The following is a 55,814-nucleotide window of genomic DNA, read 5'->3' as shown; positions in this document are numbered from 1 at the left end:
CGGGTTCGGCATCATCACGCTGCGGCGGCCCCCGCTCGGCGTCGCGACGTTGCGTCGCCTCGAGGAGGTCACGGGCACGGTCCAGCAACCGCTCGGGCCGGCCATCGCCGCCTCGCTCGCCGCGGAGACGTGGCTGTCGTCCTCCTCCGACGACGTGCTCGCGGCCGCCCACCTCGTCGCCGCACCGGACGTCACCGAGGAGCGCTACCTCACGCCTGGCGCGGTGGACCCGCAGGTGGTGATCCTGCGCCAGGGCGGCGGGTTCGGGCGCGCGGTGCAGGCAGGGACGGCGCTCGCAGGGTTCGTCGGCGCGTGCGACGGGGAGCTCTCGGTGGGGCAGATCATCGGCGCTCTGGGCGCCCTGCTCCAGGTCCCCGCGTCCGAGGTCGCGGCGGACGTCCTGCCCAGCGTGCGCGGGCTGGTGCGCGACGGGCTGCTCGCGCTCGCATAAGCGCTGGTCAGGCGGCCTCACAGCCTGGTCATAGGTCGCTGACACGGTTGCACCAGGTGCGCTTCCTACGGTCTGGACCAGATCGCCACCATGACCGTGAGGGAGAGCATGCGCGCGCGCTGGAGAAGGACCCGTCCCTGGGCCCGGGCCGTCGGAGTCGTCGTCATCGTGGGCCTCGTGGCCACCGGTGCGTGGTGGGTGTGGTGGCGCGAGCCCGCCTCCGCCGACGCGCAGGTGCCGGCCACCCGGACCGTCGAGGCGAGCCTCACGACGATGGAGAAGTCCGTCTCCGGGACGGGCACGCTCGAGCCCACGGTCCGCCAGGACGTGAGCTTCGCCGTGTCCGGCACGGTCACGAAGGTCTCGGTGGCCGCCGGTGACACGGTCACGAAGGGCCAGACGCTCGCGACCGTCGACACGCTGGCCCTCGACGCGGACCTGCTCTCGGCGAAGTCCACCTTGGCGCAGGCGAAGGCGCGTCTGTCCGACGCGGAGGACGCAGCCGACGGGACGGACTCGTCGGATGCCCAGGTGGCCGCCGCGCAGGCGCAGGTCGAGGTGGCCCGGGCCGGCGTGGACGATGCTGCCGCGGCGGTGGACGACGCGGTGCTCAAGGCTCCCGCGGCCGGCCTCGTCACGAGCGTGGACCTCGAGGTGGGTGACGTGGTCTCCGGGTCGTCGTCGAGCAGCGGCTCGAGCGGCGGGTCCGGCGGCGGGTCCGGCGGCAGCGCGCCGTCGAGCCAGTCGAGCAGCAGCGCGACGTCCTTCACGAGCACGGGTCAGTTCGTCATCGTCGGGACGGGTGCCTGGCAGGTCGAGACGTCGGTGAGCGAGTCCGACGTCGCGAACGTGGCCGTCGGCGACCAGGTCGAGCTGACCTCCGACGACCTCGACGACACGCTGTACGGCACGGTCGACTCGGTGGGCCTCGTCTCGACGAGCACCTCCGGCGTGGCCGCCTACCCGGTGGTCGTCTCGATCACGGGCGACACCAGCGCGCTGCACGACGGCACGAGCGTCGACGTGACGATCATCTACGAGCGCCGCACCGATGTGCTGACCGTCCCGGCCCTCGCGGTCACGACCGCGGACGGCACGAGCACGGTGACCGTGCAGGCCGCCGACGGCACGCAGAAGAAGGTCGCCGTCACCACCGGCGAGACGTCGGGCAACCTCGTCGAGATCACGGACGGGCTCTCGGAGGGGGACTCCGTGATCCTGACGGTCTTCCAGCCCGGGTCGGGCAACAACCGCGGTCAGTCCGGGAGCGGCGGGTTCGACGGTGGGCAGTTCCCCGGCGGTGGGCAGTTCCCCGGTGGGGGTCAGTTCCCCGGCGGCGGCCAGGGTGCACCTCCGCAGGGTGGTGGCAGCAATGGCTGACCCCTTCGACGCGTTCCCCAGCTCGAGCGACGGCGTGGGCGTCGCCCTCGCCGACCTGCACACCCCGGTCATCGAGCTGGTCGGTGCCCGCAAGACCTACCGCAGCGGGAGCATCGAGTTCGAGGCGCTGCGGGGTGTCGACCTGCGCATCGAGCCGGGCGAGTACGTGGCGATCATGGGTCCGTCGGGCTCGGGCAAGTCGACGCTGATGAACATCATCGGCTGCCTCGACACCCTCACCGAGGGCGAGTACCACCTCGCGGGCGACGACATCGCCGAGCTCGACGAGATCGACCTGGCCGAGATCCGCAACCTGCGCATCGGCTTCGTCTTCCAGCAGTTCCACCTGCTCCCGTCGCTGCCGGCGTGGCGCAACGTCGAGCTGCCGCTCATGTACCGGCACGTGCCGGTGGCCGTGCGCAGGGCCCGCGCCGCGGCGGCGCTCGAGCGCGTCGGGCTGGGTGACCGCACGGCCAACCGGCCGGGCGAGCTGTCCGGTGGGCAGCAGCAGCGTGTCGCGGTGGCCCGCGCTCTGGTGGGGGAGCCCGACCTGCTGCTGGCCGACGAGCCCACGGGCAACCTCGACTCGGCGTCGACCGCGGAGGTGCTCGCCCTGCTCGACGAGCTGCATGCGCAGGGCCGCACCATCGTGCTCATCACGCACGAGCTCGAGGTGGCTCAACATGCGCGCCGCATCGTCTGGGTGCGCGACGGCCTCATCCAGGCGGACGAGGTGATCGACCGGTGAGCTGGCTCGAGACCCTCCGGACCGGCTGGTCCGCCGTCCGGTCGCACGGCCTGCGGTCGGCGCTGACCGTCCTGGGCATCCTCATCGGCATCGCCGCGGTGATCCTCACCGTCGGGCTCGGCCTCGGCACGCAGAAGGACGTGAGCGCGCAGATCGACTCGCTGGGCTCGAACCTGCTCATCGTCACGCCGGGCAGCAGCACCGGCTCGGACGGGGTGCGCGGCGGCTTCGGGTCGGCGGCCACCCTGACGAGGTCCGACGCCGAGGCGCTCGCGTCCAGGACGAACGCTCCGGACGTCCTGGCGGTCGCGCCCGAGAAGTCGACGTCCGCCAGCCTCGAGGCGAACGACACCAACTGGACCACCACGGTCACCGGGACCACCACCGACTGGCTCGACGTGCGCTCGCGCGAGCTGGAGAACGGGCGGTTCCTCACCGCCGAGGACGACGCGGACCGTGCGAGCGTCATCGTGCTCGGCTCCGAGACGGCCACGGAGCTGTTCGGCACCACGCGCGTCGTCGGGCAGTCCGTGTCCATCAGCGACCACGACTACCAGGTGATCGGCGTCCTGGCGGCACAGGGCGCCAGCGGGTCCGAGGACCTCGACGACGTCGCGCTCGTCCCGCTGTCCACCGCGGCCGAGCAGCTGGTGGGTGGCTTCTCGCGCAACGCGCTGTCGACCATCTACGTGCAGGCCGCGTCGACCGACCAGCTCTCGGCCGCAGACCAGGAGACCACCACGCTCCTGCTCAACCTCCACGGCATCACCGACGCGGACGCGGCTGACTTCACGGTCAGCTCCCAGGACGCGCTCGTGTCGACGGCGACCGCGGTCTACCGCACGCTCACCGTGCTGCTCACGGGCATCGCGGCGCTGTCCCTGCTGGTCGGTGGCATCGGCGTCATGAACATCATGCTCGTGTCGGTCACCGAGCGGACGCGCGAGATCGGTCTGCGCAAGGCGCTCGGTGCCCCGCCGTGGGCCATCCGCCGCCAGTTCCTGGTCGAGGCCTCCGTGCTCGGCCTGGCCGGCGGGGTCATCGGTGCCGCGCTGGGCATCGTCGCGGCGCACGCGCTGCCGAGCCTGCTCGACACGTCGATCGTCGTGTCGGGCGCGGCGGTGGCCGGCTCCGTGGTCATCGCGATCGCCATCGGCCTGGTGTTCGGGGTCTACCCGGCCACCCGCGCCGCCCGACTCACCCCCATCGACGCGCTGAGGTCCGAATGACCCGCGCGCACCTGACGTCCCCCACCGGCAACCCGTCGAGGAGCACCACCATGTCCCGCACCCGTCCGCTCCTGGCGCTCGCCGCGCCGCTCGCGCTCGTCACCCTGCTGGCCGGATGCTCCGGTGGCGCCGGAGCCGACGAACCCGCCGTCACGACGGCACCCTCGGCGTCGGCCGGGGCGAACGGGAACGGAAACGGCACCGGTGACGGGTACGGCGCCCGGCAGGGCGAGCGCGGTCCGGGGGGCGGTGGCGGCGTCAGCGGCCAGATCGCGCAGGTCGACGACTCCACGATGCAGGTCCGCGGCACGGACGGCCAGACGACGGTCACCTGGAGCGGCGACACCACGTTCTCGGCGACGTCCACGGGCGCGCTGACCGACGTGGCGGTCGGCTCCTGCATCGTCGCTATCACGGGCGGGATGCCGTCCGCCGACTCCACCGCGACGCCCGCGGCCGACGACGCGGTCCGGACGGTCGCGGTCAGCGCGGCGGCCAGCGACGGCACGTGCACCCCCGGCCTCGGCGGGGGCGGCGGGTTCGGTGGCGGCGGGTTCGGTGGCGGTGCAGCGGGCACCCCGGGCCAGCGTCCCTCGGGCGCGCCGACCGACCTGCCGTCGGCGCCCGGCGACGCCCCGACCGGCATGCCTGGCGCCGGTCCGCGCGGCTTCGGCGGGTTCACGTCGGGCAAGGTCACCGCGGTCTCGGGCACGACCATCACGGTCGATGCGACCGACCCGAGCGGTGAGACCGCGAGCACGACGGTCACCGTCGACGACTCGACCACGTACACGACCACCGCGAAGGCGAGCGCGGCGTCCCTCGCGGTGGGAGCGTGCGCCACCGTGCAGGGGAAGACCGACACGAAGGGCGCGGTCGCGGCGACGCGGATCGTGGTGTCGAAGGCCACGGACGGCACCTGCAGCACCGGGTTCGGCGGCGGCTTCGGCGGGCGCGGCGGACAGCCCGGTCAGGGCGACGGCGCGGGCGACGACTCGAACCAGGGGTCGGCCGATGCCTGAGCCGACTCCTCGCACGACAGCAAGCGCGGGCGCGCGTCGCCGTCGTGCCCGCCGCCGCCGCGCCATCGGGTTCACCGTCACCGGCGCCGTCGTCGTCACCCTCGTCGGTGGCGGCGTGGCGATCGCGGCCGGGGGCAGCGACGGCGCGAGGTACCGCACGGCGACGGCCGCCCTCGGCGCGGTCACGCAGCGCGTTGACGCCGTCGGGACCGTGGCGTCGGCGGAACGCCGCGACGCCGCGTTCTCGGTCGGCGGGACGGTGGACGAGGTCGCGGTCGCGGTGGGCGACTCGGTCGATGCGGGCGACGAGCTCGCGTCGCTCGATCCCGGCGACCTGCAGGACGACGTCGACGCCGCGGAGTCCGCGGTGGCCGACGCGAGGCAGCAGCTCGAGGACGACCTGGAGTCGCAGACGTCGACGAGCAGCGCGACGAGCAGCACGACGTCCAGCACGACGACCAGCACGACGGTGACCGGCGCGTCGGCCTCGTCGGCCGCGGCGGACGTCGAGCCGGCGGTGGCCACGACGAGCCCGGCGACGACGGGCACGGCCACGACGAGCACCGCCGTCATGACCGCCGCCCTCACGACAACCGCCACCGCGACGACCGGAGCCGCGCACGTCACGAGCGCGGCACCGACCTCGGGCGCCACCGCTCGGCCGTCTGCCGGCCCGACGTCGGGCGCGTCGTCGAGCACCGCGCTCGACGACGCCCTCGCGGCGGTCAAGGCCGCCCAGGACGCCCTGCTCGCGCAGTACGGCACCACCACGAAGCAGCTCACCACCAGCGGTGACGCGGTGGACGCCTCGACCGCCGCCTGCCAGGCGTTCCTCGCCGTCACCCACGACTCCGCGGGAGCGGCGAGCGGGGACGTCCTGACCGTCACGCCGGGAACCGCCGCGGCGGGCTCGGCGATCAAGGTCGTCGCGAGCGGTGTCAGCGGGACGGCCCCCGTCCAGGTGCGGCTCGCCTCCAGCGGCGACGTGCTCACGGAGGTCACGCCCCACGACGGGGGGTTCGTCGTCGGCGTGGTGCTGCCCGCGGGGGCCGCGGCGGGATCCGACGCGCTCGAGCTCACGCAGACGGACGGCACGGCGATCTCCTCCACCCCGATCACCGTCACGGCGGCGGCGAGCACGGCGGTCGCGGACGCGCTCGCCGCGTGCCAGACAGCGATCGGTGACGCGCTCGACGCCGCGACCAGCGTCAACGCCGGGCAGCAGAAGCTGATGAACCTCGCCACCGGTCTCGACGATGCCGTGGACGCGCTGGCGAAGGCCGCGGACAAGGCCGCCGACGGCGGCAGCACGAGCGGCGGCGCGGGCGACGCGCCGACGCCGGCCCCGTCGCCGAGCGGGCAGCCGACCTCCCCGAGCGGGCGTCCGAGCACGGGCGCCACGCCGCAGGACGGCACCGGCGGCGCCGGCACGGGCGGGACCGGCGGGACCGGCACAGGCGGGACCGGGACGGGGGGACCCAGCGGCGGGACCAGCAACGGCGGGACCGGCACCAGCGGCGGCACGCCGACCACGAAGGCGGCGACGGCGGCCGACATCGTCGCCGACCGCGCGGCGATCGACGTCGCCGAGGCCGACCTCGCGCTCGCGCAGAGCAAGCTCGCGCTCGTCGATCTGACGAGCCCCATAGCGGGCACGGTCGCGGCGGTCGGCATCGCGAAGGGCGACACGGTCGCGGCGTCGTCGACGTCCGCCGTCATCACGGTCCTGGGCGCGGGCGCCTACACGGTCTCCACCACGGTGCCCCTCGGCGCGATCGACGTGGTGCAGGTGGGCCAGTCGGCCGACGTCACGGTGCGCAGCACCGACGAGGCGCTGACGGCGACGGTGTCGAGCATCGGCATCCTCAACGTCTCCACCTCGTCCTCGACGCCGTCGTACAGCGTGGACCTCGCGGTGGACGACGCCGACGTGCAGCTGTACGACGGCTCGTCCGCACAGGTCCGCATCGAGGTCGCCGGAGGCGCGAAGGTGCTGACGGTGCCCACGTCGGCGATCCACATGGACGGCTCGACGGCCACCGTGAGCAGGCTCGTCGGCGGCAAGGTCACGTCGACCACGGTGCAGCGCGGTGCCGTCGGCACCGAGCTCACCGAGGTGACGTCCGGGCTCCGGGCGGGGGACGTCGTGGTGCTGGCCGACCTGACCAAGGCCATCGACCCGGGTGAGAGCTCGTCGTCGGGCGGGCTCGCCGGGCTCGGTGGCTCGTCGGAGCAGCCGAGCCGGCGCGACTTCCAGCTCGGGGGCGGGAACTTCCCCGGCGGCAGCGTCCCGGGAGGCGGCCGCGGCTGACCCGGCGCGGCACCGTCGGGCGGTCCGCAGCGGGACGCGCGCGATCGGGCACGGCTCCGCGTCGGTAGGCTCGCGGTCGGCACGCCGACGCGGCGTGCTCCCCGGACCCGAAGGACGCACGACGATGAGCGAGCAGCAGGAGCAGGCCGGCGCGCAGGTGGCCGTGCTCGGAGGCGGCGTGATGGGGGAGACGCTGGTCGCCGCGCTGCTGTCGTCGGGCTGGTCGTCGGACCAGGTCGAGGTGACCGAGCAGTCCGCGGCCCGCGCGGGCGACCTGGCGGGCCGCTACTCCGTGCGCACCGGTGCCCGCAACGCGACCGCGGCAGCGCGCGCCGACGTGGTGCTGATCGCCGTCAAGCCGCAGGTGGTGGGTCTCGTGCTCGACGAGATCGCCCCCGCGCTGCGGGGCGGGACGCTCGTCGTCAGCGTCGCGGCCGGGCTGCCGCTCGCGTTCTACGAGAAGCGGCTGCCGGGCGGCACCCCCGTGGTGCGCGTCATGCCCAACACGCCGGCTGTCGTCGGCAAGGGCGCGTCGGCGATCGCCGCCGGCGCGCATGCCGGCGAGGGACACCTGGTGCTCGTCGAGAAGGTGCTCGCCGCGACGGGGCTCGTGGTGCGCGTCGCCGAGAAGGACCTCGATGCCGTGACCGCGATCTCCGGCTCGGGACCCGCCTACGCGTTCTACCTCATCGACGCGATGGCCGAGGCGGGCGTGCTGCTCGGGCTCCCGCGTGACCTCGCCACGCAGCTCGCCGTGGCGACCGTGGAGGGCTCGGCCGCGCTCGCCGCGCAGTCGGGCGACCATCCGGTGGTGCTACGCGAACGCGTCTCCTCACCGGGCGGGACCACCGTGGCTGCGGTGCGGCAGCTCGACGCGCACGGCGTGCGCGCCGGCGTGGTCGCGGCCGCCCAGGCCGCCGCGGACAGGTCGCGCGAGCTCGGCTCGCAGTACGCCGGCTGACCGCCGTGAACGCCGCCGCCCGCCCGCCCGCCATGAGCGACGTCGCGCAGCGCGCGGGCGTCTCGCACCAGACCGTCTCCCGCGTGCTCAACGGCCACCCGAGCGTGCGGCCGGAGACCCGCGACCGCGTCATGGAGGCGATCGCCACGCTCGGCTACCGGCGCAACAGTGCCGCGCGTGCGCTGGTGACCCGCCGTTCGGACACGCTCGGCGTGGTCACCCCGGCCACGGCGCTGCACGGGCCGACGAGCACGCTGGTCGGCTTCGAGGAGGCGGCCCGCGAGGCGGGCTGGTACGTCTCGGTGGCGACCGTGCGGACGTTCGACGGCGAGTCCATGCGCACCGCGGTCGAGCACTTCCTGGACCAGGGCGTGGACGGGATCGTGGTCATCGCGCCAACGGTCGAGGTCGCGCACGCCGTGGCCGGGATCGACTCGCCCGTGCCGGTCGTCATGATCTCCTCCGCCCCGGACGTGCCGACGAGCGCTCACGTGCACCTGGTGGGCGTGGACCAGCGGATGGGCGGGCGGCTGGCCACGCGTCACCTCCTGGACCAGGGCCACGAGGCCGTGCTGCACGTCGCGGGCCCGCAGGACTGGTTCGACGCCCAGGACCGGCTGGCGGGGTGGCGCGACGAGTGCGAGGCCGCCGGGCTCGTCGTCCAGGAGCCGCTCATCGCGGGCTGGCAGGCCGACGACGGGTACGCGCTGGGGCAGATGCTCGTCGCCGAAGGGCTGCCGAGCGCCATCTTCGCCGCCAACGACCAGCTGGCCCTCGGCCTGGCGCACGCCTTCTGGGAGTCCGGCGTGCGCGTGGGCCCCGACGTGGCGCTCGTGGGTTTCGACGACGAGGCGGGCGCGGCGCACTACGCACCCCCGCTCACCACGGTCCGGCAGGACTTCGGCCAGCTGGGGAGCCTGGCGATCTCCGTGCTGAAGGCCGTGCTCGACGGCGCCACCGGGCAGCACCGCCTCCTGCCACCCGAGCTGGTGGTGCGCGCCAGCTCGCTGCGCGGCTGAGGCCCGCTCCGGTCGCGAAGGGTCGAGACGCGACCGTGCGCGCCCTAGTGTGGCGGGCATGACGGAGGGGTCCTCTCCCGTCGAGCCGTTCCGACCGCTCGACGACCCGGCGGCGCTCGACGACCTGCGCCGGCGGCTGCGAGCCACGCGCTGGCCCGACCAGCCCGCGGGGGTCGGGTGGTCGCTGGGCGCGGACGTCGACTACCTGCGCGAGCTGGTCGCCTACTGGGCCGAGGAGTTCGACTGGCCGGCGCAGGAGGCCGCGCTGTGGCGGCACCCGCGGTTCCGCGCGCGCGTCGGCGGGCTCGGCATCCACGTGGTGCACGCCCGGGCCGTGGCGCCCACCGGCCCGGTGCTGCCGCTGGTGCTCACGCACGGGTGGCCGGACTCGTCGTGGCGCTACCAGAAGGTGATCTCGCTGCTCACCGATCCCGGTGCCCACGGCGGCGATCCCGCGGACGCCTTCGACGTGGTGGTCCCCGACCTGCCCGGGTTCGGCTGGTCGGACGGGCCCGGCGAGCCCGCGCTCGACTCGATCGCGGTTGCCGGGTTGTGGGCGGAGCTCATGACGACGCTCGAGTACCACCGGTTCGGGGCGGCGGGGGGCGACCTCGGAAGCCACGTGAGCCGCTACCTCGCCCTGGACCACCCGCACCGGGTGGTCGCCGTGCACCGCACGGACGCCAGCCTGCCCGGGGCGGTCCCGCCCGCAGGTCTCACGGAGCCCGAGCAGGCCTGGTTCCGTGAGGTGGCGCAGTGGCGCCTGACCGAGGGTGCCTACGGTGCCGTCGCGCGCACCAAGCCGCAGACCGCCGCCTTCGGCCTGACGGACTCGCCCGTGGGGCTCGCGGCCTGGATCGTCGAGAAGCTGCGCGCGTGGAGCGACTGCGACGGCGACGTCGAGACCCGGTTCAGCAAGGACGACATCCTCACCAACGTGACGCAGTACTGGCTCGCCGGGACCATCGGCTCCTCGATGCGGACCTACCACGCCAACGCGGCCATCCCTCCCGAGCAGCTGGAGCGGCGGGTCGAGGTGCCCTCCGGGTTCGCCGTCTTCCGCGGCGACGTGGTCCGGCCGCCGCGGGCGTGGGCCGAGCGTGTCGCCCACGTCGTCAGGTGGACGGAGCCGCCGCGCGGCGGGCACTTCGCCCCGTTCGAGGAGCCCGAGCTGTACGCGCACGAGCTGCGCGAGTTCTTCCGCCCGTTCCGGCAGACGGCCTAGCGCGCCGGGGTCCGTCGCCCTGCGGGGCGACGCCCGACGAATGAGGTCGGGTCATGGCGCCGCGATCACGCGTCTGCCCGGTGGTGTACAGGTGCGCCGTGTTAGCGCTAACATTCAGAAGTCCCCGCGAGGTGGACCGACCCCGGGACGAAGCCGTCCCGGGCCGAACGTGCGAAGGGGCGCGATGAGCCAGGTACCAGGCGTCGGGGTGGGGGCGTCCCCCGACGAGATCCGAGCAGCCCTCGCAGGGGGCGGCGCGACGCTCGGGATCGAGCTGGGCTCGACCCGCATCAAGGCGTGCCTCGTCGTCGGCGGCGCCGAGCCGGTCGCGAGCGGCAGCCATGCGTGGGAGAACCAGCTCGAGGGCGGGACCTGGACCTACTCGCTCGACGCCGTGTGGACCGGCCTGCGCGCGTGCGTGGCCGCCGTGCTGGCGGACTGCGAGCGGCGGTACGGCGTGCGTCCGACGATGTTCCGGGCCATGGGCGTCTCCGCGATGATGCACGGCTACCTGGCGTTCGACGCCGACGGCGAGCTGCTCGTGCCGTTCCGGACGTGGCGCAACACCAGCACGGGCCGCGCCGCGTCCGAGCTGACCCAGGTGCTGGGCTGCAACATCCCGCTGCGCTGGTCGGTCGCGCACCTCTACCAGGCGATCCTCGACGACGAGCCGCACGTGCCGCACCTCGCCTCGGTCACCACGCTCGCGGGCTACGTCCACCGCCGTCTGACCGGGCGCGACGTGCTCGGCGTCGGTGACGCGTCCGGTGTGTTCCCCGTCGACCCCGTCACGCGCCGGTACGACGAGCGGATGCTCGCCCGGTTCGACGCGCTCGTCGCCGAGCGGCGGCCCGGGACACGGCTCGTCGACCTGCTGCCCGAGGTGCTCGTCGCGGGCGAGCGGGCCGGCACCCTCACGGCCGAGGGGGCGGCGCTGCTCGACCCCACCGGCAGGCTGCAACCCGGCGCGCCGCTGTGCCCGCCGGAGGGTGACGCGGGCACGGGCATGGTGGCGACCGGCTCGGTGGCACCCCGCACCGCGAACGTCAGCGTCGGCACGAGCATCTTCGCGATGGTGGTGCTGGAGAAGCCGCTGGACCAGGTGCACGAGGAGCTCGACCTGGTCACGACGCCCGCCGGTGACCTGGTGGCGATGGTGCACTGCAACAACGGCGCGAGCGAGCTCGGGGCGTGGGCCGAGGTGTTCGGCGAGTTCGCGGGCGCGCTGGGGCAGCCGGCGGACGCCGACGCCGTCTTCGGCGCGCTGCTGACGCAGGCGCTCGCGGGCGAGCCCGACGCCGGCGGCCTGGTCGCCTACAACTACCTCGCCGGCGAGCCAGTGACCGGGCTGGCGCAGGGGCGTCCCCTGGTGGTGCGCACGCCGGAGAGCCGGTTGACGCTCGCCAACTTCGCGCGCGCGCAGGTCTACTCGGCGTTCGCCACGCTCAGCCTGGGCATGCGGGTGCTCGCGCACGAGGGCGTCCAGCTCGACGCGATGTACGCGCACGGCGGCATGTTCCGCACGGCCGGGGTCGCGCAGCGCCTGCTCGCGGCGGCCGTCGGCACCCCCGTGGCGGTCGGCGACGCGGCGGGCGAGGGTGGCGCCTGGGGCATCGCGGTGCTCGCGGGCTTCCTCGACGCTCCCGCCGGGCTGGACCTGGGTGACTACCTGGCGCGGCACGTGTTCGCCGACGCGAGGATCGACGTGGTCGAACCCGCCGAGCGGGACGTCGCGGGGTTCGCGCGCTTCCTGGAGCGGTTCGAGGCCGGCCTCGCGGTCGAGCGTGCCGCGGCGGACGCGCTGTGACCGGGCAGGTGCCCGCGCACGCGCGCGACGCGGTGGCCCGGACCCGCGAGGTGGTCGCGCTGCTGCACGCCGAGCTGCCCCGGTGGGGGCTCGTGGTGTGGACCGCGGGCAACGTCTCGCAACGCGTCCCGGGCGCGGACCTGTTCGTCATCAAGCCGTCGGGGGTCACCTACGACGAGCTGACGCCCGACGCGATGGTGGTGTGCGACCTCGACGGGAACCTCGTCGACGGCACGCGCGCACCCTCGAGCGACACCGCGGCGCACGCCTACGTGTACCGGCACATGCCCGAGGTGGGGGGCGTGGTGCACACGCACTCGACCTACGCCACGGCCTGGGCCGCGCGCGCGGAGCCGGTGCCGTGCGTGCTGACGATGATGGCCGACGAGTTCGGCGGCGACATCCCGATCGGCCCGTTCGCGCTGATCGGCGACGACTCGATCGGCCGCGGCATCGTCGAGACGCTGCGCGACTCGCGCAGCCCGGCCGTCCTGATGCGCAACCACGGCCCGTTCACCATCGGCCGCGACGCGAAGGCGGCCGTCAAGGCCGCGGTGATGGTCGAGGAGGTGGCCCGCACGGTGCACATCGCGCGCCAGCTCGGCGACCCGCTGCCCATCGCGCGGGACCAGATCGACTCGTTGTACGCCCGATACCAGAACGTCTACGGCCAGTCAGAGACGAACGCGGCCGGCCCGACACCCGAGGAGAAGCACGCGTGAGCAAGCCGTACACCGACCGCGAGGTCTGGTTCTTCACCGGAAGCCAGGACCTCTACGGCGAGGACACCCTGCGCCAAGTGGCCGAGCAGTCGCAGGGCGTGGCCCGGACGCTGGACCTGTCCGACGACATCCCCGCCCGGGTGGTCTGGAAGCCCGTGCTCAAGGACTCGGACGCGATCCGCCGCGCGATGCTGGACGCCAACTCCGACGACCGGGTGCTCGGGGTGATCACCTGGATGCACACGTTCAGCCCCGCCAAGATGTGGATCGCGGGCCTGTCCGCGCTCGACAAGCCGCTGCTGCACCTGCACACGCAGGCGAACGTCGACCTGCCGTGGGCGGAGATCGACTTCGACTTCATGAACCTCAACCAGGCCGCGCACGGCGACCGGGAGTACGCCTACCTGGCCTCGCGCATGGGCGTCGCCCGGACGACGGTGGCCGGGCACGCGACCAACCCGGCGGTGACGCGCCGGGTGGGCACATGGGTGCGCGCCGCCGCGGGCCTGGCCGCCACCCGGTCGCTGCGGCTCGCGCGCTTCGGCGACAACATGCGCAACGTCGCCGTCACCGAGGGGGACAAGACGGAGGCGGAGGTCCGGTTCGGCGTCTCGGTGAACACGTGGGGGGTCAACGACCTCGCCGCCGCGGTCGCGCAGGTGGCCGACGGCGACGTGGACCTGCTGGTCAAGGAGTACGAGGACCTGTACGACGTGGTCCCGGAGCTGCGGGCGGGCGGCGAACGGCACGAGTCGCTGCGCTACGCGGCGCGCCAGGAGGTGGCTCTGCACCACCTCCTGGGCGACCTGGGCGCGCGGGCCTTCACCACGAACTTCGAGGACCTGGGCGAGCTGCGCCAGCTGCCCGGGCTCGCGGTGCAGCGCCTGATGTCCCAGGGCTACGGCTTCGGCGCGGAGGGGGACTGGAAGACGGCCGTGCTGGTCCGGGCCGCCAAGGTGATGGGCGCCGGGCTGCCGGGAGGCGCCTCGCTCATGGAGGACTACACGTACGACCTGACGCCGGGCGACGAGGTCATCCTCGGTGCGCACATGCTCGAGATCTGCCCGTCGCTGACCACCAGCCGCCCGCGGGTCGAGATCCACCCCCTGGGCATCGGGGGCAAGGAGGACCCGGTGCGGATGGTGTTCGACGCGGACCCCGGTGTCGGCGTGGTCGTCTCCCTGACCGACATGCGCGAGCGCTTCCGCCTGACCGCCAACGTCGTCGACGTCGTCGCGCCGCGGGAGGCGCTGCCGCACCTCCCGGTGGCCCGCGCCGTGTGGAAGCCGCGGCCGGACTTCCCGACGAGCGCGGAGGCCTGGCTCACCGCGGGCGGCGCGCACCACACGGTGCTGTCGACGGCGGCCGGCGTCGAGGCGTTCGAGATCTTCGCCGAGCTCACGCGGTCCGAGCTGCTGGTCATCGACGACGCGACGACCGCGCGCGGCTTCCGCGACCAGATCCGGTGGAACCAGGCGTACCACCGGCTGGCTCAGGGTTTCTGAGCCGACCCCGCGACCGGCTCGTCGGCCTCCCCGCCGACGAGCCGGTCCGCGCCGGTGGCCGGGCAGTCTTCACCCGGTCGCCGCCAGTAGGGCTACTCAGTCGCGCCCACGACGCACGCACCCCGTCACCGATGATCGAGTCCAGAGGCCGCCGGAGCGTGGCCAGCGGAACCTGACCACCGGAGCACGGAGGGACGACGAGCATGACGAGGAGACGGGATCAGATCGAGCGCGAGCGCCTCCTCGGCCGCCTCGCCACGGCCCGCCGGGTGCCGTTCATGACCTTCGCCCGCTGGGCCGCCGATCGCGACGCCTCTGACGTCGCCGGGGAGCTGATCGAGCGCGGCGACGTCCTGGTGTCCGAGACGGGCACCGTCCGACTCTCCGGCACCCAGGCGCTGCTGCATGCCTTCGCCGCGAGCGTCGCTTCCGGAACCACGCAGGGGCCCGGCGCTAGACTCGGCAGGCAAGAGAGCATGCGCCGGCGGTGTGGGACACATGGTGAAGCGCAAGATCCTGCGAGTGGCTGTCGTCGAAGATGAGGGCCTGCTGCGCTCGATGCTCACGGAGATCATCGAGGCGCACCCGGGCATGACCGTGGTGCACGCGCTGCCCGACGCCACGACGGCGCGGCGCGAGCTCCTCCCCGGCACCGCCGACGTCGTGGTGATGGACGTCGACCTGGGAGACGGCAACGGCGTGGCGCTGTCCGTGGTCCTGCAGCGTGCCGACCCGGAGCTGCGGATCCTGCTCCTGTCGAGCCACAACCTGATGCCGTTGGTGCTCTCGGTGCGCAACGAGGCGAGCTCACCGTGGAGCTACCTGTCCAAGCGGTCGTCGCTGGACCGCGCCACGCTGCTGAGGGCCATCGAGCGCACCGCGGAGGGGCAGGTGGTCCTCGATCCGGAGCTGAGCAGGCGAGCCGTGGCGCGCGCCGACTCGCAGCTGCAGGCCTTGTCGCCCGCCCAGATGTCCGTGCTGAGGCTCGTGGCCACGGGACTGCCCAACTCCGCCATCGGCGAGACGCTCGAGATCACGCAGCGGTCGGTGCAGAACCACCTGTTCGCCATCTACCAGACGCTGGGGATCAGCTCCAAGGAGGCTTATCCACGCGTCGCGGCGGTCCTGCGCTTCATGCAGGAGACGGCGTCCGCGTGACGGCCGCCACGGGGGGCCGCTCGCGTCGCAGGTCGGAGGTCGGCTGGTGGCGCACGGCCGCCGGGCTGTCGGACGGCGTGCTGGTGGTCGGGGTGTGCACGGTGGTCCTCTCGCAGTTCGGGCTCGCGTCGATTGCGCAGTGGGCGGTGTGGGAGACCATCGAGCCGTTCCCCGCAGGTGCGGAATCGGTGTCGCTGGCCGCGCGGTTCGGCGGCGTGGTGCTGGCCAACGTCGCGCCCCTGGTCGTCGCGGTCGCCGCCCTGGCCGTCGCGGGTCTCGCCCGGCGGAGCTGGACCATCCGCGTCGCCGCCACGCTGGGGATCGCACTGGCGGCGGGGGTGCTGCGCACGCAGCTGCTGCTGTGGGTGCGAGCCAGCGCGCCACCGCCCTGGGCGTGGGTCATCGAGACCCTCTCCGGCGCGACCGCGATCGTCGTGGCGATCATGCTCGGGCTGCTCGCCGTGGACGCGCGACGGCGCAGCCGCGTGAAGGACGAGGTGGCCGCTCAGGCCCTGGGTGAGCTCGAGTCGGAGGAGGTGCAGATCCGGCAGGAGGTCTCGCAGCTCCTGCACGGCAGCGTCCAGCAGCACCTCGTGGTGATCGCGGCGCAGCTGGACCACGTGGCCGACCTGGTCGCCGACGCGGGCGCCGACGACGCCGCGGAGCAGGTGCGCGGGCTCGCGGCAAGCCTCGACGAGGTGCGCGAGGGTGACGTCCGGCGCCTGAGCCAGACGCTGTTCCCCGCCGGCGTGGACATCGGTCTGTTCCACGCGGCCCAGCTCGCGCTCGCGCGCGTGCCGGCGCACGTGGCCACCGAGCTGCACCTGGGTCCGCTGGCCCAGCGGTTCAACGAGATCACGCGTCCGCAGCTCTCGGTCACCGAGCGTCTCCTGGAGCTCTCGGCGCTCGAGGAGGCCGTGACCAACGCGCTCAAGCACGGCGACGCGCGGCGCATCGTCGTGCGGGCCGACGTCGCGCCGGGGTCCGCCCCGGGGCTCGCGGTCCTCGAGGTCACGATCGACGACGACGGCGGCGGGCCCCCGACCGGCACGGAACCGGCGCTGAGCGGCCTGGCCCGCCTGCAGACGCGGTTCGAGCAGCACGGCGGGGAGCTCGAGGTGGGCGAGTCGCCGATCGGGGGGTTCCGGCTCGTCACGCGGCTGCCGTTCGCCGTCGTGCCGCAGGACGAGCCCGGCACCGGGTGAGGGTGGTCCAGGGCTGCTCCTGGGTCGCGGTGCGCGCCACGCCCCGGAAACTGCTGGGTCACAACTTCGTCACGACGGCTCGAGCATCTTGTGGTCGAGCAAATGTGAGCGCTAACATCGCCTCAGATCGAAAGGCACGGGTGGGGCGAAGAGGCCCCGGTGGTCCCGGCCAGGTCGGCAAGTACGGGAGCGCGGGCATCGGTCCGCCGCTCGACCCCAGTGGTTCTCGAGGAGGAGAAGCATGGTCAGCAAGAAGTTCTCGATGCGTGCAGCGGCCGCGGGTGTCGCGGTCCTCGCACTCGGTCTGTCGGCCTGCAGCAGCGGAGGCGACGACGACAACACGGCGGACCCGGGCAGCTCGTCGAGCGAGGGTTCGGGCGGCGGCGACACCATCTCGGTCGGCTTCTCCCAGGTCGGCTCCGAGTCCGGCTGGCGTGCGGCCAACACCAAGTCCATCCAGGAGTCCCTCACCAAGGAGAACGGCTTCGACCTGAAGTTCTCCGACGCGCAGCAGAAGCAGGAGAACCAGATCCAGGCGATCCGGTCCTACATCGCGCAGGGCGTGAAGTACATCGCCTTCTCCCCGGTCGTCGAGACCGGCTGGGACGCCGTCCTCCAGGAGGCGAAGGCGGCCAACATCCCCGTGATCCTCACGGACCGTGCCGTCGACACGCAGGACAAGACGCTCTACAAGACCTTCATCGGCTCGGACTTCGTCGAGGAGGGCAAGCGCATCGGCGAGTGGGTCAACGAGAACGTCGCGACCGAGCCGATCAACGTCGTCGAGCTCCAGGGCACCACCGGCTCGGCCCCGGCCATCGACCGCAAGCAGGGCTTCGAGGACGCCACCAAGTCCAACACCAACGTCAAGATCATCGCGTCGCAGACCGGTGACTTCACGCGCGACGGCGGCAAGAAGGTCATGGAGGGCTTCCTGCAGGCCAACCCGGACATCGACCTCGTCTACGCGCACAACGACGACATGGCGCTCGGCGCGATCGAGGCCATCGAGGCGGCCGGCAAGGTCCCCGGCAAGGACATCAAGATCGTCTCGATCGACGGCGTCAAGGACGGCATGCAGGCGCTCGCCGACGGCAAGATCAACTACATCGTCGAGTGCAACCCGCTGCTCGGCCCGGACCTGGCCGACATCATCAAGACGCTGGACTCGGGCGGCACCGTCGAGCCCCGTATCGTGACGCACGACGACGCCTTCGACCAGGCGGCGGCCAAGGAGGCACTGCCCACGCGGCAGTACTGACTTCGCCCCTGCTGCCCCCGGGGCCGTGGCACCACGCCGTGGCCCCGGGGGCAGTCAGCACCACCCGGTCAGCAGCGAGAAAGGTCGACGATGACCGTCCCCACCCCCTCCCCGATCGTGCAGATGTCGGGAATCTCCATCGCATTTCCCGGCGTCAAGGCGCTCGACGGCGTCGACTTCCGCTTGTTCCCCGGTGAGGTCCACGCCCTCATGGGCGAGAACGGCGCCGGCAAGTCCACCCTGATCAAGGCGCTCACGGGGGTCTACGGCATCGACTCCGGGCGCATCGTCGTCGGCGGCGTCGAGCAGGTGTTCTCCGGGCCGGCCGCGGCGCAGGCCGCGGGCGTCAGCACCGTGTACCAAGAGGTCAACCTCACGGACAACCTGTCCGTCGCCGAGAACGTCATGCTGGGGCACGAGGTGCGCCGGTTCGGCCTCGTCGACTGGCGGGCCACGCGCAAGGCGGCGCGCACCTACCTCGAGGCGCTCAACCTCGACATCGACCCCCGCTCGTCGCTGTCGTCGCACTCGCTGGCCGTCCAGCAGCTGGTCGCGATCTCGCGCGCCATGGTGGTCGACGCCCAGGTGCTCATCCTCGACGAGCCCACGTCCAGCCTGGACAGCGACGAGGTCGCGCGGCTGTTCGACGTGATCCGCACGCTGCGCGAGCGCGGCGTCGCGATCCTTTTCGTCTCGCACTTCCTGGACCAGGTCTACGCGATCAGCGACCGCATCACGGTGCTGCGCAACGGCGCGCTCGTGGGCGAGTACCGCCCGGCCGAGCTGCCGCGGGTCGAGCTGGTCGGCAAGATGATCGGTCGTGCGCTCGAGGTGCTCACCGAGCTCGAGGGCAGCACCGAGCGCGTCGTCGTCGACCGCAGCGGCACGCCCCTGCTCCAGGCGATCGGCGTGGGCCGGCGCGGCTCGATTGAGCCGTTCGACCTCGACGTCTACCCCGGCGAGATCGTCGGCCTGGCGGGGCTGCTCGGATCCGGCCGAACCGAGCTCGCGCGCCTGCTCTACGGCGCCGACCACGCGGACACGGGCGAGACCATCGTCGGCGGCGTGTCGACCAAGCTGCGCAACCCGCGCGCAGGGCTGTCGCGGTCCATCGCGTTCTCCTCCGAGAGCCGCAAGACCGAGGGCATCATCGGCGACCTCACGGTGCGGGAGAACATCGTGCTCGGCCTCCAGGCGGAGCGGGGCTGGCTGCGCCGGGTCCCGAAGAAGAAGGCCGACGAGGTGGTCTCGCACTACATCGAGGCGCTCGGCGTGCGCCCGGCCAACCCGGACGCGATCGCCGGCAACCTCTCGGGCGGCAACCAGCAGAAGGTGCTGCTCGCCCGCTGGCTGGCCACCGCCCCCAAGCTGCTCATCCTCGACGAGCCCACGCGCGGCATCGACGTCGGCGCGAAGGCCGAGATCCAGAAGCTCGTGGCCGACCTGGCCGCGCAGGGGATGTCGGTCGTGTTCATCTCCGCCGAGCTCGACGAGGTCCTGCGCCTCTCGCACCGCATCGCGGTGCTGCGCGACCGCCGCAAGGTCGCCGAGCTCGTCAACTCCGACGACGTCACCACCGACGTCGTCGTCGACCTCATCGCGAGCGGAGGCACCAGCGCATGACCGGGCTGGCCCAACTCACGCGGCACCGGCTGTTCTGGCCGATCGTCGCCCTGGTCGTGCTGCTGCTGGCGAGCACGCTCAAGTCCCACACGTTCCTGGAGATCACCGTCCGCGACGGCCACCTGTACGGCGCGCCGATCGACATCGTGCGGCGCTCGTCCATCACGCTGCTCGTGGCCCTCGGCATGACCCTCGTGATCGCGACGCGCGGGATCGACCTGTCGGTCGGCGCAGTGATGGCGATCGCCGGCGCCGTCACCCTCACGCAGATCGCGTCCTCGCCCGACCCGGGTGCGATCTCGACCGTCGCGCTGGCGATGCTCACCGGCCTCGCCGTGTGTCTCGCGATCGGCGTCTTCAACGGCTTCCTGGTGGCGGTGCTCGGCATCCAACCGATCATCGCGACCCTGGTGATCATGACTGCCGGCCGCGGCATCGCCATGCTCATCACCGGCGGTCAGATCACCACGGTCACCAGCGCGCCGTACAAGACGCTCGCCTCCGGGTACTGGCTGGGCCTGCCCGTCGCTGCGCTCATCGCGGGCTTCTTCTTCGCGGCGGTCGCGTTCGTCACGCGACGCACGGCGCTCGGCGTGCTCATCGAGTCGGTGGGCATCAACCCCACCGCCTCGCGGCTCGCGGGCGTGCGGGCCCGGACCATCATCTGGACCGTGTACGTGCTGTGCGCGCTGTTCGCGTGCATCGCCGGCTTCCTGCAGAGCTCGAACATCATGGCCGCCGACTCCAACAACGCGGGGCTGTTCATCGAGCTCGACGCCATCCTGGCCGTCGTCATCGGCGGCACGTCGCTGGCCGGCGGCAAGTTCTCGCTCACCGGCACGCTGGTCGGCGTCCTCGTGCTGACGACGCTCACGCTGTCCATCACCGTGCTCGGCATCCCCGTGAACGCGGTGTCCCTGTTCAAGGCCCTCGTCGTCATCGTCGTGTGCCTGCTGCAGTCCCCCGTGGTGCAGCACAAGCTGCGAGCCCGCCGCAGGCAGGCGGCTCCCGTGCCCGTGGAGGTGCCGGCCTGATGGCGACCGACGAGATCACCGTCAAGGCTGCGGGCAAGCGCCCGGAGCCCAGGCTCACCGGCTCGGTGGGACGCCGGCGTCCGACGCTGGACCGCCGCTACCTGCCCGTCCTCGGCACGCTCGTGGTGCTCGCACTCATGCTGATCATCGGCGGCGCGCGCTACGAGAACTTCCTGACCGGCCGCGTCATGGCCAACCTGCTCATCAACAACTCGTTCCTCATCGTGCTCGCGGTGGGCATGACGTTCGTGATCCTCACGGGCGGCATCGACCTGTCGGTCGGCGCAGTCGTCGCGCTGAGCACCTGCCTGTCGGCCTGGATGTTCCTGCACGGCTGGCCGGCATACGTCACCATCCCCGCGGCGGTCCTGGTGGGCACGCTCATCGGCTGGGTCATCGGCGTGATGGTGCACGTGTTCGAGATCCAACCGTTCATCGCGACGCTGGCCGCGATGTTCCTGGCCCGCGGGCTCTGCTACGTCATCGCACCCGAGTCCATCCCGATCACGGACCCGACCATCGTGAAGCTCTCCGAGACGCGCTGGGGCACCGACAACGGCCTGGTGATCACGCCGAGCGGCCTGATCGCGCTGGCCGTGGTCGTGATCGCGTTCGTCACGCTGCACTACACGCGGTTCGGCCGGACCGTCTACGCGATCGGGGGGAGCGAGCAGTCCGCGCGCCTCATGGGCCTGCCCGTCGCCCGGACCAAGGTGCTCGTCTACGTCATCTCGGGCACGTGCGCCGGCCTCGGTGGCCTGCTGTTCGCGATCTTCGCGCGGTCCGGCTACTCGCTCACGGGCGTCGGCATGGAGCTCGACGCCATCGCCGCCGTCGTCATCGGCGGGACGCTGCTCACCGGCGGCTCGGGCTTCGTGCTCGGGTCCGTGCTCGGTGTGCTGGTGCTGGGCCTGATCCAGACGATCATCACGTTCGAGGGCACGCTCTCGTCGTGGTGGACCAAGATCGTGATCGGCGCGCTGCTGCTGATCTTCGTGATCCTGCAGCGGCTGCTGATCGTCCGCAGGCGCTGACGAGAGCATCGCACGGCACCCCCGCCGCGCCAGGTCCGGCTCGTCGCCGGGTGGCTGGCGGGCCGGGGGTGTCGTCGTCACGGACGGGCGGCGAACCGCTCCAGGAGCTCGGCGTGCCCCGAGACGATGAGCAGGTCGTTCGCCGAGATGCGGGTGTCCGGGTCGGCGTACACGAAGTCGACCCCGGGGCTCTTCACGCCGATGACGGTCACGCCGTACCGCTCGCGGATCTTCGACTGCGCGATGGTGAAGCCCTGCGTCTCCTTCGGCGGGCGCATCTTGACCACCGTGAAGCCGTCCTCGACCTCGATGTAGTCGAGCAGCTTGCCGGAGACGAGGTGCGCCACCCGCGAGCCGGCGTCCGCCTCCGGCAGCACCACGTGGTGGGCCCCGATGCGCTGCAGGATGCGGGCGTGCTCGGCGCTGATGGCCTTGGCCCAGATCTGGGGCACCCCGATGTCCACCAGGTTGCCCGTGATGAGCACCGACGCCTCGAGGTAGGACCCGACGCCGACGACCGCCACGGGGAACTCGCGCGCCCCGAGCTGCTCGAGCGCCTCGGGGTTGGTCGCGTCCGCCTCCACGAGCGCCATCCGCCCGGCCCACTGCGCGACAAGGTCGGGGGAGCGCTCGACGGCGAGCACGTCCTGGCCGAGCCGGTCGAGCGTCGCGGCGATCGCGGAGCCGAAGCGGCCCAGCCCGATGACGAGCACGCCGTCGGACTTGCGCGGCGTCCGGGGCGCGTTGTGCGTGGTGTCAGCCAATGATCGGCCTCTCTTCGGGGAGCCGGATGACCCGACGACGGTTGCGCAGCGCGAGCGCTGCCGCAAGGGTCATCGTGCCGGTCCGGCCGATGAACATGAGCACGGAGAGCACGTACTTGGCGGCCGTGGGCAGGTCGCCCGTGACGCCGGTCGACAGACCGCAGGTGGCGAACGCCGAGATCACCTCGAACAGCACCACGTCCAGGGTCCACCCGGTCATGGCGAGCAGCAGCAGGGACGCGATGAGCACGAAGGTGGCCGACACCAGCGACACCGCGATCGCGACCTGGAGGGCCTCGCGCGGGATCCGGCGCCCGTAGGCCTCGACGTCCCGGTCGCCACGCGCCTCGGCGACGATGGCAAGCAGCATCACCGCGAGCGTCGTGACCTTGATGCCGCCGGCCGTCGAGGCCGACCCGCCGCCGACGAACATGAGCGCGTCGTTCACCAGCCAGGTGCCCTCGTGCATCTGGCTGATGTCGACGGTCGAGAAGCCGCCCGACCGGGGCATGACGCCGGCGAACAGGGAGGCGAGGACGGTGGCGCTGGTATCCAGCGGCTTGAACGTGCCCGGGTTGGTCCACTCGAACGCGGCGACCAGAATGGACCCGGCCACCACGAGGGCGACGCTCGTGGTGATCGTCAGCTTGGAGTGCAGGTTCCACCGCCGGGGCTCGCGCAGGTTGCGGGCCACGTTGAGGATGACGGGGAATCCCAGCGAGCCCACGAACACCCCGACGATGATGGGCAGCAGCACCCACCAGTCGCTCACGAAGGGCGACAGCCCTTCGGGCGTGGGCACGAAGCCCGCGTTGTTGAACGCGGAGATGCCGTAGAACAGCGCGTGCCACGCGGCCTCGCCCCAGCCCTCGTCGTACATGAGGAAGCGCGGCAGCAGGATGAGCGAGATGGCCAGCTCGAGCGCCGTCGACGTCACGATGACGGTGCGGACCAGGGAACCAACCTCGCCGAGACGGGTCGTCTTCGTCTCCGAGCTCACCAGGAGGCGCTGCGTGAGACCGATGCGGCGCGAGACGGCCATGCCGAGCAGGGACGCGAGCGTCATCACGCCGAGACCGCCGACCTTGATCGCCAGGAGGATGACCACGAGGCCGAAGCCGGACCAGTACTCGCCGGTCGGCACGACGACCAGCCCGGTGACCGTGCTCGCCGACGTGGCCGTGAACAGCGCGTCGACGACGTGCGCCCGCTCGCCGCTCGCCGTGGCCCACGGCGTGGAGAGCAGCGCGGTGCCCAGCGCGATCACGCCGCCGAAGACGAACAGCGCGAGCCGGGCGGGGGACTGCCGGGCGGAACGGTCGACGAACTCGCGGGCTCTCCATGCCACCTGAGCACCGCGCGCCATCTCACCTCCTGCGACCGGACGTCCGGGTCGGACCGTGGACAACTCTGGCATGCACCGGGCCTTCGCGCGGCGGAACATCACAGGCTCGGCGGCTGCGGGCGCCCCGACGGGCGCTCGTCGCGGCACCGTGGGCGGCGTGTCACAGTGGGGTCCATGACGGCCGAGGCGGTGCGGGTGGTGTGGTCCCCGGAGATGCTCGGCTACGACTTCGGGCCGGGCCATCCCATGACCTCGGACCGGCTGGACCTCACGTTCCGGCTGGCCGCGCAGCTGGGCGTGCTGGACGGGGTCCCCCTGATCGCACCCGGCATCGCCTCCGACGAGGTGCTCGAGTCGGTCCACGAGCCCGCCTACGTGCAGGCCGTCCGTGCCGCGGCGGAGCACGGGACGCCGAACCCCGCCCGCGGGCTGGGAACGCGCGACGACCCGGTGTTCCCGGACATGCACGACGCGGCCGCTCGCGTGGTCGCGGGCAGCGTCGAGGCCGCCCGGGCCGTGTGGTCGGGTCAGGCCCAGCACGCCGTCAACCTCGCCGGTGGCCTGCACCACGCGATGCCGGGGGCCGCCTCGGGCTTCTGCGTCTACAACGACGCCGCGATCGCGATCCGCTCGATGCTGGACGCCGGGGCGCGCCGGGTCGCCTACGTCGACGTCGACGCCCACCACGGCGACGGCGTGCAGGCGATCTTCTGGGACGACCCGCGCGTCCTGACCATCTCCGTGCACGAGACCGGGCAGGCGCTCTTCCCGGGTTCCGGCTTCGCCCGCGAGACGGGCGGTCCAGCCGCGTCGGGCACCGCGGTGAACGTGGCGCTCCCCTCGGGGACGGGCGACGAGGGCTGGCTGCGTGCCTTCGACGCGGTGGTCCCCGCCGCCGTGCGCGAGTTCGCTCCCGAGGTGCTGGTGACGCAGCACGGCTGCGACTCGCACGCGATGGACCCGCTGACGCACCTGCGCGTCTCCGTCGACGCGCAGCGGCTGGTCGCCACGTGGCTGCACGACCTGGCGCACGAGGCGGCGCAGGGGCGCTGGCTCGCCCTCGGTGGCGGCGGGTACGCGTTCATCGACGTCGTGCCGCGGGCCTGGACGCACGTGCTCGCCGTCGCCGCGCACACCTCGGTGGACGTCACCGTGCCCGTCCCCGACGAGTGGCGCGAGCTGATCCGCGACCGGTACGGCCGGTCGGGCGCGGACCGCATGGGCGACGGCCGCGAGCCCGTGCTCCGCGCGTGGTCGACCGGCTACGACCCGGCCGACGACGTGGACCGCGCGATCCGCGCGACCCGGCTGGCGACGTTCCCCGCGATGGGGCTCGACGCCGACCTGGACTGACCTGCGGGGGTCCCGGTAACGCTCCTGGTCAGGCCGCCGATCCGCGCACGCGTGCGGTCGGGTGATCCCACTGGTTCACCTCTTTCACTCCCGTCCCACGCGCCACTAGGGTGGTGCGACACCCAGTGGGGGTGCGCGGGGCCGACGCGACGCCGGCCAGGATGGAAGAGCAACCGACGATGAGCGACCAGCCGGGCCGCCAGCGCTACCTCACGGTCGTCGAGGTCGCAGAGATCATGCGTGTCTCGAAGATGACCGTCTACCGCCTGCTGCACTCCGGCGAGATGCCCGGCGTGCGCGTGGGCCGCTCGTTCCGGGTCCCTGCCGATGCCCTCGAGCACTACCTCGCCACGTCGATCCCCCCGGTCGCGGCCGCCGACGAGGCGGACCGCCGCACCTCCTGAGCGCCCTCGGGCGCATGCGAGCACCGTCTGTGGCGGCCTTCACGCCCGCGATCGATCCCGGATGCTGCCGCGCGTCGCCTCCGGGTCCGTCGATCGCGTAAGGTGGGGCCTCGGACTTTCTCCGTGCGTGGGCGACTCGATGGTTGATCGACGAACCGCGCGTCGATCAAGCAGGTCTGGCCCCCGGGGCCGGGCCCTCCACCGAAAGCGAGAGTGGACCTATGGGTTCCGTCATCAAGAAGCGCCGCAAGCGGATGGCCAAGAAGAAGCACCGCAAGCTGCTTCGCAAGACGCGCCACCAGCGTCGCAACAAGAAGTGACCCGATCGGGCCCGGCTGCCGCCGGGCCCGACGTGTTTCCCGGCCCGTCGCTCACGGGGAGACCCGGATGTCCCGACCCGTGATCCGCCCCAGGGATCCTCGCGTCACGCGCGCGCTCCTGACGGCCGTCTCGGTGGCGGTCGGCGCGCTCGTGGGTCTGGTGCTGCCGATGCTCCCGACGCAGGCGGCTTCGTCGCCCGCCGACACGGGCTCGGCCGCCGACACGGGCTCGGCCGCCGACGCCGGCTCGACGGGCTCGGCCCGCGGCGGTGCGCGGCTGGACCCGCCCGTCGTGGCGGCCCCCGGCGCGTGGCGGCCGCCCGTCCGGACCACCTGGGACTGGCAGCTGGCCTCCGTGCCGCGCGCGCCCTACCGCGACGTCGCCATGCTCGACTTCGACGGCTTCGAGGCGACGGCTGCCGACGTCGCGGCGGTCCACGCCGCGGGCACGAAGGCCGTGTGCTACCTCTCTGCGGGGACGTGGGAGGACTGGCGTCCCGACGCAGAGCGGTTCCCCGAGTCGCTCAAGGGCGCGGCGGTGGACGGATGGGCGGGTGAGGTCTGGCTGGACGTCCGGGACGTCCAGGAGGCGACGAGCTCGCTGGCGCAGATCATGTCCGCCCGCGTGCGGATGTGCGCCGACAAGGGCTTCGACGCCGTGGAGTGGGACAACGTCGACGGCTACGCCAACCGGCCCGGCTTCCCGTTCACCGCGGACGACCAGCTCGTCTACGACCAGCTCCTGTTCAACAGCACCCACGCGCATGGCATGAGCGTGCTGCTCAAGAACGACCTCGACCAGATCCCGCGCCTGATCGACTACGTCGACGGCGCGGTCGACGAGCAGTGCTTCCAGTACGACGAGTGCGACCTGCTCGCGCCGTTCGTGGCGGCCGGCAAGCCGGTGTTCGTCGCGGAGTACGAGGGCGACGGCTACTGCGCCGAGGCCAGCGCGATGAACCTCAACGCCGTCGGGTTCGACCTCGCGCTCGACGGCTCGAGGTTCGAGCGCTGCCCGTAGCCCGTGGCTGCGCGGGAATCAGCTCACAGGGCGCGCTCGAGCACGTAGTCGTCCTCGAGCCGGGTGCCCACCTGGAAGTGCTTGACGCCCACCACGGCGAACCCGTGCCGCGTGTAGAACCGCTGCGCGCGGGCGTTGAGCTGGTTGACGCCCAGCCACATCCCGGCGGCGCCGGCCGCCCGCGCCTCCGCGAGCGAGCGCTCCATGAGCGCGCTCGCCGTGCCGGCACCGTGGTGGTCGGGGTGCACGTAGCACTTGGACAGCTCGACGGTGGGCGCGAGGGTGAGGGCGGCGCGCACGTCGTCATCGGTGGGCTCGCCCGCGACGAGCATCGTGTAGCCGACGAGCTCGCGGGCCGGGCCGTCGTCAGCGGGCTCGTCCGTCGCATCCTCTGGCGACTCGTCGGGCGACTCCGCCACGAGCACCGTGCGCTGCGGGTCGGCGACGTACTCGGCGAACCGCGCGGGCGAGAGCACCGCGTCGATGAACTCCTGCTGGTCCTGCGCCGTGGATCCCGGCGGGCACGCGAGCGGGAACGTGACGGCCGCGAGGCGCGCCAGAGCGTCGACGTCGGCGGGCGTGGCGGGGCGGATCACGTCAGGCACCCGCTCAGCATAGGGAGGACCGGATGCAGTCCCCGCGAGCCGTCCGCCGCGGTGGCCGCGGCGCCTCAGCGGCTGCGCAGAGAGCGTCAGCGGGTGCGCAGGGATCGGCGGATCGACCGGATCACCAGCCCGGCGGCCCAGGCGGCGCCGGCCAGGCTCGCGGCGTTGATGCCGCGTCGCGCGGTGCGCCGACGCACGCGGAACTCGCGGACGGGCCAGCCCACCTCGGCCGCGTACCGGCGCAGGCGCCCCTCGGGGTTGATGGCGCACGGGTTGCCCACGAGCGACAGGATCGGGACGTCGTTGAGCGAGTCGCCGTAGGCGTAGCACGCGCCCAGGTCGAGATCCTCCTGCGCGGCGAGCTGCCGGACGGCCGCCGCCTTGGCCTCGCCGTGCAGCATGTCGCCCACCAGTCGGCCCGTGTAGTACCCGTCGGCGTGCTCGGCGATCGTGCCCAGCCCGCCGGTCGCGCCCAGCCGGCGGGCGAGCAGCGAGGCGATCTCCACCGGGGTCGCGGTGACGAGCCAGACGCCGTGGCCCGCCGCGACGTGCTCGTCGAGCAGGCGCTGGGTGCCGGGGTAGATCCGCAGGGACAGGACCTCGTCGTAGATGTCCTCGGCGATCGCGGTGACCTCGGCGACCGAGTGCCCGCGCATGATCGCGAGCGCCTCCTGGCGCAGGTCGTCGATCTGCTCCGTGTTCTCGCCGAACAGCCGGTAGCGGGCCTGGTGGAGGCCGAACCGCAGCAGGTCCCAGCGGTGGAAGAAACCGCGCCGGTACAGGCCGACCGCCAGGTGGAAGGAGCTCGCGCCGCGGATGATCGTGTTGTCCACGTCGAAGAACGCCGCGACGGCGCAGTGCTCCGCTCGGGGGGAGGGATCGACCTGGCGCACGTCGCCACTGTAACGACGGCCCCTGTAACGACAGCCACTGCAGTAACCACGGCAACCGCGCGGGGTCGCCGGCAGGCAGGCGATAGGGTCGGCCGCATGGCCAGCACGCGCATCGTCCTGTTCGGTCGGGACGGCTGCCACCTGTGCGACGACGCCCGTGTGCTGGTCGAGGCGGTCGCGGCCGAGACCGGCGCGACGTGGTCCGAGGTGGACATCGACGTCGTCGGCGGTGCGACGCGCGAGGAGTACGGCGAGCTCGTCCCCGTGGTCGAGGTCGACGGCGTGCGGCAGGGCTACTGGCGCATCGACGCGGATCGTCTGCGGCGGGTTCTCGCCACCGCGCCCCGCGAGCCTTAGCCTGACCCGCAGGGTCGACGCTGACCCCGGTCGACGAGGGAGTTGGCGTGGTGATCCATCCGACGAACGGCGCCGTGCGCGCGGTCCCACCCGCCACGGTGGCGCGGCTGCCTGGGTACCTGCGCGCCCTCGACGCCCTGGCCGCGGAGGACGTCGTCACGACGTCGTCGGACGAGCTCGCGGTCCGCGCGGGTGTGAGCCCAGCCCAGCTGCGCAAGGACCTGTCCTTCCTCGGCTCGTACGGTCGGCGCGGGGTGGGCTACGACGTGGCGCACCTGTCCGAGCAGGTGGGGGTCGCGCTCGGGCTGGCCACGCAGCGCCGCGTCGTCATCGTCGGCATCGGCAACCTGGGCCACGCGCTCGCCAACTACTCGGGCTTCGCCGACCGCGGCTTCGCGGTGGTCGCGCTCGTCGACGCGTCGCCTGCGGTCGTCGGCACCACCGTCGCCGGGCTGGTGGTCGAGCCGCTCGACCAGCTCGCCGACATCGTGACCAGCAGGGACGTGAGCATCGGCGTCATCGCGACCCCGGCGGCCGGGGCGCAGGACGTGTGCGACGCCCTCGTCCAGGCCGGGGTCGCGGGCATCCTCACGTTCGCCCCCCGCGCGCTGCGGGTGCCCGAGCACGTCGACCTCCGGGCCGTCGACGTCGCCTCCGAGCTGCAGATCCTGGCGTTCCACGACGCGCGGCGCACGGCGACGGGCGCCTGATCACGCGCTGCGGGGAGTCGCGTGCGCGGCAACGCACGAGCGCGCGGCCCCCGCAGGGACCGCGCGCTCGCGGGTGGTGCTGGTGCGGATCAGGCCTGCTTGATCGCCGAGACGTCGAGCGAGATGACGACCTTGTCCGAGATGAGCACGCCGCCGGCCTCGAGGGCCGCGTTGTAGGTCAGCCCGAAGTCCTTGCGGGAGATGGTCGTGGTGGCCTCGAAGCCCGCGCGCTGGTTGCCGAACGGGTCGACGGCCGTGCCGTTGAACTCGGTGGCGAGCTCGACGGACTTGGTCACGCCGTGGATGGTGAGGTCGCCCACGATGACGTAGTCGCCACCGTCCTGGCGGACGGACGTGGACACGAAGGTCCACTGGCCGAACTTCTCGACGTCGAAGAAGTCGCCGGTCTTGAGGTGACCGTCGCGGTTCGCGTCGCCCGTGGTGACCGTGGCCGGGTCGAGCGTCACGGAGACCGAGGAGGTGTGCAGCTCGTCGCCCACGACCAGCTCGCCGCCGGTGACGGCGACCGTGCCGCGGACCTTGGAGATGCCCGCGTGGCGCACCGTGAAGCTCGCCTCGGTGTGCGACGTGTCGAGCGTCCAGGTGCCGGCGGTCAGCTCGGCGGGGAGTGCGGCGTTCGTGGTGGTGGTCATGAGGTGCCTCCAGGCGTGTCGAGTCAGGCTTGTTGAAACATCAACCAAAACTGTTAGTTCAACTTTGTACTACACTCGCACCGGATGCGCAACACCTGACGGACGGAGGTCCTCGACCATGGGCACCACCCCCACGCTCGGCGCGCTCGACCCTGTGACCGAGAGCACGCCCGCTGCGGGCGCGACCGAGGCGACCCCGGAGCCCGGCCCCCAGCCCGTCCAGTGGCTCACCGAGCAGGAGCAGAAGGACTGGCGCGCCTACCGCGACGCCACCATCCGCCTGTTCGACGTCATCGCCCACGAGCTCGACGCGAGCTCCGGGCTCTCCGCGCATGAGTACGAGGTGCTCGTGCGCCTCTCGGAGGCGCCCGACCGCACGCAGCGGATGTCCGGGCTGGCCGACGACCTCGCGCACTCGCGCAGCCGCCTGACGCACACCGTGCGGCGCATGGAGGAGCGCGGGCTCGTGGTGCGCTCGGCGTGCTCCGCGGACGCGCGCGGCGTCGAGTGCACCATGACCGAGCTCGGCTGGACCACGTTGGTGGCGGCCGCGCCGCCGCACGTCCAGTCGGTGCGGGACCACCTGGTCGACGTCCTCACGCCCGAGCAGTTCCGGGCGCTCGGCGACGCGATGCAGACGGTGCGCGACCACCTGGTCAGTGGCCCGTGTCACGCCGCAAATCTGGACTGAGCGCATCCGGCACACAGCGGCGTAGGGGAGACTGACCCGCATGGTTGCCACGACCGTCCACCTCATGCGCCACGGCGAGGTCCACAACCCCGAGGGCGTCCTGTACGGCCGGCTGCCGGGCTACCGACTCTCCGAGCGCGGCCAGGAGATGGCGCGGGCCGTCGCCGAGCACTTCGCCGACCCCGCCCGCCCGCACGACGTGGTCGCCGTGATCGCCTCGCCGCTGCAGCGCGCGCAGGAGACCGCCGCGCCCATCGCGGCCGCGTTCGGCCTCGAGGTCGGCACCGACCCGCGCCTCATCGAGGCGGGCAACCACTTCGAGGGCATGACGTTCGGCGTGGGCGACGGCTCGCTGCGCCACCCGCAGCACTGGCCGTACCTGCGCAACCCGTTCCGGCCGTCCTGGGGCGAGGCCTACAAGGACCAGGCCGCCCGGATGATGGCGGCCGTCGCCTCAGCGCGTGAGGTGGGCCGCGGGCACGAGGTCGTCCTGGTGAGCCACCAGCTGCCCGTGTGGGTCACGCGCCTGTCCGCCGAGCAGCGTCGCCTGTGGCACGACCCGCGCAAGCGGCAGTGCTCGCTCGCCAGCCTCACCAGCCTCACGTTCGACGACGACCGCCTGGTGGGCATCGGCTACGCCGAGCCGGCCGCCCACCTGCTGCCCGGCGCCTCGACCGTGGCGGGGGCGTGAGCATGCGCGCACGGATCCTCGCCGCAGCCGTGCTCACGGCGGGCCTGGCGGCCGGCGTGCTGGCGGGCTGCAGCGACGACGGGCAGGGCTCGAACGACGTCAGCAACCAGGGCTTCGTCTCGAGCGACGGCGCCGTCAAGACGTGGCCCGCGGGTGACCGCAAGGGACCGGTCGCGCTCCAGGGCACGGACTTCGCCGGCAAGCAGCAGGACGTCGCCGACTGGCTCGGCGACGTCGTCGTCGTCAACACCTGGTACGCCAACTGCCCGCCGTGCCGCGCCGAGGCGAGCGACCTGGTGGGCGTCGCCAACGACTACGCGAACCAGGGCGTGCACGTGATCGGCCTGAACGGCACCGACGAGGCCGCCGACGCGGACGCGTTCGCGCGCAAGTACGACGTCCCGTACCCGAGCATCAAGGACAACACCGGTGCGGCCGTCGCCGCGCTGCAGGGCGTCGTCCCCATCAACGCCGTGCCGACCACGGTCGTGCTCGACCGCGAGGGGAAGGTGGGCGCCCGCATCCTCGGGATCGCCGACGCCTCCACCCTGCGCGGCGTCATCGACGACCTCCTCGCGGAGAGCGCGTGATCGCCGGCGCCGGCGAGTGGTTCGGGCAGACGGCGGCCTCCGGGACGCTGCTGCTCGCCGTGCCGGTGGCCCTCGTCGCGGGGCTCGTCTCGTTCGCGTCTCCCTGCGTGCTCCCGCTCGTGCCCGGCTACCTCGGCTACCTGGGCGGCATGTCCGGCTCGGCCGAGAACCTCAGCCGGCGGGGGACCACCGCGACGGCCCGGGTGGCCCCGGCGCGGTCACGCGTGCTGCTCGGGGTCTCGCTGTTCGTCGCCGGGTTCACGGCGGTGTTCGTGGCGTTCGGCGTGCTCGCCGGCTCGCTCGGCGGCTGGCTGAACACCTACCAGGACACCATCGCCCGCATCATGGGCGCGGTCGTCATCGTCATGGGCCTGGCCTTCATGGGCTTCATCCCGTTCCTGCAGAACGAGCGGCGCGTCCACCTCGCGCCGCGCGCCGGCCTGTGGGGCGCGCCGCTGCTCGGCCTGACGTTCGGCCTCGGCTGGGTGCCCTGCATCGGCCCCACCCTGACGGCGATCTTCGCGCTCTCGCTCGACGGCGGCACGCCCTGGCGCGGTGCCCTGCTGTCGGTGATGTTCTGCGTCGGGCTCGGCCTGCCGTTCGTGCTCGTCGCGCTGGGCTTCGAGTCCTCCACGCGCGCGCTGGGGTTCCTGCGCCGGCACCGGCTGGCCATCATGCGGATCGGCGGGGGGATGCTCGTGGTCATCGGCATCGCCCTGGTCACCGGCGTGTGGTCGCAGTGGGCGTCGTGGCTGCAGGGCCTGGTCACCGGTTCCGACGGCTTCACCACGGTGGTGTGACGTGGTGCGCTACCGCCCCGAGGGGCTCGAGGACTCGTTCGCGGCGGAGGCCGACGCGCCCGCGGCTGCTCCCGTCGCCGTGCCGGCGATCGGCGTCGTGGGCTGGCTGCGCTGGACCTGGCGGCAGCTGACGAGCATGCGGGTGGCGCTGCTGCTGCTCATGCTGCTCGCGGTCGCCGCGGTGCCCGGCACCATGTTCCCGCAGCGTGCGCAGGACGCCACCAAGGTCACGCGCTACCTCGCGGACCACACCACGTCGGGCCCCTGGCTGGACCGGCTCGGCTTCTTCGACGTGTACGCGTCGGTGTGGTTCTCGGCGATCTACATCCTGCTGTTCGTCTCGCTCGTCGGGTGCATCCTGCCGCGCACCAAGGTGCACCTCAGCGCGCTGCGCGGACGGCCGCCGCGCACGCCCCGCCGGTTCGCGCGCTTCCCCGCGCAGGGCGAGGGGTCCTCGGAGGACGACCCGGAGGCCGTGGTCCGAGCCGCCGCTGCCGTGCTGCGCCGGCCGTGGCTGCCGCTGTGGCCGCGGTACCGCGTCGACGTGCGCGACGAGGGTGCGGGCGCCTGGTCCGTGTCCGCCGAGCGCGGCTACCTGCGCGAGACGGGCAACCTGGTGTTCCACCTCGCGCTCGTCGGCCTGCTCATCTCGGTCGCGACGGGCCAGATGCTGCACTACCGCGGACAGGCGATCGTGGTGCAGGGCAACGGCTTCGCCAACTCGGTGGTCCGCTACGACTCGTTCGAGCAGGGCACCGCGTTCGACCCGGCTTCCCTCGAGCCGTTCACCATGCAGCTCGACGAGTTCGAGTCCCGGTTCGACCCGGTGACGCTCAACCCGCGCGACTTCACGGCGCACGTGACGCTCACCGAGCCCGGCCAGGACCCGGAGAAGCGGACCATCAAGGTCAACCACCCGCTCGACGTGGACGGCGCCAAGGTCTACCTGCAGGGCAACGGCTACGCGCCCCAGATCGAGGTCCGCGACGCGTCCGGCAAGATCGCGGGCGGCGGCAAGGTCCCGTTCCTCCCGCAGAACCAGCAGTACACCTCGCGCGGTGTCATCAAGGTGCCGAGCGTCTCGGGCGACCAGGACCAGATCGGGATCGTCGGCTACCTGCTGCCCACGGCCAAGCAGGTGGACGCCACGACGTGGCAGTCGATCTACCCGCAGCCGGGCAACCCGCTGCTGGTGCTGACGGTGTGGCACGGCAACCTGGGCCTGGACACCGGCGTGCCGCAGAACGTCTACGAGCTCGACGAGTCGCGCATGACGCAGTCGGTCGACGCGAACGGCGACCCGGTGACGCTGTACGTGAAGCTGGGGGAGACGGTCGAGCTGCCCGACGGGCTGGGCTCGCTGACCTTCTCCGCGCTGCCGCGCTTCGTCGCCCTCGACCTGCGCTACGACCCGACGCTGACGTACGTGCTCGTGTTCGCCGTGCTGGCCTTCCTGGGCCTGGCCACCTCGCTGTTCGCCCCGCGCCGGCGCATCTGGGTACGCGCCGCCCCCGAGGGCGGTCGTACAGTGGTCACCGCCGCCGGACTGGCGCGAGGCGACGACGTCGGGCTCCAGCCCGAGCTCGACAGGATCCTCGCAGCGACGCTGCCCGAGACACCCGACCGGCCGGCCGGACGGCGGCCCGACCAGCTCACCACGACGCAGGAGACGCCATGAACCTCGGTGACCTGAGCACCCTGCTCGTCTGGGCCGCGGCGACGACCTTCACCGTCTCGCTCATCGCCTACACGGTCGACATGGCGCGCATCGCGGAGCAGGCCCAGCGCCGCGTGCCGGCCGCCGTGCCGGCGCGCGTCGGTGCCGGTGCGGGCGGTCCGGTGAGCGCGGTCGCCGGTTCGGCCGACGAGGCTGCGCCGAGCCGTTCGCGGCGCGCGGAGGGCATCGCCCGCTCCACGCACTACCTGGGCGTCGCGCTGCTGCTCGGCGGCATCGTGACGCGCGGGCTCGCGGCCGGGCGCTGGCCCACGGCGAACATGTACGAGTTCACGCTCGTCGGCGTCTTCGTCGCGACCCTTGTGCTCGCGATCGTGCAGCGGCGGCGCATCATCCCGTTCATCAGCGTGCTGGTGATGGGCCTGTCGGTGCTGTCGCTCGCGCTCGCGCTGCTCAAGTTCTACGTCGAGGCCGAGGCGGTCCAGCCGGCCCTGCAGAGCTACTGGCTCATCATCCACGTGGGCGTCGCGATCACCGCGACCGGCGTCTTCACCGTGGCGTTCGCGGCGTCCGTGCTGCAGGTGCTGCGCGACGGCCGGGAGAACGCGCACTCGCACCTGGTGACGCCGTGGTCCCGCGCCGACGGGCTGCGCCAGACCTTCGCCGGGTGGGCCGTGACCGGGCCGCGGTTCGCGTGGCTCGAGCAGGTCCCCGACGCCCGCCGCCTGGAGGCCATGGCGTTCCGGCTCAACGCGGTCGGCTTCGTGCTGTGGACGTTCACCCTCATCGGCGGCGCCATCTGGGCCGAGCACGCGTGGGGCCGCTACTGGGGCTGGGACCCCAAGGAGATCGGCACGTTCGTGGCGTGGGTGGTCTACGCGGCGTACCTGCACGCGCGCACCACGCGCGGCTGGAGCGGGCGGCGGGCGGCCTACTTCGTGTTCGTCGGCTACGCGGTGGTGCTGGCCAACTTCACGGTGGTCAACCTCGTCGTCACGGGCAAGCACTCGTACTCGGGCCTCTGACCGACCCGCGCCTGATCGTTTCTCTGACCGGCCCGAGCCGGGCGGCTACTGCTTGGGCTCGTCCGTCGGTGGGTTGGTGCGGCGGCGCTCCTCGTCGAGCCGCCACAGGAACTCGTCGTCGTCGTCGGGCGCGGACGGCCCCCGGGACAGCGTGGTGCGGGGCTGTGCCGCGCGGTGGGTGGTGCTGACGACGATCCACACGATGGACCCCACGAGCGGGATGAGCACCACGAGCAGCACCCACAGGGCGCGCGGCACGCCGAGCCGCTCGCCCGGTTCGCTGCGCACGATCCCGATCACCGAGTAGACGACGAGCCCGATGAGCAGCAGGGCGCCGAGGTTCTTCATCGGGCCAGGCTAGTGCGGTTCGGAGCGAGTGCCCGCCTGACCTACCCTGGGACGGTGCCCGTCGTGACCTACACCCTGCTGCGCCTCGCCTTGTTCGCCGCGGCGACCGCGGGGGCCTGGTGGGCGGGGATGCACTCCTGGCTCGCTCCGCTCGCGGGCCTGGTCATCGGCTGGCTGCTCGGCTACCTGCTGCTGGACAAGCAGCGCACGCGTGCCGCGGCGTTCGTGCAGGCGCGATCGGAGGGGCGCCCCGGACGGGCGCGGACCGCCACGGAGAAGGACGCCGAGCTCGAGGACGAGCTCGACGAGGCGGCGCGCCGCGGTGAGCCCGCGCGGGGAGACGACGCACGGCGGGGCGGCCAGCCCGCGCGGGGCGACGACCAGGCCTGAGCGCTACAGCGCCAGGCCCATCCCCAGCAGCACGCCGAACCCGAGCTCGAGCATGCCCGTCCCGGCGAGGACGGGCACGAGAGCGCGACCGCGGGCGCCGAGGAGCACCACGCCCGCGAGGATCGAGGCGGGCACCAGCAGCACCAGGACGATGACCGCCCACGGGTTCGCGAAGGCGCACACGCCGCCCAGCAGCACCGGCACGACGACGAGCGCCGCGTAGACGCGCCGCGCGCGGTGGTCGCCGAGCCGGACCGCCACGGTCCGCTTGCCCACGAGCGCGTCGGTGGGCACGTCGCGCAGGTTGTTGACCATGAGCAGGGCGCACGCGAGCAGCCCGACCGCGACGGCACCCACCCAGGCGGCCCACGAGACGCCGCCGGCCTGCGTGTAGGTGGTGCCCGCGACGGCGACCAGGCCGAAGAAGACGAACACACCCACCTCGCCGAGCCCGCGGTAGCCGTACGGGTTGCTGCCGCCCGTGTAGGTCCACGCCGCGACGACCGCGAGCGCGCCCACGGCGAGCAGCCACCACTGGCCGCTGAGCGCCACGAGCCACAGCCCCAGCAGCGCCGCGACGCCGAAGGACGCGAACGCGGCCGTGCGCACGGCCTGGGGAGTGGCGGTGCCCGACGCCGTGAGGCGCAGGGGGCCCACGCGGTCGAGGTCCGTGCCGCGGATGCCGTCGCTGTAGTCGTTGGCGTAGTTGACGCCCACCTGCAGCGCGAGCGCGACGCCGAGGGCCAGGGCAGCCATGCCCAGGTGCGAGGAGCCCATCTCGGCGGCCGCGCCGGTGCCGACGAGCACGGGCGCGGCGGCCGCGGGCAGCGTGCGCAGGCGGGCTCCGGCCAGCCACTCCTGGGGTGACGTCACGTGGTGGTCCTCCGGTCGGTGAGGGCGAGGGCGAGGGTTCGGCGGTCGTGCTTGCCGGGCCCTCGGTGAGGGAGCTGGTCGAGGACGACGAGGCGCCGCGGCGCGCTGGGGGAGCCCAGCGCGGCGGAGACCGCCGCCCGCACCGCCTCGAGCGTAGGGGGCGTCCCGGCGGGGACCACCGCGGCGACGACCGCCTGCCCCCACTCGTCGTCCGGCAGGCCGACGACGCACACCTCCGCGACGCCCGGAAGCGCCGCCACGACGTCCTCGACGGCGGCGGGCGCGACGTTGACACCGCCGGTCACGATGACGTCGTCGGCGCGGCCGAGGACCGTGAGCACGCCGCGGTCGATCCGGCCCAGGTCGGCGGTCCGCAGGCGCCGGACGCCGTCCCGCACCACGAACGTCTCGGCGTCCAGGTCGGGTCGTCCGAGGTAGCCGGTCGCGAGCACCGGCCCGGCGATGGTGACGCGGCCGTCCTCCAGGGCGAGGCAGACGCCGTCGAGCGGCACGCCGTCGTACACGCAGCCGCCGCACGTCTCGGACATGCCGTACGTGGTGACCACGCGCACGCCCGCTGCGCGCGCCGCGGCCAGCAGCGCACCGGGCGTGGCCGCCCCGCCCAGCAGCACGGCGTCGAAGCCGGTCAGTGCCGCGGTCGCCGCGGGGTCCTCGAGGAGCCGGACGAGCTGGGTGGGGACCAGGGAGGTGTAGCGCGTGCCGGGAGCCATCCGCGCGGCGCCCGCCACGAACGCGGCCGGCCGGAACGGGCCGGGCTCGAGCACGACGGGCGTGGTGCCCGCCAGGACCGACCGCACGAGCACCTGGACCCCCGCCACGTGCGTGGCAGGCAGCGCGAGGAGCCACTGACCGGGACCGGAGAGCCGGGCGGCGGTCGCCGACGCCGACGCGCGGAGGGCGGCCGCGCCGAGCATGACGCCGCGCGGCTCGCCCGTGGAGCCGGAGGTGTGCACCACGAGGGCCACGTCGGCCGGCACCTCGTCGGACTCGGGGCGGTCCGGTCGCACGTCCTCACGCGGGAGGACGGCGGGGCCCGAGCCGTCCAGGGCCGCGGCGAGGGCGCCGAGCAGGAGGTCCGGCCGCGCGGAGACGTCACGCAGCGGCCGGGTCACGTCCCCAGAGTAGGCGGACCCGCGGCACGCCACGGGCCGGCGGCCGGTCCTCACCCCGAGGCGCGCCGGGGCGGCGGCCACGAGCAGGCGCACGCGTGTGTCAGCCTTGTTCCCGTGCGGAGTCCTCGGGGAGTGCAGATGTCGGCAAGGTCCGTGTGGGTGGCGACGGCCGCGGTGGGCAGCATCGCGCTGGCGCTGACCGCGTGCAGCGGGGACGCTGACCCGGCACCCACCCCGTCGCCCGTCGTCGTGGGGCCGACGATCGAGCCGAGCAAGGCGCCCGCGCCCACGCCGTCCGCCGAGCCGGTCTGGCCGCTCACCGGCGTCGCCGGCAAGCCCGCGAACCGGGCCGCGCTCGCGGTGAAGATCGAGAACACGAGCCAGGCCAGGCCGCAGACGGGCCTCAACGAGGCGGACGTGGTCTGGGAGACGATCGTCGAGTTCCAGGTCTCGCGCTACATCGCGGTGTACCACTCGCACGTGCCCGCCGAGGTGGGCCCCATCCGGTCGGTGCGGCCGTCGGACCCCATCGTGCTCGCGCCCACGAAGGGGCTGCTCGCGTTCTCGGGCGGCCAGCGCGGCATCCTGCCGCTCGTCGCGAAGGCCGGGCTGCAGCCGCTGAGCAACGACGCGGGGACGCCCGGCATGTACCGCACGCACGACCGTGCGGCGCCGCACAACGTGTACGGCGACCCCAAGACGTTCTGGAAGTCCGCCAACGCGCGGCACCAGGACTCTCCCGCCCAGCAGTTCCTCTTCGCCCGGACGGCCGCCGAGTCGGCGGCCGTCGCGTACGGGCGCGCGGCCTCGAAGCTCGACTTCCACCTCTCGGCCGCGTCGAACCCGTCCTGGACCTGGGACGGCAAGGCCAAGAAGTGGAACCGCAGCGAGGGATCCACGCCGGCCACCGGGCGGGACGGCAAGCGCCTCGTCGCCGTGAACGTCGTCTCGATCGTCGCGCGGCACGTCGACTCGGGCTTCAACGCGCAGGGCGGTGCACCCGTGCCCGTCTACAAGCTGGTCGGCTCCGGCAAGGGCACGGTCGCCACGGGCGGCAAGACGATCGCGGTCACCTGGAAGAAGGCCGCCACGGACGAGCCGCTGCGCCTGTTCACCGCCAACGGGAAGCCGGCGTTGCTCGCTCCCGGCAACACCTGGGTGGAGCTGGTCCCGAAGGAGGACGGCAGGCTGTCGATCTCCTCCTGAGGGTGGACGGCGTCGCGCCGCCGGGCTGAGTCCGCGTGTGCGACGACGCGACCGGGGGGCGATGTGGCGTCCGGGGCTGCGCGGCGAGCCTTGAGGCATGACGCACCCGCACATCCACGAGCACGACACGGCCTCCCTCGGCGCGGTGGTCGCCGCCGGCCTCATCCTCACCGGCCTGCTGGTGGGCGCCGCCGTGCTGGTGGCGCAGGTGGTGGATCTCGCCGCCTGGGCGATGGTCAGCCGCTAGTAGGCGTAGGGGAAGCCGGACCAGTCCGGCTCGCGGCGCTCCAGGAAGGCGTCACGGCCCTCGACCGCCTCGTCGGTCATGTAGGCAAGGCGCGTCGCCTCGCCCGCGAACACCTGCTGCCCGGCCAGCCCGTCGTCCGCGAGGTTGAACGCGAACTTGAGCATCCGCACGGCCTGCGGCGACTTGCTCGCGATGATCCGCGCGTACTCGAGCCCCGCCTCCTCGAGCTCGGCATGCGGCACGACGTCGTTGACCGCACCCCACGCCAGCGCCTGCTCGGCCGAGTACTCCCGCGCGAGGAAGAAGATCTCCCGCGCGCGCTTCTGGCCCACCTGCCGCGCCAGCAGCGCCGAGCCGTACCCGCCGTCGAACGAGCCCACGTTGGCATCGGTCTGCATGAAGCGCGCGTGCTCGCGCGAGGCGATGGTCAGGTCCGCGACCACGTGCAGCGAGTGGCCGCCACCCGCGGCCCAGCCGCCGACGAGCGCGACGACCACCTTGGGCATGGTGCGGATCAGGCGCTGCACCTCGAGGATGTGCAACCGTCCTGCGCGCGCCGGATCGACGGCCGCGGCCGTGTCGCCGTCCGCGTACCGGTAGCCGTCGCGGCCGCGGATGCGCTGGTCCCCGCCGCTGCAGAACGCCCACCCGCCGTCACGCGGGCTCGGACCGTTGCCCGTGAGCAGCACGGTGCCGACGCTCGAGGTCATGCGCGCGTGGTCGAGCACGCGGTACAGCTCGTCGACCGTGTGCGGGCGGAACGCGTTGCGCACCTCCGGCCGGTCGAAGGCCACGCGGACCACCGGCAGGTCCCGCGGCTCGCCGGAGCGGTCCACCCCCCGGTGGTAGGTGAGGTCGGTGAGGTCCTGGAACCCCTCGACCGTGCGCCATCGGGTGGGGTCGAAGGTCTCGGACACGCGGTCGGGGAGCTCGGCGTTCACGTCGCCCACCCTAGTAGCGGCAGCTTTATGGTACGGTCGTACTAGAACGGCGTACGACGGCGGGACATGCCACCCGGTGCGCCTGTTGTGAGGTGGTCGTCATGGCGTGGGTCGTGCTGGTGCTCTCGGGTCTGCTCGAGGCGGGGTGGGCGTTGTCGCTCAAGGAGTCGCACGGGTTCACCCGGCTGTGGCCGAGCGTCGGCTTCGTCGTGATGCTGGCGGCGAGCATGGCGGGGCTGGCCTTCGCGCTACGGAGCCTGCCGGTGGGGAGTGCGTACGCGGTGTGGGTCGGCATCGGAGCTGTCACGACCGCCGTCCTCGCCATGGTGCTCCTCGACGAGCCCGCGACGATCGTCAAGATCGTCTCGATCCTGCTCATCGTCGCGGGCGTGGCGGGCCTGAACCTGTCGGGCGGTGGTCACGCATGACGGACGGTCGCCGCGCGCGCGGTGAGCAGCGCCGCGCCGCGCTCGTCGGCGCCGCGGTCGCGCTGGTCCGCGAGGGCGGCCCGGCGGCGGTGAGCCACCGCGCCGTCGCGGCGCGCGCGGGCGCGTCGCTCTCGGCCACCACCTACTACTTCGCGGACCTCGACGAGCTACTCGCCGCGGCCGGCGCCGAGCTGGCCGAGCAGTGGGCGGCGCACGCCCGCGCCGTCGCGGCCCGCGAGCGCTCGTCCGCCGCGCAGGCGCTGGTCGACGCCGTGCTGCCGCCGGGTGACGACCGGGTGCTGCGGGGGCACTACGAGCACCTGGCCGGAGCAGGGCGCCTGCCCGCACTGGCCGGGGCCTACGCCCGGGGCCGCGCGGCGCTCGACGCGGCGATCGCCGGTCTGGGCCTGCCGTGGCCGACCGAGGTGCTCGTCGCCCTGGTGGACGGTGCTGCGCTGGCAGCGCTCAGCGAGGGGCGGGACGTGCGTGCCCACGCGCGAGAGGTGGTCGCGCGCGTCGTGTGACTACGGTGGGCCCGTGCTCGTGTACGACGTCCCGCTGCGGACCCGGTTCCGCGGCCTGCTCCGTCGGGACGGCGTCCTGCTGCGCGGCGACGCCGGCTGGGCCGAGTTCAGCCCGTTCTGGGACTACGGACCGCAGGAGTCCGCCTCGTGGTGGCGCGCGGCGCGTGAGGCGGCCGACGAGGGCTGGCCCGCGCCGCTGCGCGACCGCATCCCGGTCAACGTGACCGTCCCCGCCGTGGGGCCCGAGCACGCCCACCGCATCGTCAGCGCCTCCGGCGGCTGTCGCACCGCCAAGGTGAAGGTCGCCGAGCCGGGCCAGTCGCTCGCCGACGAGATCGCACGGCTCGAGGCGGTCCGCGACGCGATCGGCCCCGACGGGGCGATCCGGGTGGATGCCAACGCCGCGTGGGACGTCGACACCGCCGTCGCGCGGCTCGCGGCGCTCGACCGCGCGGCGGGCGGGCTCGAGTACGCCGAGCAGCCCGTGCCAGACGTCGAGGACCTCGCCCGGGTGCGCCGCGGGACGCACGTGCCGATCGCCGCGGACGAGTCGATCCGTCGCGCGTCGGACCCGTTCGCCGTCGTCCGGGCGCACGCGGCGGACATCGTGGTCCTCAAGGTCCAGCCGCTCGGGGGAGTGCGCGCCTGCCTCGAGCTCGCCGAACGGGTCGGTCTGCCGGTGGTGGTCTCCTCCGCGCTCGAGACCTCGGTGGGGCTGGCGGCCGGCGTCGCGCTGGCGGCGGCCCTCCCCGAGCTGCCGTACGCGTGCGGGCTGGCGACCGCGCAGCTGCTGAGCGCCGACGTGGTCGCGGAGCCGCTGCTGCCCGTCGACGGCGCCCTGCCCGTGCGGCGCCCGGAGCCCGACCCGGCGCTGCTCGCCGCGGCGGCCGGCGACGACGGCCTCGTCGCGCGGTGGGAGCAGCGCCTGCGCGAGGTCGAACCGCACGCCGCCGACCAGGCATGATGTCGGGCGTGACCACGCACCCGTCGACCAGCGCGGCGCGGGTGCTGATCCAGGCGCTCGCGGCGCTGGGCGTGCAGGACGTGGTGCTCGCGCCCGGCTCCCGCAGCGCGCCGCTCGCGTACGCACTCGCCGACGCCGCCCGCCCGGAGGCCGAGCGCCCCGCGGGTGCGCCGGCCCTCCACCTGCACGTGCGCATCGACGAGCGGTCCGCCGGCTTCCTGGCCCTGGGCCTGGCGCGCGCGCACGCCCTCGACGAGCAGCCGCGGCCGGTCGCCGTCGTGACCACGTCCGGCACGGCCGTCGCCAACCTGCACCCCGCGGTGCTGGAGGCGCACCACGCGGGCGTCCCGCTGCTGCTACTCACCGCCGACCGGCCGCACGAGCTGCGCGGGACGGGAGCGAACCAGACCACCGAGCAGGTCGGGATCTTCGCCGGGGCCGTGCGCCTCGCGCTCGACGTCCCTGCGCCGGTCGGACGCCCCGACGAGGATCGCGACATGCGCGCGCTGGCCGTCCGCGCGGTCGCAGCGGCGCAGGGCGCCCGGACCGGCGACCCCGGCCCGGTGCACCTCAACCTGTGCTTCCGAGAGCCGCTGGTCCCCGGGGACGACCCGTGGCCCGAGCCCGGGACGAGCGGCCTCGCGCACGTCGAGCTGCGCCCGCCGAGCACGCCGGTCCCCGTGCCCGACCCGGCGCGGGCTCCTGTCCGCGGCGGCCGCCTGGCCGGAACCCCCACGGTCGTCGTCGCCGGCGACGGGGCCGGCATCGGCGCGCGTCGGCTCGCGGAGGCGAACGGCTGGCCGCTGCTGGCCGAGCCATCGTCCGGTGCTCGCAGCGGCACCCACGCGATCGCCGCGTACCAGCTGCTGCTGGCCGACGAGCGGCTGGGCGGCCGGGTGCGCCGCGCCGTGGTGCTGGGCCGCCCGACGCTCACGCGCGGTGTGCAGCGGCTCCTGGCCCGCGCCGACGTGGAGGTCGTGGTCATCGCGCCCACGGGAGCGGCGTGGCCGGACGCGGCACGTGCCGCGGACCAGGTGCTGCTGGAGGCGCCCAGCCGGATGCGGACCGGTCGGCTGGGTTCGCCGGCGGGCTGGCTGGAGGCGTGGAAGGCGGCCGACGAGCGCGCGACGAGAGTCCTCGACGCGGCGCTGGACCCGGCCGAGCGGGGCCATCGCAAGCGCGCCGGTGCGCGCGTCACCGGCCTGGCGCTCGCGCGCGCGGTCGCCGCGGCCTCGAGCCCCGACGACGTGCTCGTCGTCGGCTCGTCGAGCCCGGTGCGGGACCTCGACCTCGTGGCCCGCTGGGAGGAGGCCCCGGCCGTGCTCGCCAACCGTGGGCTCGCGGGCATCGACGGCACCGTCTCGACGGCGATCGGCGTCGCGCTCGGGCTGCCGCGGCGCCGCGTCCGCGCCGTGATGGGCGACCTCACGTTCCTGCACGACGTGGGCGGCCTGCTGCGTGGCCCGCTCGAGCCGGCCGTCGATCTGCAAGTGGTGGTCGCGAACGACGAGGGCGGGGCGATCTTCTCGACCCTCGAGCCGGGGGAGCCCGAGCGGGCCGACGTGTTCGAGCGCGTCTTCGGCACGCCTCACGGGGCCGACGTGGCGGCGCTGTGCGCAGGGTACGGCGTGCGGCACACGCGCGTGGGCGACGTCGACGGGCTGCTTCCCGCGCTCGCCGCGCCGGGCCGGGGGCTGTCGGTCGTCGAGGTCCGCGTGGACCGCTCGGGGCGCCGCGAGCTGGGCGCGCGGCTGGCCGCGGACGTGGCCGCGGCGCTCGTCGCGACCGACCTGTAGACCCCGCTGCCACCTGAGGGTTCGTCGCCTGAGAAACTCGCAGCGAACTCCCAGGTTCCCTGAAGCCTGCCTCCAGCGAGACCCGGTTGCATAGGGGCCATACCGAGGAGGCCACACCGATGACCACGCCAGAGAACGAGCACCCGCAGTCGGAGACGACGCAGCCCATCCCGCCCGTCCCGCACCCCACCAACCCGTTCACGCCGCCGCACCCGGCCGCGCCCGCCGACCAGCGCGCGCTGTACGAGGCCGCGCAGCGCGAGGCGGCACAGCGCGAGGCGGCCGACCGTGCCGCTGCCGGCGCTGGTGCTGCCGCCGCTGCCGGCGCCGCCGGTGCTGCCGTGCCGGCGCACACCGCGCCGATGCCGTACGTCGGCGCCGCGCCGGCAGCCCCCGGCGCTCAGGCCCAGCCCGTGAACCCCTGGTTCCCCGACCAGCCGGCGGTCGCCACGCAGGCCCCCGCCAAGAAGCGTGGTGCGTGGCTCCCCGTGACCTCCGCCGCGGCGGTCGGCGCGCTCGTCGCGGGCATCGCGGTGTTCGGCATCACGCACGACGACGGCCCCGACGGCGCCTCGCCGGCGTCCCTGGCCACCATCGGCCAGACCTCGAACGACGCGGTGCCCGTGTCCGGCTCCACCTCGGACGACCCCGACTGGCAGGCTGTCTCCAAGGCCGTGCAGCCGTCGGTGGTGGCCATCGCCGTCACGACCTCGCAGGGCGGTGCGCAGGGCTCGGGCGTCATCATCGACGACGCCGGACACATCGTCACCAACAACCACGTGGTCGCCGGCGCCGAGGGCAAGGTCTCCGTCACGCTGACCGACGGCCGCATCTTCGACGCCACGGTGGTGGGCACCGACCCGACCACCGACCTCGCCGTCATCAAGCTCGACAAGGCGCCCAGCGGCCTTGTCCCCGCCGCCATCGGCGACTCAGCCGGCGTCGTCGTGGGCGAGCCGGTCATGGCCGTCGGCAACCCCCTCGGCCTGGCCAACACCGTCACCACCGGCATCGTCTCCGCGGTGGACCGCCCCGTCTCCACGCAGGGCGAGAACGGTGGGGCCGGCACGGTCACGAACGCGATCCAGATCGACGCCGCGGTCAACCCCGGCAACTCCGGCGGCCCGCTGTTCGACGCGCAGGGCCGCGTCATCGGCATCAACTCGTCCATCGCGACGCTCTCCAGCCAGTCGGGCTCGATCGGCCTCGGCTTCGCGATCCCGTCCAACCTGGTGAAGAACGTCGCCGCGCAGCTCATCGAGAGCGGCACGGCCAAGCACGCCTTCCTCGGTGTCGGGCTGAACGACGGCACCGCGACCGCCGACGGCGTGACCCGCGCGGGCGCCAAGATCGAGTCCGTCAGCGACGGCTCGCCCGCTGCCGCTGCCGACCTCAAGGTCGGCGACGTGGTGGTCGCGATCAACGACAAGCCCGTCGGGGGCGCCGAGTCGCTGACCGCCTACGTCCGCTCGCTCACCTCGGGCGACAAGGCCACGCTGACCATCGTCCGCGACGGCAAGGCGCTCGACGTCGACGTGACGCTGGCGACGCGTGAGGACGCGACGCAGCAGGCGCCGCAGCAGTCCACGCCCGACCAGTCCTCGCCGGACCAGTCGACGCCGGACCAGTCCGCGCCCGACAACGGCTCGGGCCAGGGCCCCAACCTCGACCAGCTCACCCCGGAGCAGCTGTACAAGTGGTTCCAGGAGCAGCAGGGCGGCGGCGACGGCAGCTCCCAGGGCAACCAGGGCTGACGCCCTCCCCACACCGGCCGGCGACCGGCGCGCACCCCCTGGCGCGCCGTCGCCGGCCATCCCCGTCTACCCGCCCCGGGCCCGGTCCCGCCCTCTCGGTTCGGTCCCCTGGGCGCCACGCAAACCCCTCGCCGACCGCGGGTCGCACGGCCCGACCGCGCGCGGCACGCGACCAGCACTCGCGCCGCAACACCCGCGCTCGGCGTGAGCGCTGGCGTCGGGTCGGCCGCACGGTCAGCGCGCGGCCTGGGCGGCACGTGGCCGGGCCGGCGCGCGGGGTCAGCGCAACCCAGCACCGACCGCGGGTCGTGCGGGCCGACCGCGCGTGGCGCGCGACTAGCGCTCGCGCCGCCCGACCCGCACTCGGCGTAGGGCTCCCGTCGGGTAGGCGGCACGGCCAGCCTGGCGGCACGGGCCGCCGCGCAAGCGCACACACCGCGCCGACCGCGGGTCGCGCGGCCCGACCGCGCGTGGCGCGCGACCAGCGCTCGCGCCGCCCGACCCGCGCTCGGCGTGAATACGAGGGCCGGCGGCGACAGCAGCTCGCCGGTCATGCCCGCTTTCTCGTGTACCCGTCTACCCATCCGCCCTCGCGGGGACACGGTTCCCCTTGGCGTCGCACACACCTCGCCGACCGCGGGTCGCGCGGACCGACCGCGCGTGGCGCGCGGCTAGCGCTTGTGCCGGATGACCCGCGGTCGGCGCAGGGGAACGTGCAGTTCGGGCGGCTCGGGCGGCGCGGGCGGCTCGGGCGGCGCGCGTCGGGCCCGGCGGGGGGGGGTGGCGGGTCAGTCGGTGGCGAGGGCGAAGCGCATGGGGACCAGCTTGGCCTCGGACTCGGCCAGCTCGGCCGTGGGGTCCGAGGCGGCGACGATCCCGCAGCCGGCGAACAGCCGCACGCGCCGCCCGTCCTCGGGATCGACCTGGGCCGAGCGCAGGGCGATGCCCCACTCGCCGTCACCGTCGGCGCCGAACCAGCCCACGGGCCCGGCGTAGCGCCCTCGGTCCATGCCCTCGACGCGCGCGATGAGCTTGCGCGCCGCCTCGGTGGGCGTGCCGCACACGGCGGCGGTCGGGTGCAGCGCCGCCGCGAGCGCGAGCGACGACGGGTGCGATCCCGCGCCGCCGGCCAGCACGCCGGTCACGTCGGAGGCGAGGTGCAGCACGTTGGGCAGGTGCAGCACGAAGGGCACGTCGGGCACGTTGGTCGACGAGCAGAACGGCTCGAGCGCGTGCGCCACGGACTGCACCGCGTACTCGTGCTCCTCGAGATCCTTCGACGAGTGGGCCAGGATCGCGGCGCGGGCGACGTCGGCCGCGTCGTCACCCGTGCGGCGGATGGTGCCGGCCAGCACGCGGGAGGTGACGAGTCCCTTCTCGGAGCGCACCAGCAGCTCGGGCGTGGCGCCGAGCATGCCGTCGACGCTGAAGGTCCAGCACGACGGGTACTGCGCGGCGAGCCTGTCCAGCACCCAGCGGGAGTCGAGCGGGTGCTCGGTGCGCGCGTGCACGTCGCGGGCCAGCACCACCTTGTCCACCTCGCCCGCGCGGATCGCCGCGATGCCCTGGGCCACGACGTCGGGCCAGTCGGCGGCGGACGCGTCGTCGTACGTCACGGTGCCCGGCGCGCGCGGCGGGACGCGGGGGCCGACGACGTCGACCAGCGCGGGCGCGGAGCCCAGCTGGGCACCCGTGGTGATCGTGGTGAGCCACGCGCGCCCGCCCCGGCGGCCGACGACGACGCGCGGGACCACGACGACACCGCCGACGGGGGAGTGCTCGTCGAACGCGAAGGAGCCGAACGCCACCGGCCCGGTGCCCGGAAGGCGGACCTCGTCGCGCACGATCGCGCGGGCCAGGACGGCCTGCCAGGCCCGCTCGGCATCGGCGAACCGCGTCGCCCCCGTCACCTCGACGCGCAGGGCCTCGCCCCACCCGACGAGCCCGTCCCCGCGCCGCACCCACGCGAGCGGGGCGTCGGCGGGCAGGAGACCCAGCAGGTCGGTGGGGTCGGTCGGGTCGCTGCCGTCCCCGAGGCCGTCGAGCGCGACGGTCCGGACGACGAGCGGCTGCGGCACGTCGTCCGCGGAGGTCAGCGTGCTCATCGTCGCCCAGCGTATGCCTGCGACGCGATGCTGCACGGCCGCGGACCCGTGACGCGCACCACCCCTCCTCAGCGCGTCCTCAGGCAGGGCCCGCCGCGGTGTTCGGTGCGGTCCCGACGACCTGCGACGATGTGGGCATGTCTCGCGCCAGCTTGGACAAGGACCCGAACGAGGTCGCCGCGATGTTCGACGCCGTCGCGCGCAACTACGACCGCACCAACGACGTGATCTCGTTGGGCCAGGACCGGCAGTGGCGCAAGGCGACCCTGGCCGCGCTCGCGGCGCAGCCCGGGGAGACCGTGCTCGACCTCGCGGCGGGGACCGGCACCTCGTCGGAGCCGCTCGCGGACAAGGGCGTGCGGGTGCTCCCGTGCGACCTGTCGGAGGGCATGCTCGGCGTCGGCAAGCGCCGCCGCCCCGACCTGCCGTTCGTGGCGGGTGACGCGATGCGGCTGCCGTTCGCCGACGAGTCGTTCGACGCGGTGACGATCTCGTTCGGCCTGCGCAACGTCCCGGACGCACCGGGTGCGCTCACCGAGCTGCTGCGCGTGACGAAGCCCGGCGGGCGGCTCGTGGTGTGCGAGTTCTCCCGGCCCACCTTCAAGCCGTTCCGGGCCGTCTACACGGAGTACCTCATGCGGGCGCTCCCGCCCGTGGCCCGTGCGGTGTCCAAGGAGCCGGACGCCTACGTCTACCTCGCCGAGTCCATCCGGGCGTGGCCGGACCAGCACGAGCTGGGCGTGCAGATCAAGCGCGCAGGCTGGGAGCACGTCGCGTTCCGCAACCTGTCGGGCGGCATCGTCGCGCTGCACCGGGGCACCAAGGCCTCCTGAAGGGGTGCGCGGCACACGCGCGAGGAGTAGAAACGGAGCCGGGCCGCGTCTTCTCGCGGGTCCCTGCCCGAAGCGTGCCCGAGCGCGCCCCACGCGCGGAGCCCCAGATCACGGGCCGTTGTTCACCCGCGCGCTCGAAGTTAGCCCTACCTTCGAAGACAGTCCCCGAACTCGTGGTTATGCTCGCCGGAGCCGATCGTGAACAACGTCACAAGTGGGGTCACTCGTGGTGGATGCAGCGACAGATGACGCGGACGTCATCGTCGTCGGCGCGGGTCCCGCGGGGGCCGGCGCCGCCTTCCACTGTGCCTCTGCGGGCCTCGACGTCCTGCTCCTGGACAAGGCCTCGTTCCCGCGGGACAAGATCTGCGGCGACGGCCTGACGCCGCGCGCGGTCGCCGAGCTGGTGCGCATGGGTCTGCCCATCCGCGAGCAGGACGGCTGGATCCGCAACCGCGGCCTGCGCGTCATCGGCGGCGGCCACCGCCTCGAGCTCGACTGGCCCGAGATCTCCAGCTACCCGTCGTACGGGCTGGCCAAGGCCCGCATGTCGTTCGACCACACGCTCGTCGAGCACGCACGCGCCGCGGGCGCGAAGGTGCACGAGCGCACCAGCGTCACCAGCCCGGTGCGCGACGAGCGCACGGGCCGCATCCTGGGCGTGACGGCGCGCCCGGTCGACGAGAACGGCAAGCGGGCCGGCGACGACGTCGTCTACCGCGCTCCGGTGGTGATCGCGGCCGACGGCGTGAGCGCCCGGCTCGCCACGGGCATGGGCCTGACCAAGCGCGACGACCGCCCGATGGGTGTGGCCGTGCGCACCTACTTCCGCACGCCGCGCCACGACGACCCCTGGATGGAGTCGCACCTGGAGCTCTGGGACGGCGCCCCCGGCAGGTCCAACCTCATGCCCGGCTACGGCTGGATCTTCTCGCTCGGGGACGGCACCGCCAACGTGGGGCTCGGCTCCGTGAGCTCGACCGCGGCGGCCACCAAGGTCGACTACAAGGCCCTGTTCGCAGCGTGGATGCGCAACGCTCCGGCCGAGTGGGAGTTCACGCCGGAGAACCAGATCGGTCCCGTGCGCGGCGCCGCCCTGCCGATGGGCTTCAACCGCGGTCCGCTCTACGGCAACGGGCTGATGCTCGCCGGCGACGCTGCCGGCATGGTCAGCCCCTTCAACGGCGAGGGCATCGCGTACGGCCTGCAGGCGGGCCGCGTGGCAGCCGATGCGATCGCGCAGGGCCTGGCCCGCGGGACCGCCGCGGGACGCGAGCGCGCCTTCGCCACCTACGAGCGCCGGATGAAGGACGACCTGGGCGGGTACTACACGCTCGGCCGGCTGTTCGTCCGGATCATCGAGCACCCGCAGATCATGAGGCTCTGCACGCGGTACGGGCTGCCGCGGCCGCTGCTCATGCGCTTCGTGCTCAAGCTCCTGTCCGACTGCTACGAGCCTCGAGGTGGGGACGTGGTGGACCGGACCATCGCGGCCCTGGCCAGGATCGCACCGGCAGCATGACCCCCGACAGCACCACCACGACGAAGTGGAGTGACGCGCGATGACCAATCCGTACGTCCCGCTGCTCATCCTCATGGGCATCGCGGCGGTGCTGACCCTCGGCGGCGTCGGCTCGAGCGCGCTCATCGGCCCCAAGCGGTACAACCGCGCCAAGCTCGAGGCGTACGAGTGCGGCATCGAGCCCACGCCGCACGCGATCGGCGGCGGTCGCTTCCCGATCAAGTACTACCTCGTGGCCATGACGTTCATCGTCTTCGACATCGAGGTGGTGTTCCTCTACCCGTGGGCGGTCAGCTTCGCCACGCTGGCCGCGTTCGGCCTCGTCGCGATGCTGATGTTCCTGGTGCTCATCACCATCCCCTTCGTCTACGAGTGGAAGCGCGGGGGGCTGGAGTGGGACTGACGCGCGGCGCAACGACCGGAGAGGTGGCCTGAGGATGGGCATCGAAGAGGCACCGTCGGGCTTCCTGCTGACGACGATCGAGGACCTGGTCGGCTACTTCCGCAAGGGCTCGCTGTGGCCCGTGACGTTCGGCCTGGCCTGCTGTGCCATCGAGATGATGGCCGCGGGCGCGCCGCGCTACGACCTGTCCCGGTTCGGCATGGAGGTGTTCCGTGCCTCGCCCCGCCAGGCGGACCTCATGATCGTGGCCGGCCGCGTGAGCCAGAAGATGGCGCCGGTGGTCCGGCAGGTGTACGACCAGATGAGCGAGCCCAAGTGGGTGCTCTCCATGGGCGTCTGCGCGAGCAGCGGCGGCATGTTCAACAACTACGCGATCGTCCAGGGCGTCGACCACATCGTCCCCGTGGACATCTACCTGCCCGGGTGCCCGCCGCGGCCCGAGATGCTCATCAACGCGATCCTGACGCTGCACGAGCAGATCCAGAACGAGCCGCTCGGCGTCAACCGCCAGGAGGCGGCGGCCGCGGCCGAGGCGGCCGCGCTCGCCGCGACGCCGACGTCGCACATGACGGGGCTGCTGCGATGAGCGAGGAGAAGGTCGACGCCGCGTCCGCCGTGAAGCCGGGCGACGCGACCACGGACGCGCAGGACACGAGCAAGGCGGCCCTCGAGGCCGGCTCGCAGCACACGGGCCGCACCGCGTTCGAGGTGGTCGACGTGCGGCGCGGACTGTTCGGCGTGCACGACACGGGCGACACCTCGGGCTACGGCGGCCTGGTCACCACGATCGCGCTGCCCGGCCCGTCCGAGCGCCCGTACGGCGGCTGGTTCGACGAGGTGGTCGACATCCTGACGGAGGTGCTCGACGAGTCGGGCACCGGCTACGCACGCGCGGTCGAGTACGTGGTGGTCGACCGGAACGAGCTCACGCTGCACGTCTCGCGCGCCCACCTGGTGGAGGTGGCGCAGGCCCTGCGTGACGACCAGGACCTGCGCTTCGAGCTCAGCCTGGGCGTCAGCGGCGTGCACTACCCGCACGAGCACGGGCGCGAGCTGCACGCCGTCTATCAGCTGGTCTCGGTCACGCACGGCCGGCGGCTGCGGCTCGAGGTCGCGGCCCCGGACGACGACCCGCACATCCCGTCGACCACGAGCGTGTATCCGGCCAACGACTGGCACGAGCGCGAGGTCTTCGACTTCTTCGGCCTGATCTTCGACGGGCACCCCGGCCTGGCGCGCATCGAGATGCCCGACGACTGGCCCGGCCACCCGCAGCGCAAGGACTACCCCCTCGGCGGCATCCCCGTCGAGTACAAGGGCGCCACCATCCCGCCCGCGGACCAGCGGAGGTCCTACTCATGAGCACCACGCACTCGACGGCCCGGATCGTCGACGACGCCGACCTGCCGATGTTCGAGGCGTCCGGCGGCGACTGGTCGCAGATCGCCGAGGAGGCCGCCAGGCTCGGCGAGGAGCGCATCGTCGTCAACATGGGCCCGCAGCACCCCTCCACGCACGGCGTGCTGCGCCTCATGCTCGAGATCGACGGCGAGACGGTGACCGAGGCCCGGGCGGGCATCGGCTACCTGCACACCGGCATCGAGAAGAACATGGAGTTCCGCACCTGGACGCAGGGCGTCACGTTCTGCACCCGCATGGACTACGTGGCGCCGCTGTTCCAGGAGGCCGCGTACTGCCTCGCGGTGGAGAAGCTGCTGGGCATCACGGACGACATCCCCGAGCGGGCGTCCGTCATCCGCGTCCTGATGATGGAGCTCAACCGCATCACGTCCCACCTGGTCTGCCTCGCCACGGGCGGCAACGAGCTGGGCGCGACGACGATCATGACCGTCGGCTTCACGGCGCGCGAGGAGATCCTGCGGATCTTCGAGCTCATCTCCGGGCTGCGCATGAACCACGCGTACATCCGCCCGGGCGGCGTTGCACAGGACGTTCCCCCGGGTGCCGTCGAGGCCACCCGGGACGCGCTGGTCAACGTCAAGCACTACCTGGCCCAGCTCGAGGAGCTCATGCTGGCCAACCCGATCCTGCACCTGCGCCTCAAGGGAGTCGGCTACCTCGGCCTCGCGGGCTGCATGGGGCTCGGCGTGACGGGGCCCGTGCTGCGCAGCGCGGGCCTGCCCTACGACGTGCGCAAGGCCGAGCCGTACTGCGGCTACGAGACGTACGACTTCGACGTCCCGACCGCCACGGACGCCGACTCGTGGGCGCGCGTGGTGCTGCGCATGGAGGAGATCCACCAGTCCATCCGCATCGTCGAGCAGGCGCTGGACCGTCTGGAGAAGCACGCCGGCCCCGTGATGGTCGAGGATAAGAAGATCGCGTGGCCCGCGCAGCTGGCCATCGGCACCGACGGCATGGGCAACTCGCTCGACCACATCCGCGAGATCATGGGCACCTCGATGGAGTCGCTCATCCACCACTTCAAGCTGGTGACCGAGGGCTTCCGGGTGCCCGCGGGCCAGGTGTTCCAGACCGTCGAGCACCCGCGCGGCGAGCTGGGCGTGCACCTGGTGTCCGACGGCGGCACGCGCCCCTACCGCGCCCACTTCCGGGACCCGTCGTTCAACAACCTGCAGGCCACGTCGATCATGTGCGAGGGCGGGCAGGTGGCCGACGTCGTCGTCGCCGTCGCCTCGCTCGACCCGGTGCTGGGAGGGGTGGACCGCTGATGTCCGTCGAGGCAGGCCGCACGCCCGGCCAGACCCACCGCACCGCGTACGACGAGGCGACGCACGCGCGTCTCGGGGCGGACGCGGCCACGATCATCGCCCGTTACCCCCAGGAGCGCTCGGCACTGCTGCCGATGCTCCACCTGGTGCAGTCCGAGGACGGCTACGTCAGCCCGCGCGGCATCGCGTTCTGCGCGTCGACTCTGGGCCTGACCACGGCCGAGGTGTCGGCGGTGGCGACGTTCTACACGCAGTACAAGCGCCACCCCAACGGCGAGTACACCGTGGGCGTGTGCATCAACACGCTCTGCGCCGTGATGGGCGGCGACGCCATCTGGGAGCACCTGTCCGACCATCTCGGCGTCGGGCACGACGAGACGACCGACGACGGAGCGATCACGCTCGAGCGCGTCGAGTGCAACGCCGCCTGCGACTACGCGCCCGTGGTGATGGTGAACTGGGAGTTCTTCGACAACCAGACGCCGGAGTCCGCCGCCGCGCTGACCGACGCGCTGCGCGCGGGGGAGCAGGTCGCGCCCACCCGCGGCGCCGCCTCGGTGTGCTCGTTCAAGCAGATGTCCCGCGTGCTGGCGGGCTTCGACGACGGCCGCGCCGACGAGGGCGTGGGCGCGGGCGGCCCGACGGTGGCCGGCACGGTGCTCGCTCGCGACAAGGGCTGGCAGGCCCCCGCGTTCCCGGTCGACGGCGACAGCTCCGCGGAAAGCGCCCCGGTGGGCGGCTCGCACCAGCCGAAGGTGGGTGCGGAGCAGTCGAGCGCCGAACGCCCCGCGACGACGGCGGCCGACAGCTCGCCCGCCGCGCAGCAGAAGAAGCAGGCTTCCGACGAGGCGAAGGAGTCCTGATGGCCACCACGCTGGCACCCGTGCTGAGCGCCCACTGGGACGCGGACCGCTCGTGGGCCCTGGAGACGTACGAGGCCAACGGCGGCTACCGCGGGCTGCGGCGCGCGTTGAGCATGCAGGCGGCGGACGTCGTCACCATGGTCAAGGACTCCGGGCTGCGCGGCCGCGGTGGGGCGGGGTTCCCGACGGGCATGAAGTGGGGCTTCCTGCCCGCGCCCGACGGCGGGCCGCGCTACCTCGTGGTCAACGCGGACGAGTCCGAGCCGGGCACGTGCAAGGACATCCCGCTCATGATGGCCAGCCCGCAGCACCTCATCGAGGGCGTCATCATCACGTCCTACGCCATCGGCTGCCATCACGCCTTCATCTACGTGCGCGGCGAGGTGCTGCACGTCTACCGTCGCCTGCTGCGCGCGGTCGAGGAGGCCCGTGCGGCCGGCTACGTCGGCTCGGACATCCTGGGTTCCGGCTACGACCTCGAGATCACCGTGCACGCCGGGGCGGGCGCCTACATCTGCGGGGAGGAGACCGCGCTGCTCGACTCGCTCGAGGGCCTCCGCGGCCAGCCGCGGCTCAAGCCGCCGTTCCCTGCCGTCGCCGGCCTGTACGCGCGCCCGACCGTGGTGAACAACGTCGAGTCCATCGCGTCCGTGCCCGGGATCGTGGTCGGCGGCGCCGACTGGTTCAAGCAGATGGGCACCGAGCGGTCCACTGGCCACGGCCTGTTCAGCCTCTCAGGCCACGTGACCAACCCCGGCCAGTACGAGGCGCCGCTCGGCATCACGCTGCGCGAGCTGCTCGAGATGGCGGGCGGCATGCGCGGCGGCCGCGCACTGAAGTTCTGGACGCCGGGCGGTTCGTCGACCCCCATCTTCACCGCCGAGCACCTCGACGTCCCGCTCGACTACGAGTCCGTGGGAGCCGCGGGCTCGATGCTGGGCACCCGTGCGCTGCAGATCTTCGACGAGACGACGTCGGTGGTGCGCGCCGTGACGCGGTGGACCGAGTTCTACAAGCACGAGTCGTGCGGCAAGTGCACGCCGTGCCGCGAGGGGACGTTCTGGCTCGCGCAGGTGCTGCAGCGCCTCGAGCGCGGTCAGGGCACGCCGGCCGACATCGACCTGCTGCTCGACCTGTGCGACAACATCCTCGGCCGCGCCTTCTGCGCCCTGGGCGACGGCGCCACGAGCCCCATCACG

At 73.3% G+C, this 55,814-nt stretch carries 56 protein-coding genes (2 of these 56 running past the window's edge); 46 read left to right on the top strand and 10 right to left on the bottom strand.

From position 1 onward, the window contains the following. From QRT05_RS13075 to yjfF, 18 genes are all read left to right on the top strand, one after another. A protein-coding gene (locus QRT05_RS13075; RefSeq protein ID WP_289447701.1) for a DUF7059 domain-containing protein crosses the window boundary here: on the top strand, window positions 1–451 show its final stretch. 1,067 nt of this gene lie to the left of the window's left edge; only the last 451 of its 1,518 coding nucleotides appear in the window; its start codon lies beyond the left edge, outside the window; its stop codon occupies window positions 449–451. A 90-nt stretch (window positions 452–541) separates the two neighbouring features. After that, a complete protein-coding gene (locus tag QRT05_RS13070; protein WP_289447700.1) occupies window positions 542–1,831 on the top strand; it encodes an efflux RND transporter periplasmic adaptor subunit in 1,290 nt (429 codons plus the stop codon). Then, complete coding sequence (locus QRT05_RS13065; protein ID WP_289447699.1) at window positions 1,824–2,579, top strand: ABC transporter ATP-binding protein; 756 nt, start codon at window positions 1,824–1,826, stop codon at window positions 2,577–2,579. The genes QRT05_RS13070 and QRT05_RS13065 overlap by 8 nt, the downstream gene beginning before the upstream one ends. Beyond that, window positions 2,576–3,808: an ABC transporter permease gene (locus QRT05_RS13060; protein WP_289447697.1), complete on the top strand. Its 1,233-nt coding sequence runs from the start codon at window positions 2,576–2,578 to the stop codon at window positions 3,806–3,808. Before QRT05_RS13065 ends, QRT05_RS13060 begins: the two co-directional genes overlap by 4 nt. A gap of 50 nt (window positions 3,809–3,858) precedes the next feature. Further along, on the top strand, window positions 3,859–4,830 hold the full coding sequence (locus QRT05_RS13055) for a DUF5666 domain-containing protein (protein ID WP_289447696.1): 972 nt from the start codon (window positions 3,859–3,861) through the stop codon (window positions 4,828–4,830). After that, window positions 4,823–7,141: an HlyD family efflux transporter periplasmic adaptor subunit gene (locus QRT05_RS13050; RefSeq protein WP_289447695.1), complete on the top strand. Its 2,319-nt coding sequence runs from the start codon at window positions 4,823–4,825 to the stop codon at window positions 7,139–7,141. The genes QRT05_RS13055 and QRT05_RS13050 overlap by 8 nt, the downstream gene beginning before the upstream one ends. 124 nt (window positions 7,142–7,265) lie before the next feature. Continuing rightward, entirely contained in the window at window positions 7,266–8,102 is an 837-nt protein-coding gene (gene proC / locus QRT05_RS13045) for a pyrroline-5-carboxylate reductase (RefSeq protein WP_289447694.1), read from the top strand. Between the two features lie 5 nt (window positions 8,103–8,107). Further along, window positions 8,108–9,121 carry a LacI family DNA-binding transcriptional regulator gene (locus QRT05_RS13040; protein ID WP_326522652.1) on the top strand — a complete coding sequence of 338 codons (1,014 nt, stop codon included), beginning with the start codon at window positions 8,108–8,110 and terminating at the stop codon, window positions 9,119–9,121. A 58-nt stretch (window positions 9,122–9,179) separates the two neighbouring features. After that, window positions 9,180–10,346, top strand: coding sequence for an epoxide hydrolase family protein (locus QRT05_RS13035; protein WP_289447693.1), 1,167 nt, complete (start codon window positions 9,180–9,182; stop codon window positions 10,344–10,346). Between the two features lie 184 nt (window positions 10,347–10,530). After that, complete coding sequence (locus QRT05_RS13030) at window positions 10,531–12,153, top strand: xylulokinase (RefSeq protein ID WP_289447692.1); 1,623 nt, start codon at window positions 10,531–10,533, stop codon at window positions 12,151–12,153. Beyond that, a complete protein-coding gene (locus tag QRT05_RS13025) occupies window positions 12,150–12,875 on the top strand; it encodes an L-ribulose-5-phosphate 4-epimerase (RefSeq protein WP_289447691.1) in 726 nt (241 codons plus the stop codon). The genes QRT05_RS13030 and QRT05_RS13025 overlap by 4 nt, the downstream gene beginning before the upstream one ends. Then, window positions 12,872–14,380 carry an L-arabinose isomerase gene (gene araA / locus QRT05_RS13020; protein WP_289447690.1) on the top strand — a complete coding sequence of 503 codons (1,509 nt, stop codon included), beginning with the start codon at window positions 12,872–12,874 and terminating at the stop codon, window positions 14,378–14,380. The genes QRT05_RS13025 and araA overlap by 4 nt, the downstream gene beginning before the upstream one ends. 498 nt (window positions 14,381–14,878) lie before the next feature. Further along, entirely contained in the window at window positions 14,879–15,538 is a 660-nt protein-coding gene (locus QRT05_RS13015) for a response regulator transcription factor (RefSeq protein ID WP_289447689.1), read from the top strand. Further along, complete coding sequence (locus tag QRT05_RS13010) at window positions 15,535–16,743, top strand: sensor histidine kinase (RefSeq protein ID WP_289447688.1); 1,209 nt, start codon at window positions 15,535–15,537, stop codon at window positions 16,741–16,743. The genes QRT05_RS13015 and QRT05_RS13010 overlap by 4 nt, the downstream gene beginning before the upstream one ends. Window positions 16,744–16,984: 241 nt before the next feature. Next, the gene (locus QRT05_RS13005; protein ID WP_289447687.1) at window positions 16,985–18,004 is read left to right on the top strand and encodes an ABC transporter substrate-binding protein; all 1,020 of its coding nucleotides are present in this window, start codon (window positions 16,985–16,987) and stop codon (window positions 18,002–18,004) included. Window positions 18,005–18,094: 90 nt separating this feature from the next. Next, window positions 18,095–19,627, top strand: a complete 1,533-nt coding sequence (locus QRT05_RS13000; protein ID WP_289447686.1) for a sugar ABC transporter ATP-binding protein — start codon at window positions 18,095–18,097, stop codon at window positions 19,625–19,627. After that, window positions 19,624–20,661 carry an ABC transporter permease gene (locus tag QRT05_RS12995; RefSeq protein ID WP_289447685.1) on the top strand — a complete coding sequence of 346 codons (1,038 nt, stop codon included), beginning with the start codon at window positions 19,624–19,626 and terminating at the stop codon, window positions 20,659–20,661. The genes QRT05_RS13000 and QRT05_RS12995 overlap by 4 nt, the downstream gene beginning before the upstream one ends. Then, window positions 20,661–21,695: a galactofuranose ABC transporter, permease protein YjfF gene (gene yjfF / locus QRT05_RS12990; protein WP_289447684.1), complete on the top strand. Its 1,035-nt coding sequence runs from the start codon at window positions 20,661–20,663 to the stop codon at window positions 21,693–21,695. The genes QRT05_RS12995 and yjfF overlap by 1 nt, the downstream gene beginning before the upstream one ends. Before the next feature lie 77 nt (window positions 21,696–21,772). On the opposite strand, the gene QRT05_RS12985 is transcribed toward yjfF, so the two are convergent. Continuing rightward, entirely contained in the window at window positions 21,773–22,459 is a 687-nt protein-coding gene (locus tag QRT05_RS12985) for a potassium channel family protein (protein WP_289447683.1), read from the bottom strand. Further along, window positions 22,452–23,825, bottom strand: a complete 1,374-nt coding sequence (locus tag QRT05_RS12980; protein WP_289447682.1) for a TrkH family potassium uptake protein — start codon at window positions 23,823–23,825, stop codon at window positions 22,452–22,454. The genes QRT05_RS12985 and QRT05_RS12980 overlap by 8 nt, the downstream gene beginning before the upstream one ends. 153 nt (window positions 23,826–23,978) lie before the next feature. Here QRT05_RS12980 and QRT05_RS12975 point away from each other — a divergent pair, with 153 nt between their 5' ends. The 4 genes from QRT05_RS12975 to QRT05_RS12960 all read left to right on the top strand — a co-directional run bounded on the left by QRT05_RS12975 (window position 23,979) and on the right by QRT05_RS12960 (window position 26,902). Next, on the top strand, window positions 23,979–25,157 hold the full coding sequence (locus QRT05_RS12975; protein WP_289447681.1) for an acetoin utilization protein AcuC: 1,179 nt from the start codon (window positions 23,979–23,981) through the stop codon (window positions 25,155–25,157). Window positions 25,158–25,336: 179 nt separating this feature from the next. Continuing rightward, window positions 25,337–25,561, top strand: coding sequence for a helix-turn-helix domain-containing protein (locus tag QRT05_RS12970; RefSeq protein ID WP_289447680.1), 225 nt, complete (start codon window positions 25,337–25,339; stop codon window positions 25,559–25,561). A gap of 221 nt (window positions 25,562–25,782) precedes the next feature. Next, complete coding sequence (locus tag QRT05_RS12965; RefSeq protein WP_003792170.1) at window positions 25,783–25,881, top strand: 30S ribosomal protein bS22; 99 nt, start codon at window positions 25,783–25,785, stop codon at window positions 25,879–25,881. A gap of 67 nt (window positions 25,882–25,948) precedes the next feature. Further along, window positions 25,949–26,902, top strand: coding sequence for an endo alpha-1,4 polygalactosaminidase (locus QRT05_RS12960; protein WP_289447679.1), 954 nt, complete (start codon window positions 25,949–25,951; stop codon window positions 26,900–26,902). A 23-nt stretch (window positions 26,903–26,925) separates the two neighbouring features. Here the strand turns inward: QRT05_RS12960 and QRT05_RS12955 are convergent, their stop codons facing one another. Then, entirely contained in the window at window positions 26,926–27,507 is a 582-nt protein-coding gene (locus QRT05_RS12955; RefSeq protein ID WP_289447678.1) for a GNAT family N-acetyltransferase, read from the bottom strand. Window positions 27,508–27,593: 86 nt separating this feature from the next. After that, window positions 27,594–28,400, bottom strand: coding sequence for an HAD family hydrolase (locus QRT05_RS12950; RefSeq protein WP_289447677.1), 807 nt, complete (start codon window positions 28,398–28,400; stop codon window positions 27,594–27,596). Between the two features lie 96 nt (window positions 28,401–28,496). Between QRT05_RS12950 and QRT05_RS12945 the strand changes: the two genes are divergently transcribed. Beyond that, entirely contained in the window at window positions 28,497–28,757 is a 261-nt protein-coding gene (locus QRT05_RS12945) for a glutaredoxin family protein (RefSeq protein WP_289447676.1), read from the top strand. 53 nt (window positions 28,758–28,810) lie between these two features. After that, window positions 28,811–29,467: a redox-sensing transcriptional repressor Rex gene (locus tag QRT05_RS12940; protein WP_407650350.1), complete on the top strand. Its 657-nt coding sequence runs from the start codon at window positions 28,811–28,813 to the stop codon at window positions 29,465–29,467. 89 nt (window positions 29,468–29,556) lie between these two features. On the opposite strand, the gene QRT05_RS12935 is transcribed toward QRT05_RS12940, so the two are convergent. Then, a complete protein-coding gene (locus QRT05_RS12935; RefSeq protein WP_289447674.1) occupies window positions 29,557–30,120 on the bottom strand; it encodes a YceI family protein in 564 nt (187 codons plus the stop codon). Window positions 30,121–30,238: 118 nt separating this feature from the next. Here QRT05_RS12935 and QRT05_RS12930 point away from each other — a divergent pair, with 118 nt between their 5' ends. The 6 genes from QRT05_RS12930 to ccsB are packed head-to-tail and all read left to right on the top strand — an operon-like array spanning window position 30,239 to window position 35,592. After that, a complete protein-coding gene (locus QRT05_RS12930; RefSeq protein ID WP_289447673.1) occupies window positions 30,239–30,811 on the top strand; it encodes a MarR family winged helix-turn-helix transcriptional regulator in 573 nt (190 codons plus the stop codon). A 40-nt stretch (window positions 30,812–30,851) separates the two neighbouring features. After that, a complete protein-coding gene (locus QRT05_RS12925; RefSeq protein ID WP_289447672.1) occupies window positions 30,852–31,502 on the top strand; it encodes a histidine phosphatase family protein in 651 nt (216 codons plus the stop codon). Window positions 31,503–31,504: 2 nt separating this feature from the next. Continuing rightward, on the top strand, window positions 31,505–32,092 hold the full coding sequence (locus QRT05_RS12920) for a TlpA family protein disulfide reductase (RefSeq protein ID WP_289447861.1): 588 nt from the start codon (window positions 31,505–31,507) through the stop codon (window positions 32,090–32,092). After that, complete coding sequence (locus tag QRT05_RS12915) at window positions 32,089–32,892, top strand: cytochrome c biogenesis CcdA family protein (protein ID WP_289447671.1); 804 nt, start codon at window positions 32,089–32,091, stop codon at window positions 32,890–32,892. Before QRT05_RS12920 ends, QRT05_RS12915 begins: the two co-directional genes overlap by 4 nt. Window position 32,893: 1 nt before the next feature. After that, window positions 32,894–34,570, top strand: coding sequence for a cytochrome c biogenesis protein ResB (resB, locus tag QRT05_RS12910; protein WP_289447670.1), 1,677 nt, complete (start codon window positions 32,894–32,896; stop codon window positions 34,568–34,570). Beyond that, a complete protein-coding gene (ccsB, locus tag QRT05_RS12905; RefSeq protein WP_289447668.1) occupies window positions 34,567–35,592 on the top strand; it encodes a c-type cytochrome biogenesis protein CcsB in 1,026 nt (341 codons plus the stop codon). Before resB ends, ccsB begins: the two co-directional genes overlap by 4 nt. Before the next feature lie 45 nt (window positions 35,593–35,637). On the opposite strand, the gene QRT05_RS12900 is transcribed toward ccsB, so the two are convergent. Then, entirely contained in the window at window positions 35,638–35,940 is a 303-nt protein-coding gene (locus QRT05_RS12900; RefSeq protein ID WP_289447667.1) for a PLDc N-terminal domain-containing protein, read from the bottom strand. 54 nt (window positions 35,941–35,994) lie between these two features. Here QRT05_RS12900 and QRT05_RS12895 point away from each other — a divergent pair, with 54 nt between their 5' ends. Further along, window positions 35,995–36,330: a DUF4229 domain-containing protein gene (locus tag QRT05_RS12895; RefSeq protein ID WP_289447666.1), complete on the top strand. Its 336-nt coding sequence runs from the start codon at window positions 35,995–35,997 to the stop codon at window positions 36,328–36,330. 3 nt (window positions 36,331–36,333) lie between these two features. Here the strand turns inward: QRT05_RS12895 and QRT05_RS12890 are convergent, their stop codons facing one another. After that, window positions 36,334–37,203, bottom strand: a complete 870-nt coding sequence (locus tag QRT05_RS12890) for a 1,4-dihydroxy-2-naphthoate polyprenyltransferase (RefSeq protein WP_289447665.1) — start codon at window positions 37,201–37,203, stop codon at window positions 36,334–36,336. After that, a complete protein-coding gene (gene menE, locus QRT05_RS12885) occupies window positions 37,200–38,336 on the bottom strand; it encodes an o-succinylbenzoate--CoA ligase (protein ID WP_289447664.1) in 1,137 nt (378 codons plus the stop codon). Before menE ends, QRT05_RS12890 begins: the two co-directional genes overlap by 4 nt. A 138-nt stretch (window positions 38,337–38,474) precedes the next feature. Here menE and QRT05_RS12880 point away from each other — a divergent pair, with 138 nt between their 5' ends. Beyond that, window positions 38,475–39,542 carry a DUF3048 domain-containing protein gene (locus QRT05_RS12880; RefSeq protein ID WP_289447663.1) on the top strand — a complete coding sequence of 356 codons (1,068 nt, stop codon included), beginning with the start codon at window positions 38,475–38,477 and terminating at the stop codon, window positions 39,540–39,542. Between the two features lie 97 nt (window positions 39,543–39,639). Then, window positions 39,640–39,789, top strand: coding sequence for a hypothetical protein (locus QRT05_RS12875; protein ID WP_289447662.1), 150 nt, complete (start codon window positions 39,640–39,642; stop codon window positions 39,787–39,789). Here QRT05_RS12875 and QRT05_RS12870 read toward each other — a convergent pair. Next, window positions 39,786–40,730, bottom strand: coding sequence for a 1,4-dihydroxy-2-naphthoyl-CoA synthase (locus QRT05_RS12870; RefSeq protein ID WP_289447661.1), 945 nt, complete (start codon window positions 40,728–40,730; stop codon window positions 39,786–39,788). The genes QRT05_RS12875 and QRT05_RS12870 overlap by 4 nt on opposite strands. A gap of 101 nt (window positions 40,731–40,831) precedes the next feature. Here QRT05_RS12870 and QRT05_RS12865 point away from each other — a divergent pair, with 101 nt between their 5' ends. The 5 genes from QRT05_RS12865 to QRT05_RS12845 all read left to right on the top strand — a co-directional run bounded on the left by QRT05_RS12865 (window position 40,832) and on the right by QRT05_RS12845 (window position 46,196). Continuing rightward, entirely contained in the window at window positions 40,832–41,158 is a 327-nt protein-coding gene (locus QRT05_RS12865; RefSeq protein ID WP_289447660.1) for a DMT family transporter, read from the top strand. Continuing rightward, window positions 41,155–41,682 (top strand): TetR/AcrR family transcriptional regulator, encoded by a 528-nt coding sequence (locus tag QRT05_RS12860; protein ID WP_289447659.1) that lies wholly within the window; start codon window positions 41,155–41,157, stop codon window positions 41,680–41,682. The genes QRT05_RS12865 and QRT05_RS12860 overlap by 4 nt, the downstream gene beginning before the upstream one ends. Before the next feature lie 13 nt (window positions 41,683–41,695). Further along, complete coding sequence (locus QRT05_RS12855; RefSeq protein ID WP_289447658.1) at window positions 41,696–42,646, top strand: o-succinylbenzoate synthase; 951 nt, start codon at window positions 41,696–41,698, stop codon at window positions 42,644–42,646. Next, complete coding sequence (menD, locus tag QRT05_RS12850; RefSeq protein WP_289447860.1) at window positions 42,646–44,442, top strand: 2-succinyl-5-enolpyruvyl-6-hydroxy-3-cyclohexene-1-carboxylic-acid synthase; 1,797 nt, start codon at window positions 42,646–42,648, stop codon at window positions 44,440–44,442. Before QRT05_RS12855 ends, menD begins: the two co-directional genes overlap by 1 nt. Window positions 44,443–44,561: 119 nt before the next feature. Continuing rightward, window positions 44,562–46,196 (top strand): S1C family serine protease, encoded by a 1,635-nt coding sequence (locus QRT05_RS12845; protein ID WP_289447657.1) that lies wholly within the window; start codon window positions 44,562–44,564, stop codon window positions 46,194–46,196. A 788-nt stretch (window positions 46,197–46,984) separates the two neighbouring features. Here QRT05_RS12845 and QRT05_RS12840 read toward each other — a convergent pair. Continuing rightward, window positions 46,985–48,301 carry an isochorismate synthase gene (locus QRT05_RS12840; protein WP_289447656.1) on the bottom strand — a complete coding sequence of 439 codons (1,317 nt, stop codon included), beginning with the start codon at window positions 48,299–48,301 and terminating at the stop codon, window positions 46,985–46,987. Between the two features lie 137 nt (window positions 48,302–48,438). Here QRT05_RS12840 and QRT05_RS12835 point away from each other — a divergent pair, with 137 nt between their 5' ends. The 8 genes from QRT05_RS12835 to nuoF form a co-directional block, all read left to right on the top strand. Continuing rightward, on the top strand, window positions 48,439–49,134 hold the full coding sequence (locus tag QRT05_RS12835; RefSeq protein WP_289447655.1) for a demethylmenaquinone methyltransferase: 696 nt from the start codon (window positions 48,439–48,441) through the stop codon (window positions 49,132–49,134). Between the two features lie 226 nt (window positions 49,135–49,360). Next, window positions 49,361–50,656 (top strand): geranylgeranyl reductase family protein, encoded by a 1,296-nt coding sequence (locus tag QRT05_RS12830; RefSeq protein WP_289447859.1) that lies wholly within the window; start codon window positions 49,361–49,363, stop codon window positions 50,654–50,656. 40 nt (window positions 50,657–50,696) lie between these two features. Further along, window positions 50,697–51,059 carry an NADH-quinone oxidoreductase subunit A gene (locus tag QRT05_RS12825; RefSeq protein WP_289447654.1) on the top strand — a complete coding sequence of 121 codons (363 nt, stop codon included), beginning with the start codon at window positions 50,697–50,699 and terminating at the stop codon, window positions 51,057–51,059. A 34-nt stretch (window positions 51,060–51,093) separates the two neighbouring features. Beyond that, window positions 51,094–51,645 carry a NuoB/complex I 20 kDa subunit family protein gene (locus QRT05_RS12820; RefSeq protein ID WP_289447653.1) on the top strand — a complete coding sequence of 184 codons (552 nt, stop codon included), beginning with the start codon at window positions 51,094–51,096 and terminating at the stop codon, window positions 51,643–51,645. Further along, on the top strand, window positions 51,642–52,421 hold the full coding sequence (locus tag QRT05_RS12815) for an NADH-quinone oxidoreductase subunit C (protein ID WP_289447652.1): 780 nt from the start codon (window positions 51,642–51,644) through the stop codon (window positions 52,419–52,421). Before QRT05_RS12820 ends, QRT05_RS12815 begins: the two co-directional genes overlap by 4 nt. After that, window positions 52,418–53,752 carry an NADH-quinone oxidoreductase subunit D gene (locus tag QRT05_RS12810; RefSeq protein WP_289447651.1) on the top strand — a complete coding sequence of 445 codons (1,335 nt, stop codon included), beginning with the start codon at window positions 52,418–52,420 and terminating at the stop codon, window positions 53,750–53,752. The genes QRT05_RS12815 and QRT05_RS12810 overlap by 4 nt, the downstream gene beginning before the upstream one ends. Further along, on the top strand, window positions 53,752–54,615 hold the full coding sequence (gene nuoE / locus QRT05_RS12805) for an NADH-quinone oxidoreductase subunit NuoE (protein ID WP_289447650.1): 864 nt from the start codon (window positions 53,752–53,754) through the stop codon (window positions 54,613–54,615). Before QRT05_RS12810 ends, nuoE begins: the two co-directional genes overlap by 1 nt. Next, a protein-coding gene (gene nuoF, locus QRT05_RS12800; RefSeq protein WP_289447649.1) for an NADH-quinone oxidoreductase subunit NuoF crosses the window boundary here: on the top strand, window positions 54,615–55,814 show its 5' portion. It continues 138 nt past the right edge of the window; only the first 1,200 of its 1,338 coding nucleotides appear in the window; its start codon is at window positions 54,615–54,617; its stop codon lies beyond the right edge, outside the window. Before nuoE ends, nuoF begins: the two co-directional genes overlap by 1 nt.

The sequence above is a fragment of the Cellulomonas edaphi genome (assembly GCF_030362815.1).
GTDB classification, from domain to species: Bacteria; Actinomycetota; Actinomycetes; order Actinomycetales; family Cellulomonadaceae; genus Cellulomonas; species Cellulomonas edaphi.
Note: the sequence above shows the minus strand (reverse complement) of the source record. Positions and strands in the feature narration are given on the sequence as shown.

What these genes read in the sequence shown, in the direction of transcription:
- ccsB (WP_289447668.1), top strand. Translation starts at nt 34,567, where the DNA reads ATGAACCTCGGTGACCTGAGCACCCTGCTCGTCTGGGCCGCGGCGACG.
- QRT05_RS12880 (WP_289447663.1), top strand. Translation starts at nt 38,475, where the DNA reads ATGTCGGCAAGGTCCGTGTGGGTGGCGACGGCCGCGGTGGGCAGCATC.
- QRT05_RS12960 (WP_289447679.1), top strand. Translation starts at nt 25,949, where the DNA reads ATGTCCCGACCCGTGATCCGCCCCAGGGATCCTCGCGTCACGCGCGCG.
- QRT05_RS13000 (WP_289447686.1), top strand. Translation starts at nt 18,095, where the DNA reads ATGACCGTCCCCACCCCCTCCCCGATCGTGCAGATGTCGGGAATCTCC.
- QRT05_RS12970 (WP_289447680.1), top strand. Translation starts at nt 25,337, where the DNA reads ATGAGCGACCAGCCGGGCCGCCAGCGCTACCTCACGGTCGTCGAGGTC.
- menD (WP_289447860.1), top strand. Translation starts at nt 42,646, where the DNA reads ATGTCGGGCGTGACCACGCACCCGTCGACCAGCGCGGCGCGGGTGCTG.
- QRT05_RS12835 (WP_289447655.1), top strand. Translation starts at nt 48,439, where the DNA reads ATGTCTCGCGCCAGCTTGGACAAGGACCCGAACGAGGTCGCCGCGATG.
- QRT05_RS13035 (WP_289447693.1), top strand. Translation starts at nt 9,180, where the DNA reads ATGACGGAGGGGTCCTCTCCCGTCGAGCCGTTCCGACCGCTCGACGAC.
- QRT05_RS13055 (WP_289447696.1), top strand. Translation starts at nt 3,859, where the DNA reads ATGTCCCGCACCCGTCCGCTCCTGGCGCTCGCCGCGCCGCTCGCGCTC.
- QRT05_RS12945 (WP_289447676.1), top strand. Translation starts at nt 28,497, where the DNA reads ATGGCCAGCACGCGCATCGTCCTGTTCGGTCGGGACGGCTGCCACCTG.
- QRT05_RS12840 (WP_289447656.1), bottom strand. Translation starts at nt 48,301, where the DNA reads ATGAGCACGCTGACCTCCGCGGACGACGTGCCGCAGCCGCTCGTCGTC.
- QRT05_RS12845 (WP_289447657.1), top strand. Translation starts at nt 44,562, where the DNA reads ATGACCACGCCAGAGAACGAGCACCCGCAGTCGGAGACGACGCAGCCC.
- QRT05_RS12980 (WP_289447682.1), bottom strand. Translation starts at nt 23,825, where the DNA reads ATGGCGCGCGGTGCTCAGGTGGCATGGAGAGCCCGCGAGTTCGTCGAC.
- QRT05_RS13015 (WP_289447689.1), top strand. Translation starts at nt 14,879, where the DNA reads ATGGTGAAGCGCAAGATCCTGCGAGTGGCTGTCGTCGAAGATGAGGGC.
- QRT05_RS12930 (WP_289447673.1), top strand. Translation starts at nt 30,239, where the DNA reads ATGGGCACCACCCCCACGCTCGGCGCGCTCGACCCTGTGACCGAGAGC.
- QRT05_RS12865 (WP_289447660.1), top strand. Translation starts at nt 40,832, where the DNA reads ATGGCGTGGGTCGTGCTGGTGCTCTCGGGTCTGCTCGAGGCGGGGTGG.
- QRT05_RS12820 (WP_289447653.1), top strand. Translation starts at nt 51,094, where the DNA reads ATGGGCATCGAAGAGGCACCGTCGGGCTTCCTGCTGACGACGATCGAG.
- QRT05_RS12875 (WP_289447662.1), top strand. Translation starts at nt 39,640, where the DNA reads ATGACGCACCCGCACATCCACGAGCACGACACGGCCTCCCTCGGCGCG.
- QRT05_RS13065 (WP_289447699.1), top strand. Translation starts at nt 1,824, where the DNA reads ATGGCTGACCCCTTCGACGCGTTCCCCAGCTCGAGCGACGGCGTGGGC.
- QRT05_RS12920 (WP_289447861.1), top strand. Translation starts at nt 31,505, where the DNA reads ATGCGCGCACGGATCCTCGCCGCAGCCGTGCTCACGGCGGGCCTGGCG.
- QRT05_RS12935 (WP_289447674.1), bottom strand. Translation starts at nt 30,120, where the DNA reads ATGACCACCACCACGAACGCCGCACTCCCCGCCGAGCTGACCGCCGGC.
- QRT05_RS12900 (WP_289447667.1), bottom strand. Translation starts at nt 35,940, where the DNA reads ATGAAGAACCTCGGCGCCCTGCTGCTCATCGGGCTCGTCGTCTACTCG.
- QRT05_RS12925 (WP_289447672.1), top strand. Translation starts at nt 30,852, where the DNA reads ATGGTTGCCACGACCGTCCACCTCATGCGCCACGGCGAGGTCCACAAC.
- QRT05_RS13070 (WP_289447700.1), top strand. Translation starts at nt 542, where the DNA reads ATGACCGTGAGGGAGAGCATGCGCGCGCGCTGGAGAAGGACCCGTCCC.
- QRT05_RS12825 (WP_289447654.1), top strand. Translation starts at nt 50,697, where the DNA reads ATGACCAATCCGTACGTCCCGCTGCTCATCCTCATGGGCATCGCGGCG.
- QRT05_RS12810 (WP_289447651.1), top strand. Translation starts at nt 52,418, where the DNA reads ATGAGCACCACGCACTCGACGGCCCGGATCGTCGACGACGCCGACCTG.
- QRT05_RS13050 (WP_289447695.1), top strand. Translation starts at nt 4,823, where the DNA reads ATGCCTGAGCCGACTCCTCGCACGACAGCAAGCGCGGGCGCGCGTCGC.
- QRT05_RS12860 (WP_289447659.1), top strand. Translation starts at nt 41,155, where the DNA reads ATGACGGACGGTCGCCGCGCGCGCGGTGAGCAGCGCCGCGCCGCGCTC.
- QRT05_RS12995 (WP_289447685.1), top strand. Translation starts at nt 19,624, where the DNA reads ATGACCGGGCTGGCCCAACTCACGCGGCACCGGCTGTTCTGGCCGATC.
- QRT05_RS13005 (WP_289447687.1), top strand. Translation starts at nt 16,985, where the DNA reads ATGGTCAGCAAGAAGTTCTCGATGCGTGCAGCGGCCGCGGGTGTCGCG.
- QRT05_RS12975 (WP_289447681.1), top strand. Translation starts at nt 23,979, where the DNA reads ATGACGGCCGAGGCGGTGCGGGTGGTGTGGTCCCCGGAGATGCTCGGC.
- QRT05_RS12815 (WP_289447652.1), top strand. Translation starts at nt 51,642, where the DNA reads ATGAGCGAGGAGAAGGTCGACGCCGCGTCCGCCGTGAAGCCGGGCGAC.
- proC (WP_289447694.1), top strand. Translation starts at nt 7,266, where the DNA reads ATGAGCGAGCAGCAGGAGCAGGCCGGCGCGCAGGTGGCCGTGCTCGGA.
- QRT05_RS12965 (WP_003792170.1), top strand. Translation starts at nt 25,783, where the DNA reads ATGGGTTCCGTCATCAAGAAGCGCCGCAAGCGGATGGCCAAGAAGAAG.
- yjfF (WP_289447684.1), top strand. Translation starts at nt 20,661, where the DNA reads ATGGCGACCGACGAGATCACCGTCAAGGCTGCGGGCAAGCGCCCGGAG.
- nuoE (WP_289447650.1), top strand. Translation starts at nt 53,752, where the DNA reads ATGTCCGTCGAGGCAGGCCGCACGCCCGGCCAGACCCACCGCACCGCG.
- QRT05_RS13030 (WP_289447692.1), top strand. Translation starts at nt 10,531, where the DNA reads ATGAGCCAGGTACCAGGCGTCGGGGTGGGGGCGTCCCCCGACGAGATC.